At 51.1% G+C, this 57,671-nt stretch carries 48 protein-coding genes and 2 pseudogenes (2 of these 50 cut by a window edge); 24 read left to right on the top strand and 26 right to left on the bottom strand.

Features of this window, described 5'->3' with window-relative positions; genetic code table 11:
- Both OLM33_01340 and OLM33_01335 read left to right on the top strand, forming a co-directional pair.
- On the top strand, nt 1–325 hold the 3' portion of the coding sequence (locus tag OLM33_01340) for an MBL fold metallo-hydrolase (protein ID MCW1712318.1). 560 nt of this gene lie to the left of the window's left edge; only the last 325 of its 885 coding nucleotides appear in the window; the start codon falls outside the window, past its left edge; its stop codon occupies nt 323–325.
- A gap of 87 nt (nt 326–412) precedes the next feature.
- Complete coding sequence (locus tag OLM33_01335) at nt 413–1,324, top strand: DMT family transporter (protein ID MCW1712317.1); 912 nt, start codon at nt 413–415, stop codon at nt 1,322–1,324.
- Here OLM33_01335 and OLM33_01330 read toward each other — a convergent pair.
- Entirely contained in the window at nt 1,317–2,687 is a 1,371-nt protein-coding gene (locus tag OLM33_01330) for a PLP-dependent aminotransferase family protein (protein ID MCW1712316.1), read from the bottom strand. The genes OLM33_01335 and OLM33_01330 overlap by 8 nt on opposite strands.
- Nucleotides 2,688–2,806: 119 nt before the next feature.
- Between OLM33_01330 and pdxS the strand changes: the two genes are divergently transcribed.
- Together pdxS and pdxT are read left to right on the top strand one after the other, a co-directional pair.
- Nucleotides 2,807–3,685, top strand: a complete 879-nt coding sequence (pdxS, locus tag OLM33_01325) for a pyridoxal 5'-phosphate synthase lyase subunit PdxS (GenBank protein ID MCW1712315.1) — start codon at nt 2,807–2,809, stop codon at nt 3,683–3,685.
- A gap of 2 nt (nt 3,686–3,687) precedes the next feature.
- Nucleotides 3,688–4,263 (top strand): pyridoxal 5'-phosphate synthase glutaminase subunit PdxT, encoded by a 576-nt coding sequence (gene pdxT / locus OLM33_01320; protein ID MCW1712314.1) that lies wholly within the window; start codon nt 3,688–3,690, stop codon nt 4,261–4,263.
- Between the two features lie 67 nt (nt 4,264–4,330).
- Here pdxT and OLM33_01315 read toward each other — a convergent pair whose 3' ends face one another.
- Both OLM33_01315 and OLM33_01310 read right to left on the bottom strand, forming a co-directional pair.
- Complete coding sequence (locus OLM33_01315) at nt 4,331–5,182, bottom strand: thiamine pyrophosphate-dependent enzyme (protein ID MCW1712313.1); 852 nt, start codon at nt 5,180–5,182, stop codon at nt 4,331–4,333.
- 18 nt (nt 5,183–5,200) lie between these two features.
- The gene (locus tag OLM33_01310) at nt 5,201–6,928 is read right to left on the bottom strand and encodes a 2-oxoacid:acceptor oxidoreductase subunit alpha (protein ID MCW1712312.1); all 1,728 of its coding nucleotides are present in this window, start codon (nt 6,926–6,928) and stop codon (nt 5,201–5,203) included.
- A 195-nt stretch (nt 6,929–7,123) separates the two neighbouring features.
- On the opposite strand from OLM33_01310, the gene OLM33_01305 reads away from it, so the two are divergent.
- The 6 genes from OLM33_01305 to OLM33_01280 all read left to right on the top strand — a co-directional run bounded on the left by OLM33_01305 (nt 7,124) and on the right by OLM33_01280 (nt 15,225).
- The gene (locus OLM33_01305) at nt 7,124–7,657 is read left to right on the top strand and encodes a rubrerythrin family protein (protein ID MCW1712311.1); all 534 of its coding nucleotides are present in this window, start codon (nt 7,124–7,126) and stop codon (nt 7,655–7,657) included.
- 224 nt (nt 7,658–7,881) lie between these two features.
- Nucleotides 7,882–8,631 carry an FCD domain-containing protein gene (locus OLM33_01300; protein ID MCW1712310.1) on the top strand — a complete coding sequence of 250 codons (750 nt, stop codon included), beginning with the start codon at nt 7,882–7,884 and terminating at the stop codon, nt 8,629–8,631.
- A 2-nt stretch (nt 8,632–8,633) separates the two neighbouring features.
- Nucleotides 8,634–10,343 (top strand): thiamine pyrophosphate-binding protein, encoded by a 1,710-nt coding sequence (locus OLM33_01295; GenBank protein MCW1712309.1) that lies wholly within the window; start codon nt 8,634–8,636, stop codon nt 10,341–10,343.
- A gap of 110 nt (nt 10,344–10,453) precedes the next feature.
- Nucleotides 10,454–10,894 (top strand): hypothetical protein, encoded by a 441-nt coding sequence (locus OLM33_01290; GenBank protein MCW1712308.1) that lies wholly within the window; start codon nt 10,454–10,456, stop codon nt 10,892–10,894.
- A gap of 28 nt (nt 10,895–10,922) precedes the next feature.
- Nucleotides 10,923–12,170 (top strand): glycerate kinase, encoded by a 1,248-nt coding sequence (locus OLM33_01285; GenBank protein MCW1712307.1) that lies wholly within the window; start codon nt 10,923–10,925, stop codon nt 12,168–12,170.
- 154 nt (nt 12,171–12,324) lie between these two features.
- Nucleotides 12,325–15,225, top strand: coding sequence for an EAL domain-containing protein (locus OLM33_01280; protein MCW1712306.1), 2,901 nt, complete (start codon nt 12,325–12,327; stop codon nt 15,223–15,225).
- A gap of 72 nt (nt 15,226–15,297) precedes the next feature.
- On the opposite strand, the gene OLM33_01275 is transcribed toward OLM33_01280, so the two are convergent.
- The 5 genes and pseudogenes from OLM33_01275 to OLM33_01255 form a co-directional block, all read right to left on the bottom strand.
- Nucleotides 15,298–15,567: a hypothetical protein gene (locus tag OLM33_01275; protein MCW1712305.1), complete on the bottom strand. Its 270-nt coding sequence runs from the start codon at nt 15,565–15,567 to the stop codon at nt 15,298–15,300.
- Between the two features lie 136 nt (nt 15,568–15,703).
- Nucleotides 15,704–16,639, bottom strand: a complete 936-nt coding sequence (locus tag OLM33_01270) for an NrtA/SsuA/CpmA family ABC transporter substrate-binding protein (GenBank protein MCW1712304.1) — start codon at nt 16,637–16,639, stop codon at nt 15,704–15,706.
- A gap of 82 nt (nt 16,640–16,721) precedes the next feature.
- Nucleotides 16,722–17,723 (bottom strand): GGGtGRT protein, encoded by a 1,002-nt coding sequence (locus tag OLM33_01265; GenBank protein ID MCW1712303.1) that lies wholly within the window; start codon nt 17,721–17,723, stop codon nt 16,722–16,724.
- A 16-nt stretch (nt 17,724–17,739) separates the two neighbouring features.
- The gene (locus tag OLM33_01260) at nt 17,740–18,432 is read right to left on the bottom strand and encodes a hypothetical protein (protein ID MCW1712302.1); all 693 of its coding nucleotides are present in this window, start codon (nt 18,430–18,432) and stop codon (nt 17,740–17,742) included.
- Nucleotides 18,433–18,493: 61 nt separating this feature from the next.
- Nucleotides 18,494–19,883, bottom strand: a pseudogene (locus OLM33_01255) (phosphomannomutase/phosphoglucomutase).
- Between the two features lie 176 nt (nt 19,884–20,059).
- Between OLM33_01255 and OLM33_01250 the strand changes: the two are divergent.
- Nucleotides 20,060–21,127: a branched-chain amino acid aminotransferase gene (locus tag OLM33_01250; GenBank protein ID MCW1712301.1), complete on the top strand. Its 1,068-nt coding sequence runs from the start codon at nt 20,060–20,062 to the stop codon at nt 21,125–21,127.
- A 60-nt stretch (nt 21,128–21,187) separates the two neighbouring features.
- Here OLM33_01250 and argH read toward each other — a convergent pair whose 3' ends face one another.
- The 4 genes from argH to cls form a co-directional block, all read right to left on the bottom strand.
- Complete coding sequence (argH, locus tag OLM33_01245; GenBank protein MCW1712300.1) at nt 21,188–22,603, bottom strand: argininosuccinate lyase; 1,416 nt, start codon at nt 22,601–22,603, stop codon at nt 21,188–21,190.
- Between the two features lie 113 nt (nt 22,604–22,716).
- Nucleotides 22,717–23,685, bottom strand: a complete 969-nt coding sequence (locus OLM33_01240; GenBank protein ID MCW1712299.1) for a ribonuclease H-like domain-containing protein — start codon at nt 23,683–23,685, stop codon at nt 22,717–22,719.
- Nucleotides 23,675–24,823, bottom strand: a complete 1,149-nt coding sequence (locus OLM33_01235) for a metallophosphoesterase (GenBank protein ID MCW1712298.1) — start codon at nt 24,821–24,823, stop codon at nt 23,675–23,677. Before OLM33_01235 ends, OLM33_01240 begins: the two co-directional genes overlap by 11 nt.
- Entirely contained in the window at nt 24,823–26,379 is a 1,557-nt protein-coding gene (gene cls, locus OLM33_01230) for a cardiolipin synthase (GenBank protein MCW1712297.1), read from the bottom strand. Before cls ends, OLM33_01235 begins: the two co-directional genes overlap by 1 nt.
- Nucleotides 26,380–26,495: 116 nt before the next feature.
- Between cls and OLM33_01225 the strand changes: the two genes are divergently transcribed.
- From OLM33_01225 to OLM33_01210, 4 genes and pseudogenes are all read left to right on the top strand, one after another.
- On the top strand, nt 26,496–27,584 hold the full coding sequence (locus tag OLM33_01225; GenBank protein ID MCW1712296.1) for an ABC transporter permease: 1,089 nt from the start codon (nt 26,496–26,498) through the stop codon (nt 27,582–27,584).
- Complete coding sequence (locus OLM33_01220) at nt 27,585–28,514, top strand: ABC transporter permease (protein MCW1712295.1); 930 nt, start codon at nt 27,585–27,587, stop codon at nt 28,512–28,514.
- A 101-nt stretch (nt 28,515–28,615) separates the two neighbouring features.
- A pseudogene (locus tag OLM33_01215) lies at nt 28,616–29,485 on the top strand (hypothetical protein).
- Between the two features lie 60 nt (nt 29,486–29,545).
- Nucleotides 29,546–29,866 carry a helix-turn-helix domain-containing protein gene (locus OLM33_01210; GenBank protein ID MCW1712294.1) on the top strand — a complete coding sequence of 107 codons (321 nt, stop codon included), beginning with the start codon at nt 29,546–29,548 and terminating at the stop codon, nt 29,864–29,866.
- Nucleotides 29,867–29,966: 100 nt separating this feature from the next.
- Here the strand turns inward: OLM33_01210 and dctP are convergent, their stop codons facing one another.
- From dctP to OLM33_01195, 3 genes are all read right to left on the bottom strand, one after another.
- Nucleotides 29,967–31,004 carry a TRAP transporter substrate-binding protein DctP gene (gene dctP, locus OLM33_01205; protein MCW1712293.1) on the bottom strand — a complete coding sequence of 346 codons (1,038 nt, stop codon included), beginning with the start codon at nt 31,002–31,004 and terminating at the stop codon, nt 29,967–29,969.
- 46 nt (nt 31,005–31,050) lie between these two features.
- Entirely contained in the window at nt 31,051–32,766 is a 1,716-nt protein-coding gene (locus OLM33_01200) for a cobalamin-dependent protein (protein ID MCW1712292.1), read from the bottom strand.
- Between the two features lie 267 nt (nt 32,767–33,033).
- Nucleotides 33,034–34,848: a hydantoinase/oxoprolinase family protein gene (locus OLM33_01195; protein ID MCW1712291.1), complete on the bottom strand. Its 1,815-nt coding sequence runs from the start codon at nt 34,846–34,848 to the stop codon at nt 33,034–33,036.
- A 248-nt stretch (nt 34,849–35,096) separates the two neighbouring features.
- Here OLM33_01195 and OLM33_01190 point away from each other — a divergent pair, with 248 nt between their 5' ends.
- Nucleotides 35,097–37,286, top strand: a complete 2,190-nt coding sequence (locus OLM33_01190) for a patatin-like phospholipase family protein (protein ID MCW1712290.1) — start codon at nt 35,097–35,099, stop codon at nt 37,284–37,286.
- Between the two features lie 46 nt (nt 37,287–37,332).
- On the opposite strand, the gene OLM33_01185 is transcribed toward OLM33_01190, so the two are convergent.
- Nucleotides 37,333–38,232: a YitT family protein gene (locus OLM33_01185; protein MCW1712289.1), complete on the bottom strand. Its 900-nt coding sequence runs from the start codon at nt 38,230–38,232 to the stop codon at nt 37,333–37,335.
- Between the two features lie 158 nt (nt 38,233–38,390).
- Here OLM33_01185 and OLM33_01180 point away from each other — a divergent pair, with 158 nt between their 5' ends.
- Nucleotides 38,391–38,825, top strand: a complete 435-nt coding sequence (locus tag OLM33_01180) for a hypothetical protein (GenBank protein ID MCW1712288.1) — start codon at nt 38,391–38,393, stop codon at nt 38,823–38,825.
- Nucleotides 38,826–38,918: 93 nt separating this feature from the next.
- Here OLM33_01180 and OLM33_01175 read toward each other — a convergent pair whose 3' ends face one another.
- Both OLM33_01175 and OLM33_01170 read right to left on the bottom strand, forming a co-directional pair.
- The gene (locus OLM33_01175) at nt 38,919–39,398 is read right to left on the bottom strand and encodes a universal stress protein (protein MCW1712287.1); all 480 of its coding nucleotides are present in this window, start codon (nt 39,396–39,398) and stop codon (nt 38,919–38,921) included.
- Nucleotides 39,399–39,605: 207 nt separating this feature from the next.
- Nucleotides 39,606–40,070, bottom strand: a complete 465-nt coding sequence (locus tag OLM33_01170) for a universal stress protein (GenBank protein MCW1712286.1) — start codon at nt 40,068–40,070, stop codon at nt 39,606–39,608.
- A gap of 97 nt (nt 40,071–40,167) precedes the next feature.
- Here OLM33_01170 and OLM33_01165 point away from each other — a divergent pair, with 97 nt between their 5' ends.
- Complete coding sequence (locus OLM33_01165; GenBank protein ID MCW1712285.1) at nt 40,168–40,908, top strand: 2-phosphosulfolactate phosphatase; 741 nt, start codon at nt 40,168–40,170, stop codon at nt 40,906–40,908.
- Between the two features lie 55 nt (nt 40,909–40,963).
- Here the strand turns inward: OLM33_01165 and OLM33_01160 are convergent, their stop codons facing one another.
- Nucleotides 40,964–42,091, bottom strand: coding sequence for an aminotransferase class I/II-fold pyridoxal phosphate-dependent enzyme (locus OLM33_01160; protein MCW1712284.1), 1,128 nt, complete (start codon nt 42,089–42,091; stop codon nt 40,964–40,966).
- Between the two features lie 383 nt (nt 42,092–42,474).
- On the opposite strand from OLM33_01160, the gene OLM33_01155 reads away from it, so the two are divergent.
- From OLM33_01155 to OLM33_01145, 3 genes are all read left to right on the top strand, one after another.
- A complete protein-coding gene (locus tag OLM33_01155; protein MCW1712283.1) occupies nt 42,475–43,182 on the top strand; it encodes a GntR family transcriptional regulator in 708 nt (235 codons plus the stop codon).
- A 5-nt stretch (nt 43,183–43,187) separates the two neighbouring features.
- On the top strand, nt 43,188–44,093 hold the full coding sequence (locus tag OLM33_01150; protein ID MCW1712282.1) for a glycyl-radical enzyme activating protein: 906 nt from the start codon (nt 43,188–43,190) through the stop codon (nt 44,091–44,093).
- 136 nt (nt 44,094–44,229) lie between these two features.
- Nucleotides 44,230–46,590, top strand: coding sequence for a glycyl radical protein (locus tag OLM33_01145; GenBank protein ID MCW1712281.1), 2,361 nt, complete (start codon nt 44,230–44,232; stop codon nt 46,588–46,590).
- Nucleotides 46,591–46,679: 89 nt separating this feature from the next.
- Here the strand turns inward: OLM33_01145 and OLM33_01140 are convergent, their stop codons facing one another.
- Nucleotides 46,680–47,687, bottom strand: coding sequence for a hypothetical protein (locus OLM33_01140; GenBank protein MCW1712280.1), 1,008 nt, complete (start codon nt 47,685–47,687; stop codon nt 46,680–46,682).
- Between the two features lie 129 nt (nt 47,688–47,816).
- Complete coding sequence (locus OLM33_01135; protein ID MCW1712279.1) at nt 47,817–49,505, bottom strand: lectin like domain-containing protein; 1,689 nt, start codon at nt 49,503–49,505, stop codon at nt 47,817–47,819.
- 189 nt (nt 49,506–49,694) lie between these two features.
- Between OLM33_01135 and OLM33_01130 the strand changes: the two genes are divergently transcribed.
- From OLM33_01130 to OLM33_01120, 3 genes are read left to right on the top strand one after another with little or no spacing between them, the layout of a single operon-like run.
- The gene (locus OLM33_01130) at nt 49,695–50,981 is read left to right on the top strand and encodes a threonine synthase (GenBank protein ID MCW1712278.1); all 1,287 of its coding nucleotides are present in this window, start codon (nt 49,695–49,697) and stop codon (nt 50,979–50,981) included.
- Nucleotides 50,982–51,010: 29 nt separating this feature from the next.
- Nucleotides 51,011–52,477, top strand: coding sequence for a pyridoxal-phosphate dependent enzyme (locus tag OLM33_01125; protein ID MCW1712277.1), 1,467 nt, complete (start codon nt 51,011–51,013; stop codon nt 52,475–52,477).
- Nucleotides 52,478–52,480: 3 nt separating this feature from the next.
- Nucleotides 52,481–53,122, top strand: coding sequence for a cyclase family protein (locus OLM33_01120; protein MCW1712276.1), 642 nt, complete (start codon nt 52,481–52,483; stop codon nt 53,120–53,122).
- 80 nt (nt 53,123–53,202) lie between these two features.
- Here OLM33_01120 and OLM33_01115 read toward each other — a convergent pair whose 3' ends face one another.
- The 5 genes from OLM33_01115 to speE form a co-directional block, all read right to left on the bottom strand.
- On the bottom strand, nt 53,203–55,740 hold the full coding sequence (locus OLM33_01115) for a type II secretion system GspH family protein (protein MCW1712275.1): 2,538 nt from the start codon (nt 55,738–55,740) through the stop codon (nt 53,203–53,205).
- Nucleotides 55,737–56,072, bottom strand: a complete 336-nt coding sequence (locus OLM33_01110; GenBank protein MCW1712274.1) for a hypothetical protein — start codon at nt 56,070–56,072, stop codon at nt 55,737–55,739. The genes OLM33_01115 and OLM33_01110 overlap by 4 nt, the downstream gene beginning before the upstream one ends.
- Nucleotides 56,069–56,518, bottom strand: a complete 450-nt coding sequence (locus OLM33_01105) for a hypothetical protein (GenBank protein ID MCW1712273.1) — start codon at nt 56,516–56,518, stop codon at nt 56,069–56,071. The genes OLM33_01110 and OLM33_01105 overlap by 4 nt, the downstream gene beginning before the upstream one ends.
- Before the next feature lie 116 nt (nt 56,519–56,634).
- Entirely contained in the window at nt 56,635–57,489 is an 855-nt protein-coding gene (gene speB, locus OLM33_01100) for an agmatinase (GenBank protein MCW1712272.1), read from the bottom strand.
- Nucleotides 57,470–57,671, bottom strand: partial view of a polyamine aminopropyltransferase gene (speE, locus tag OLM33_01095; GenBank protein MCW1712271.1) — the final stretch only. The gene runs 656 nt beyond the window's last position; only the last 202 of its 858 coding nucleotides appear in the window; its start codon lies off the right edge, out of view; the stop codon is at nt 57,470–57,472. Before speE ends, speB begins: the two co-directional genes overlap by 20 nt.

Here is a 57,671-nt window from a genome sequence, read left to right as displayed (position 1 = left end):
GACCTTTGACATGCTTGAGAGCTTCAGTGCAGACTATTTTATCCCTTCGCACGGAGACATATGCGAAGACATCGTTCCTGTCACAGAAGCCAACAGAAAATGCCTGAACGCACTGAGGGAAGAGATACTTGAAATATGTTCAGAGCCTTCCACAAGAGATGGGATAGTCGGAAAGCTCGCTCAAAGGCATGGACTTGACATGAATCTGTCGCAGTATGTCCTCATACAGAGCACCGTGGCAGCGATCCTTTCGCCTCTTATCGATTCGGGCGAACTCCTCTGTTCATTCGAAAACGGGACTCTCTCACTGGAAAGCAGGCATTGATCTCTCCGGATCGGACTTTTATCCTTTAGTTTTTTAAAGTAAAGGGTTAAAATAGGGACCGTGCTTACTTGTTAGGAGGCTTTTCTAGTGGACAGGAACAGGCTTTATATGCTTCTGGGCGATCTTGGGATACTGCTTGTCGCCCTGATATGGGGAACAACAAACGTTGTCATAAGGGACGCACTCGAAGGGATCACCCCGCTCTGGTTCTGCGGATTGCGTTTTGCGATAGCCTGGGCGACAGTGATGATATTTTTCGGAAAAAAAGCATTTCTCCTGCCTCGGGAGATGCGGCTGAAGAGCACTCTTGTCGGGATGGTCTTCATCTGCGCTTACCTCTGCGGGGCCGTAGGCCTGCTTTACACTACCGCAGGCAACCAGTCCTTTATAATTTCCATGTCAGTGGTCCTGGTGCCGCTCTCCGTCTGGATCATCACAAAAAAATTCCCAGGCTGGCATGTGGTACTCTCTGTATTGCTCTGCACTGCCGGCATGGTAGGCCTTATGCTTGACGTGGACCTCTCGGTCAATCTCGGAGACCTGTTAAGTTTTGCTTCATGCGTTTTTGTTACGATATACATACTGCTTGTTCAGAAGTACGTGAGGGGCGTTGATCCATACGCGCTGACGTGCTGGCAGGCTTTCGGAGGAATGCTCCTGGCAGTGGCTGCCGCAGCAATATTCGAGCCCTTTCCCGCACATATCCCTCTCAAGGCATGGCTGGCCCTTATCCACACCGGTACCATAGGCTTCGCACTGACGCTTGTAATACAGACTGTTGCCCAAAAATATACGAATGCCACACATGTGGCCATTCTGCTCTCCACTTCCGGGGTATTCGGCTCTGTGGCCGGAGTGATGTTCATAGGCGAACCGATGACGTTCAGAATATTCATAGCTTCGGCTATGATATTGGCAGGGGTCATGATCGTGGAAGCACTCCCGGCCCTCAGAAAAAAGTACAGGGAGAACGGCGCAAAGGGCGGACAGCTTACCTGATGTGTTCCTTCCAGGCCGAGCAGAGCGCCTGAACGGCCGGCCTGATAGATCCGCACGGTATTGCTGAAAAAGAGAGGTTGGCCGTAAGAAGCCCCTCTTCGGCAGAACAGGATATCTGATCTACGGCTATCCCTTCTGAATGTGCCGCCGCTGAAAGCTCTTCCGGAGCAGACTTCGATCCGAAAGTTACAGCTACGCAGAGGGAAGTCTCAAGAAGCTCGTACCGGACCTTCTCTTCAAAGGCTTCGCCGATAATTCTCAGCATCTCCCTGCTCTTGATCTGATACGCCTTTCTGCTTCTCCTTATATGCTTTTCAAGGTGTCCGTCATTAATGTAATTCGCAAGGGCAAGTTGTTCTATCTTGCTGGAGGTCTGGTCGTAAAGTGAACTTTTTATGCCCGCCCTCTCCGCAAGGCCGCCGGGTATGACCATGTAGGCAATACGGACTGAGGGAAGGAGAAGCCTTGAAAAGCTTCCAATATATATGACTCTTTCGGGAGAAGCTCCCTGGAGTGAAGGGACCGATCGGGAAAAATAGCGCAGCTCGCCGTTGTAGTCATCCTCGAGTATGTATGAATCGTCATATTCAGCCCAGTCGAGGAGCTCTTTCCGTCTTCTGGAAATTTGTGAAAGGGGCATCCGGGGCCGATTGGATGTGATATCCGCAAAAAGGTCGTAATTCCCCTCTCTGAGGCGCACGCCGGGCATTTCCCCCACGTTTCCTATGTACTCAACTTTCCAGCCGAAGTCACGGAATATCCGTTCCCCACGGGCATATCCCGGCCGTTCCGCAGCGACGACTCCCGCATTTCCGGCCATCCGGCAAAGTTCTGTCAACAGCTGCTGAGTCCCTGAGGCTATAACGATACGGTCTGACGACGCCTTGACTTTTCGCGCCTCAAAACAGTATCTGACCAGAGCATCCCTGAGTTCGCGCTCACCTTGAGGATCTCCCGCCGAAATTATCTTTTCCTGCATATTCAGGGCTGCGCGGAGGTGCTTTCTCCAAACCGGAATATCTGCAGTATCTGAATCTATCCCCGTACTGCAGAGGTCATATTTCACACTTTGCTTCGGTGCCGGCTCCCGGACCTCCTCCCGCACGGCCTCTCCGGACCTTTTGAGCGCGAAGTATCCGCTTTTGGGCCTGCTTTCGATGCGGCCGTCGAGCTGAAGGTGTATGTAAGCGTTTTCGACCGGAGAACGGCTTACGCCAAGCGAATCAGAGAGTTCGCGAACAGAGGGCAGCCGTTCGGAAGCGCCTATCATTCCTCTCCCGATCGCTTCAGCTACCCCCTCGTATATCTGCTTCCACATCGGGATACCAGAATCGCTCTCAATGGAAATGAAATCGCATATCAATGCAAAAGCCTCCAATCTGTCATGTTAAAAATAATATGATCTGTACATTGTTTAAATGACAATTGAGACATATAAATAATAGAACATCATCAGAATATCCACAAGGAGGAATTGTCACCATGATCACAAGCGAACAGGTAAAGCTGAACAGAGACCTTGCAAAAATGCTCAAGGGCGGAGTCATAATGGATGTTACGACCCCCGAACAGGCGCGCATAGCAGAAGAAGCCGGAGCGTGCGCGGTGATGGCCCTTGAAAGGATACCCGCCGATATAAGGCAGGCAGGCGGTATCTCAAGGATGAGCGACCCCAAAATGATAAAGAACATCCAGGCCGCAGTTTCCATACCCGTAATGGCGAAGTGCCGGATAGGCCACTTTGTTGAGGCACAGATACTGGAAGCCATCGAGATCGACTACATAGACGAGAGCGAAGTGCTGAGCCCAGCCGACGACGTCTACCACATCGACAAGACGATGTTCAGGGTGCCTTTTGTCTGCGGAGCAAGAAATCTCGGGGAAGCCCTCCGCCGCATAGCTGAAGGCGCCACCATGATAAGGACAAAGGGCGAACCCGGCACAGGCGACGTTATCCAGGCAGTCCGCCACCTGAGGGCCATGAACGCAGAGATCTCCAGGATCAGCTCAATGCGCAGGGATGAGATATTTGAGGCCGCCAAAGAGCTTCAGGTCCCCTACGAACTTCTACTCTCTGTACATGAAGAGGGAAGACTTCCGGTAGTCAACTTTGCCGCAGGAGGTGTAGCCACTCCGGCAGATGCGTCTCTCATGATGCAGCTGGGCGCTGAAGGAGTATTCGTAGGAAGCGGGATCTTCAAGTCCGGCGACCCGAAGAAGCGCGCCTCCGCAATAGTCAGGGCTGTGACAAACTACTTGGACCCGAAGGTCCTTGCAGAGGTGTCGGAGGACCTTGGTGAGGCGATGGTCGGCATCAACGAGAAAGAAATAGCGGTACTGATGGCGGAGCGCGGAAAATAAGGATGGGAAAAATTTTCACCGTAGGGGTAGTTGCTGTCCAGGGAGCTTTTGAGGAACACTGTTCAGCTCTTGGCAGACTTGGGGTGTCGGTCAGGGAGATACGCTCCTCCTTGGATCTTTCCCAAAATATTGACGGGCTGATCTTCCCCGGAGGAGAGAGCACCGCTCAGGGCAAACTGCTCCGGGAATCGGGGCTTTTCGATTTGATCCTGCCGCTGATAAGGGGAGGGCTTCCTGTATATGGCACATGCGCGGGGATGGTACTCCTGGCTAAAAGGATAGAGAACGACGACAGGAAGCACTTTGCAGTAATGGATATAGCCGTAAGGCGCAATGCGTACGGAAGACAGCTGGGAAGCTTCATGACAACCGGGGATTTTGCAGGAATGGGAGATATTCCGATGTCTTTCATAAGGGCTCCCTACATATCCTCGGCAGGAAAAGATGTTGTCGTGCTTTCCTCCGAAGATGGGGCGATAACGGCGGCAAGAGAGGCCAACATGCTCGTTACATCTTTCCATCCCGAGGTCACCGATGATCTTACAGTCCATTCCTACTTTCTTTCGATGATACCGTAGGATCATTCAAGTGAGAGGACCGTGCGTTTTCGCCCGGCCCTCTCACTTGTTGCATTAATGCCTGAGGTCAGTCAAGGAGCTTCCTAATGTTCTCAAGAGCGGGCGTCCTCGCGTACAGGGGGGTATCGTCGCCGGTTTCATAGGGGGCCTGGTTCTCTTCGAAAGTCTTTTCGTGTTCGCTTCTGTATATTATCCCGAGCGGGTAGGGGTCCGTCTCCATTGAGAGCCTCATCGCCTCCAGTTTGTCTGACGCATCCCTGTCCTCATCGAGCCATTTGGTGCTCTTTGAGAGCCACTGCCAGGTGTTCACCTTGTTGAATGAGACACATGGCTGGAATATGTCCACCAGTGCGTAACCCTTGTGCTTTATCGCCTTCACAATGATATTCTTAGTTCTATCCGCATCGGCGGCCGATGCGCGGGCCACAAATGTCGCCCCGCAGGAAAGCGCCAGCAGCAGCGGATTCAGCGGCTTGCTCGTAACGCCGAAGGGCTGGGTAGAGGTCTTCATGCCTATAGCTGTCGTGGGGGATCCCTGCCCCTTTGTGAGGCCGTATATCATGTTGTTGCATACGATATTGGTGATGTCGGGATTTCTCCTTATGGCATGCATAAAGTGGTTCCCGCCCTCTCCGTACATGTCGCCGTCGCCGCCCACGGCAATGACCGTGAGGGCTCTGTTGGAGGCCTTTATGCCTGCGGCGAGGGGAAGGGAACGGCCGTGAAGGCCGTTTACGCAGTGGCACTTGATATAATGCGGCATCTTGGCTGCCTGCCCTATTCCCGAAGCGACCACCACCTCATGCGGATCCAGTCCGAGTTCATCCAGGGCCGTCTTGAGAGACTCCAGGATCTTATAGTCACCGCAGCCCGGGCACCATGATATCTCGCCTGTGTAATCAAATGCTGTCCTGATCATTCCCGTCACTCCCCTTTCCTATGACTTTGCGCCGAGGAGGCTGCCAAGCTCTGCAGCAAGCTCTTCGACTGTGAACTGGAATCCGTTATATTTAAGAATAAGTTCGTCGGCTCCTGTGCCCGTCTGTGAACGTACGACACGGGAGAATTGTCCTGTGGCATTGCCTTCGACGAATATCTTCCTGCAGGGAGATTTGATTATCCGCCACAGTTCCTCAGAGAGCGGATAAACCTGCTCACAGGCAACGAGAACGGTGTTCCTGCTGCCAAGTATCTCCATCGCCTCCTTTAAAGGCTCGAATACCGACCCCCAGCATACGACGGCTGTATCATATTTTTCGGGGCCTATGACTATGGGAGGCAGCGCTTCCATCTTCATGGCCTCCATTTTTTTCAGCCTTTTTTCGACCATACGCTTCCTCAGGATCCTGTCCTCGGTTATATGGGCATCCTCGGTATGTTCATGGCTGTCGAAAGACACGAACCCTCCTCCGTATCCCGGCACTCCGAAGGGCGACACATACTCGCCTTCGGCAGGGAAGGCATATCTTTTGTAGTTGATGCCAGTCTTGACAGGTGATATGGGTGCAGGCACATAAGAGGGATCGGGCCTCTTTACATCATAGCCTGTATCAAGAAGGTACTGGTCAGTCAGTATGACGGTTTGTACCTGGTACTTGTGAGCAGTATGGAATGCATGTCCTGCGATCCTGAAAGCGCTCTCAACGTTTACCGGGGCGTAGAGCGCGCGCGGGAATTCTCCGTGTCCCGCGTAGAGAGCAAGTTCAAGGTCAGCCTGTTCCGTCCTTGTGGCAAGTCCGGTCGCAGGTCCGGGCCGCTGCGCCAGGTGGACCACTACCGGAGTCTCGGTTATTCCTGCAAGGCTCAGGCCTTCGCACATCAGTACAAATCCGCCTCCCGAAGTGGTAGTCATGGCCCTTGCTCCTGCATAAGCGGCCCCTACGACCATGTTTATCGCAGAGATCTCATCCTCCACCTGCTCGACTACAGCAGAAAAAAGTTTGGCATTCTTTGCAAAATATGAGAAGACCCCGGTGCCGGGCGACATCGGGTAGGCAGTTATGTAATTACATCCCGCGGAGGCGGCCCCAAGTGCCACTGCGCTGTTGCCATCGAGAAAGACTTCGTCATTTTCAGGCTTGGCCGGCACTTGAAGGATCGGCCTTCCTCCGACGTGATCCTTTCCAAGCTCGTGTCCGACCCTGAAAGCCTTCTTGTTTTTGCCCGAAAGATCGGGATCCTTAAAGCGCTTTTCTATGAAAATATCTGCAGAATCTTCTCCCAGCATGAAGATACCCGCTATGAAACCAGCGACTATCATTGAGGAGAATTTCGGACTCCCAAGGTCTGACGCCCTTTTGGCAAGATCCAGGTCTATCATTTTCCTGCCTAATGAAGCGATCTCTTTCTCCATTGCCGAAGCATCTCCCAATATCTTCGTATCATCGGTGATATTTTCGGTTATGTTCGGGCGAAGCTGCGGAGAGAGGGCAAAGAGCCAGTCTATTCGGTCAAGGTACGCTCTTACAGGTTTGCCGGATACTCTTATCTGGGTGGAATTGTTTCCTCCTCTAACCCTCGACATGTATTCCCGGGTGGAGAATACATAATACCCGGCTTTTGTGAGCATCTGCCTGGCAAGGTCTTCGGCAGTCTGAAGTCCCAGCCCCGCCGCTGCGCAAAAAGAAATGGTCACCTCAGATCCGGGTGCATGGATCTTTTCCATATTGTTCCCTCCTTGGCTTCCTTAATGTTAAAAATTAAAATTGGACAATTTCTTGAACGGTTTCAAGAGTATACATTGAGAGCCTGAGCCCTTCAAGTAACCGCAGAGGATAATTACTGACATATTTTGACATAAAATAAAATAGTTATAAAATAATGGTTGCAGCAAATATCATAGGGATACGGAGGCATAACGATGGAAATCAAAGGAAGCAGGACAGAGAAGAACCTGTGGGAAGCTTTTGCAGGGGAGTCAATGGCGCGCAACAAATACACCTATTTTGCATCTGTTGCAAAAAAAGAAGGATACGAACAGATAGCCGCCATTTTCCTTGAGACGGCCGACAACGAGAAGGAGCATGCGAAACTCCACTTCAAGGCACTTTCAGGCATCGGTTCGACAGCAGAGAACCTAGTGGAGGCTGCTGAAGGCGAAAATTACGAGTGGAACGACATGTACCCGAGGATGGCAAAAGAGGCCGAGGAAGAGGGCTTCAGGGAACTTGCGGAAATGTTCAGAAACATCGCCAAGGTGGAGGCAGAACACGAAAAGCGATACAAAGAATTCGCGAAAAACCTCGAAGAGGGGCATGTCTTTCTGAAGGACGGAAAGGTATTCTGGAAATGCCGCAACTGCGGGGCGATCTTCGAATGCGCGGAAGCTCCCCAAAAATGCCCGGTCTGCAATCATCCGCAGGCGCACTTCGAGATCCGGGCCAAAAACTGGTAAATTCTTAAATGACACCACTTCAAAAAAATCTGAAACATTGAAGGAGGCGGCAAAGCCGCCCCCTTTTTTATGCAAAATTACCCTGCAAAATTACCCTACGGATCTTTTTGATTTTTTGATTGCGCTTGTCAAATTTCTTTAATATAATAACAAATCATGGCTGCTCAGAATTGATGAGTGGTCGGACGCAAAAGACTATGGCAATTTGCGGGGGTGTCATTAAATTGCGTTCATACCAGGAGGACCGGATCAACCTGATGGTCCTTGAAGCGGCAGAGACCTCGAATGTCCCCCTCGGAGCAGGTTCTGTCTCCATAATGCTCCGGGAGAGGGGAATAAAGATCAGCGAGGCGGGAGCAGGAAGGATCCTGAGATCGCTCAGAGAAAGAGGCTTCCTGAAAAGGGTCGGCTTCAGAGGCCATGTCGCCACCCACGAGGGCATCAAAAAACTTTCCTCATTGCGGAATGCCAGGGAGGCAGCCGGGACATTGGATATTCTGATGAATAATTCAGGAAATCTTAAGGGCCATTCAATGACAGACATCCTTACGGCAAGAAAGGCGATCGAACGGGAGGCGGCCATCCAGGCCGCTCTCAAAGCCACGCCCGAAGACATTGCAAAACTTGAGGAGGTCATCGAACAGCAGTACAGAGAGATGGAGAGGAAGAGCTATTATGCCGACATCTCCGCTGATTTTCACCGGGAGATCATGAGGATAGCGCGCATACCTCTTCTCAAAATTATGTATGAATTCATAGGGCTTTCGGTCGAATGGCAGATCTTCTTCATCGAGACCTTCAGGATCTATGATACCCCGCTCAATGTATCCCACGAAAATATACTGAAGGCAATAAAGGAGAGGGCCCCCCGAAAGGCTGCGGACCTGATGGAAGAACATCTGACGGATGTGATAGAAAATGTGGGCAATTTTACGGCTTTGCAGATGAAATTGGAAAGAGGGGGCATGAATTGAGAATGAAAGGCGCGCAGATCCTCCTCCATATGCTGAAGCTTCACGAGATAAAACATGTCTTTGGCCTGCCCGGAGAGACGACGCTCGGATTATACAGGGAATGGCTCAAATGCCCCGGTATTACTCACATACTGACACATGATGAGCGCTCGGCAGCCTTTATGGCAGAAGCTTACGCCAAAGTGACCGGCAAGGTCGGGGTGAGCGAAGCACCCAGTCCCGGTGCCGGCCATCCCGTTCCGGGAGTGATCGAGTCCTTCACAGGCTCAGTGCCGACGCTGTGCCTGACATCAGACGTTCCTTTCAACAGCGACAAGAAAAACATGCTCTCGGGATTTGACCAGAACAGCCTCTACAGCGCGATAACAAAGGAGAGCATCCTCGTCACGAGGGCTAAGGACCTGCCCTTTCTGATAAGAAGAGCCTTCAGAGTGGCAGTGAGCGGAAGGCCGGGTGCTGTCCACATGAGGATACCGATGGACGTCTATGAAGAAGAGGCCGAGGTCAGCGACCTCTATCCCGACCCATGCATGGCGAGGTGGCCTTACCAGCGTCCTATAGCGGATCTTAAGCAGGTAGTAAAGGCGATCGAGCTGCTTGCAGCGGCAAAAAGGCCCGTCATCGTATGCGGACAGGGCGCGCTTGTATCAGACGCAGGAGATGAAGTGGCAGCTCTTGCAGAGATGCTGAACATCCCTGTCGGCTGCACCATGACAGGGAAGGGAACTATCTCGGAAAGACATCCCCTCTCGATCCGCCTCGTGGGAGCCAGGGGGGGGACCAGTTATTCCAACAGGTTCCTTCAGACCGCGGATCTCGTATTTTTTATAGGCTCCAATACCGATTCAGCGGGGACCGACGGCTGGAAGCTGCCCCTTTCTGCAGCGGGACCAAAGATCATAAGCCTCAACATCGACGGCGTGGACGCATCGAACAGCTACAGAACAGAAGCAGTCATGGTCGGCGACGCAAAGGCCACACTGAGTTACATGCTCCAAAGGATAAGTGAGTCCGGGATCAGGGGCAGGGCCGGAAATGCCGCAGAGACAGCCCCCGCGATGGCGGAGCTCGACAGATCGACGGAGGTGCCGTGCAAATGCACCGGCATTCCGATAAACCCCATCCGTTTTGTGAAAGAACTGGAGGCGCTGCTTCCGGAAAAAAGCTTTGTAGTCGTTGAACCTTCGATGGCAAGCATATTCTCCGCGGCCTTCCTCGTCCAGAAAAGGCAGGGACGTATGTTTGTCTCAAACTACACAAACGGCGCATTGGGCTACTCTTTGCCGGCAGCAGTGGGAGTGGCTGTTGCATATCCCGACAGTACCGTCTTCGCGATGGGCGGTGACGGCAGTTTCCATTTCAACTGCGGCGAACTGGAGACATATTCAAGACTCGGGCTGAACATAAAAATGATCGTCTTCCAAAACGACGTTTTCGGTTGGATCAAGGGGGAGACGCAGCATATATACCGCTCGGACTTCTTCGCCACAAACTTCGGAAAGGTCGATTACGCGGGGGTGGCCAAAGCCTTCGGCGTGAGGTCATATAAGATCGATGATCCAAAGAACATAATGCCGGTATTAAAAGAGGCTATGGAGTACAGCGGCCCGGTACTTATAGAGGTCCCCGTCCCTGATGAGACTGAACTTGTCCCGCCGGTGCCGAGATGGATCGAGAGTGCGGAGAAAAACGGCATACCCTGCTGTTACTGAGAATGAGCAGAAGCAGATGTCCCCATGACGCATTATTACTTCAAAATGCCGATGCAAAGAGGCTTTCAAAGCTTTACCATCTTTCCATAAAAGAAAGGACGGTGCTTTGAATGAAAACCAGAAAAACCATAGCAGCAGCGCTTATCGTATGTTCCATGTTCCTGGCTGCGCCCTTCGCCTATGCAAGTATCGGCGACATACTGAAGGATGGGGCCCTGATATTCGGCGGAGGAGCGCTTGTGAAAGCAATAGGTCCTCAGCTGAACGATTTTATCAACACCCTGACATTCAACAAGGGAGTAAAGTTTGACGGCTACACCAAAGTCGTCCCTATAGTATCGATAGGCAACGGGACAAGGATAGGAGCCGCACAGGTCGGTGGAGTCACAAAGGCCGCAGTTGACCGAGTGAAGGCAGTCGGCCAGCTTGAGGGCGAGTTCAACAGGATCCGGGCGCAGGCATTGATCCCGATCGACTCCGAAAATCCGCTCCAGCAGTTCAAACGCGTACAGGGAGTCGGAGTGACGGCGATAATCGACATAAAGCTCTAGACGGCAAAAAGCAGAGCGGGGCCCGGACATGACGGAAACCGGGAAGCGAAAAGACGCAGCTGACATATTCCTGCGGGCAGTCAATGACATGCTGCCGGACTCAGCGGTAAAAAAAGCCCTCTCCACAGGTCTGCCCGGCAGCGATATGATCCTCATCGGCATCGGGAAAGCCTCGTGGACCATGGCAAAGGCCGCGGCGGAAGAACTCGGGGCACGGATCAGAGGCGGCGCAATAATCACAAAATACGGACACTCCCGCGGACCCATCCCGGGAATAGAGATTTATGAGGCCGGGCACCCGCTTCCGGACATAGAAACGCTCAGGGCGACAGAGAGGATACTGGAGATCACCGGAAACCTTGAAGCTGGACAAACAGTTCTTTTCCTGGTCTCGGGAGGAGGATCCTCACTCTTCGAAAAACCTCTTCCCGGGCTCTCGCTTCAGTCGTTGACAGATATAACTTCGGCACTGCTCCTTGGAGGAGCGAGTATCGACGAACTCAATACCGTAAGGAAACACCTGTCGTCAGTAAAGGGTGGAAGGTTCGCCCTTCACTGCGCGCCGGCAAAAATATACCAGATAACTCTTTCGGACGTATTGGGCGACAGGCTTGACATGATAGCTGCCGGGCCTGCGTCATCTGATCCCTCGACATCGGAAGATGCGCTGTATGTACTTGAAAAGTACGGGATAAAGGTCCATGAGGAGATCCTTTCCGCACCGGGATCCGAGACCCCAAAATCTCTGGACAATGTCACATTTCGGATGGCAGGCAACATAGCCGGTCTCTGCCGGGCTGGAAAGAGGTCTGCAGAAAACTGCGGCTACCTGACTGACATAGTTACGGAGAGGCTTGAGGGAGAAGCTGAACAGGCAGGACGGAATGTTGCCAGATATGCGCTTGATGAGTTCGTTAAGTACGGCCCCGGCTTTAAAAGGTGTCTGATATGGGGGGGAGAGACCACCGTAAGGGTGACCGGCGGCGGAAAAGGCGGAAGAAGCCAGGAGCTCGCGCTTGCAGCGGCAGAGCAGATCTCCGGGAAGAAAGGCATAGTGATCCTCTCCGCAGGTTCAGACGGTACGGACGGTCCCACAGACGCCGCCGGGGGCATAGTTGACGGCTCAACATGGGAAAAGATCCGTGCTGCGGGCTGCGACCCCATGAAGATGCTTAAGGACAACGACTCTTACACCGCCCTGGAAGCGGCGGGAGCATTGTTCAAACCCGGTCCAACCGGCACGAATGTAAACGATTTAGTGATCGCCCTTGCTTAGACCATAAGTTTAAAACTTCACTTGTAATATGGCTTTATTCCATAATTTGAAAGCTTTTATCATGCCAACAAAACCATTATAATAAAATAGCGCTTTTAAGCTGACATAGAATCAAAACAAAGACTTTCCCATATGGATCAAAGGTGTGGTGGCAATGTCAGGAAGGACCGGAGCAGCAGTCAAAAGCTTTTTCCTGATAGTGCTTGGAGTATTTATTTTCCAGGCCCTCTTCGCCAACGCGTCCGGAGCTGCAGAAGATCAGCTGCTGAAGATACGGGTGGGATACTCCACGCACGAGAGATCCGCCCACATATCGCCAGAAAACAACGAATACGGCTACAGCTATGACTATCTTCAGGAGATCTCACAATACTACAACTGGGAGCTGGAATTCGCCCCCGGAACTGAAAAGGAGTCCCTCGAGAGGCTCTCGGACGGCCGGGTCGACATTATCAGCCATGTCCATTACAACGACGAGATCAAGGATCTTGTCGATTATTCTACAAGGGAATCGGGTTCATGCAGAGTGGGGCTATATGTACTCAAGAGCAGGGAAAGCATCTCACCGGATGACTTAAGTTCGTTCAACGGGAAACGTATCGGGGTGTTTGCCCCGATAAGACAAGTCCAGATCCTGAAAAGAAGCATATCTGATTCCGGAGCAACGACGGATCTGGTGAAATTCGATACGGCGGGAAAGCTCATAGAGGCATTGAAAGAGGGTTCGGTCGACGGGGCCCTGATCTCAGGGAACAACATCCCGGGGGATCTTAAATTAATCAAGGCCTTTCCCGAACAGCCCTTCTATTTTGCCGTAGCTGAGGGCAACAGGGAGCTGCTTCTGAAGATCGACAGCGCTATGCAGAACATTATGCTCATGGACCCCTCCTTCAGAAACGACCTTTTTAAAAAACATTACGGGAAGAACCTGGCATGGGAATCCATCCTCACTTTGAAGGAAAAGGAGTTCATCGAACAGTCTCCCGTGCTTGTCGTCTCCTACGACCCCGGGTGGCAGCCTTTCGAGTATTACGACAAGCGGAACAAGCAAATGGCGGGGATAAACTCGGAAATATTGAAACTTGTTGAGGAGTACACGGGACTGAAAATGAAAATTAGCCATTCCCCCTCCTGGAACGAAGCGCTCCGGAGGATGCGCGACGGAGAGATCGACATTCTCACAGGCGTGAACAGGAGCTTCATCTGGGGGGCGAAAAACAACTTCAGGCTGACAAAGGCGTTTCTGAATGCCCCGATAGTGATGGTGATGAACAGAAAGAGCGGCAACATAGAAGAGAAGATCGCCCTTCCGAGGGACTATTTCCTCTCTGAAGTCGTAGAGTCCTTCCACAAATTTGACGATACCGTATATCTCGCATCTCAGGAAGAGTGCTTTGACGCCCTTGTACATAACAAAGTATCGGCTACCTTCGCAAATTCATACGTTGCAAATTATCTCATCAGCCTTCCCCACTACAGCAGCCTCTACACGATCAACTACGGAGAACTTAACGAAGAGGTCTCTTTCGGCATCTCCAAAAGATGCGACCCGATACTCGTATCAATAATAAACAAGGCTATCAACTCTATCCCGGAAGAGGCTATAAACGGGATCATTATCAGACACAGCTACAGCAGGGGCAAGGTATCCTTCATTGACATGATATATGAACACCATGTGGAGCTGGCAAAGGGGATCACCCTCCTGCTCATCCTGCTGGTCATCGGGACAACGATGGTCGCAATTTCGAAATCCATTGACAAGAAGCACCTTAAAAAGCTGCTCTACTATGACTCCCTGACCGGATTCAAAAACTACAACAGTTTTAAAGAGGAAGTCCCTGGTATCATAAAGGAAAACCCGGGTGTCAATTTTGCAATGCTTTTTATCGACATAGTAGAGTTCAAGTTCATAAACAGCTCGTTCGGCTACGAAGAGGGCGACAGAGTCCTTAAAAAGGTCGCTTCTGCACTGGAAAAGGTGCTCGAGGGCTCAAGGGAGACTTTCGCAAGGGTGACGGCAGACCATTTCGTCATACTCCTCAGCTATGAAAAGTTCAAATCGATAGACATAAGGATAAAGATCCTGTTCGGCGAACTGGAGAATCTCACTTCAAAGGGAGAAAAGGGCTATAGCCTGATATTCAACGGAGGGGTCTACCTTATTGAGGACCGCGAAATTTCTGTAGACGCTGCAGTGGATAACGCAACGTTCGCCAAGAACACTATCAAACAGAAGCACAAGACAGCTTATGCTTACTACGACAGGAAAATACTGAGCAGGATCAACAAGGAAAAAGAGATAGAGTCGTCAATGAGGGAGGCGCTGAGAAATGGCGAATTCATGCCCTATTTCCAGCCAAAGGTCGACTGTTACACCGGCAGACCTGTAGGAGCGGAGGCCCTCGTGAGGTGGATAAAGCCAGATGGAGAGATCGTACTTCCCGACCTTTTCATACCCTATTTTGAAAAGAGCGGCTTCATTACTAAGATAGACATGTACATGTTCGGCGAGGTCTGCAGGACCCTCAGGAAATGGAAGGATGAGGGCAGGAAGCCGTTGCCCCTTTCATGCAACTTTTCATATCTGGACATAGCTGGAAGCAACTTCACAAAATACCTGAAGATCATGTCTCAGCGGCACGACGTTCCGCCGGACATGCTCGAGCTCGAATTGACCGAGTCGGTCGCGGCGCAGCATATCGACCTGGTGAAGTCGCGCGGCAGGGAATTGTCAGACTATGGATTCAGGCTTTCGATCGACGATTTCGGGTCAGGGTATTCATCCCTTTCGCTTCTCCAGATGCTTGAGATCGACGTCCTGAAGCTCGACAGAGATTTCGTACAGAGGGGGCTTTTGGGCAAACTCTCGCATGACCTGGTCGAAGGGCTGGTAAACGCATTCAAACAGAACTCGATGCAGGTCGTCTTTGAGGGGATAGAGACCGAAGAACAGCTCGATTTCGTAAAGAGTTTCGGATGCAGCATCGTTCAGGGCTATTACTATTCAAAGCCCTTGTCGCTCAGTGAATTCGAAGAAAAATATCTGAACTGATGAAGAGATAAAAAACAACAAAGAGCGGATGATCATATGTCCGCTCTCCCTATGTTTTAACGACAGTATATTTTATTCCGAAGCCTTACGGATGATATCAGCAATCATTTCTGTTCCTTTTGGGGTCATGTTCACAATATCTTCAAGATCAGAATCAGAAAAATTGGAAAAATCAAATTTAGCCTTTTTGAGTATCGCTGTTCCTATATGATGTACCGCTTCTTTGTTCTTTTTGTATATCCTGCCCTCAAGTTTCTTCATTTTCTCATCAAGTTCTTTCATAAGAACTTCGGGGCTTCTTCTTACTCTCTTTGGAGAACCCTCTTTTTTCGGTTTTGCCATAATATGATCATTCCTTTCTTATTTTATTCAAATTACTTATATCTTCTACGCATCAAGATATAACGTTTTGAGTATAACTAAAATGCTCTCTCTTGTAAAGAGAAGCTAAATTTCAAAAATATAAAATGATTTTAAATTATAAAGACGAACTTTTCCAGAGAATATCATTTATATTGGGAATATGTTTAATAATATTCTCTTTTTTTAAGTACTCTGCAGTTTTTTTAAGCTCATCTACGTCTTTTTTAGTAATTCCCGTAAAGTAATCATATTTTGACAACATTTTTATTATCTCTTTTTCAGAGAGGCCTGTCTCTTTTTTCAGCATCGGCATATTATCCGGCAAAGACTCAACTGCCTTTATGCGGATCTTTTCCCGTTCCGTGAGGTATTTTTCTACCGCAGTCCTGTTTTCGTCCGCGAACTTCCGGCCTGCAACGATGAGGCTGAGTCCGTCAATGTGTCCCTTTCCGTCTGAAAGTATCCTGCAGCCTCCTTTTTCAGCCCTCAGTATCTCCGTGCCCGCAAGGAGAGCTGCATCCACCCTGCCGGCTATCAGCGAGGAAGCTGCGGTCCTGAGGGTCATGGAATAAAACTCGACATCCTTCTCTGAGATCCCCTCTTTATTCATCAGCTCCACAAAGAGCTGATGGACGACAGAACCCCTCAATCCGCCGATCTTTTTTCCCTTCAGTTCTGATACCGATCTTATTTTGGGATTTTTGACCACGATCGCAAATGCTTCCGGAGATCTGCTGTTTGCCCCGATTATCGTGATATCTGCCCCGTTGGCTATCCCTACAAGGGCGGCAGCGGCACCTAGCCCCTCCGCAATGTCAAGCTCTCCGGCAGCCATAGCCTGCACCTGTTTGGGCCCTGAGGGAAGATCGATATACCTGATCTTGTACTCCCCCTCAAAGGACCTTTCGTAGACCCTGCCATCCGCAGCTGCCATCGCAGGGAGGTTCAGCGGGAGTTTCCACATCGCTATCCTGATCTCCCTCTCTCGTGCTCCTGCCGCACCGGAGAGAGAAAGTAAAAAGATCACCATCAAAGCCGTTTTTTTCAGCAAAGTCATCAGCTCCTAAAAATCATCGGGGAACGGCATCCACCGCCGGCCCCCGATAATGTCTGCTCTCAGGCATCTGTCTGTGTTATTTCGAAAGGGACTCCTCTACTGCAACTGAGACCGCTACAGTAGCTCCGACCATCGGATTGTTGCCCATTCCGATCAGGCCCATCATCTCGACATGCGCCGGGACGGAAGAGGAGCCGGCGAACTGCGCATCGCTGTGCATGCGGCCCATCGTGTCGGTCATGCCGTAGCTGGCCGGTCCGGCTGCCATGTTGTCGGGGTGGAGCGTCCTGCCGGTGCCGCCGCCGGAAGCAACAGAGAAGTATTTCCTCCCGTTCTCCACTGTCCATTTTTTGTATGTACCCGCAACGGGGTGCTGGAATCTGGTCGGGTTGGTAGAATTTCCAGTGATGGAAACGTCAACGCCCTCGTGGATCATCACTGCCACGCCTTCGCTCACATCATCGGCCCCAAAGCAGCGGACCTTCGATTTTTCACCTGAGGAGAAGGGGCGTTCCTCAACTATCTTCAGCGCACCCGTATAATAGTCATACTTCGTCTCAACAAGGGTAAAGCCGTTTATGCGGGAGATTATGTATGCCGCGTCTTTGCCGAGCCCGTTGAGTATGACCCGGAGCGGTTCCTTCCTCACCTTGTTGGCAGTCCTTGCTATGCCTATCGCTCCCTCTGCTGCCGCGAACGATTCATGTCCGGCTAGGAAGCAGAAGCACTTCGTCTCCTCCCGAAGAAGCATCGCTGCCAGATTTCCGTGCCCGAGGCCGACTTTTCTCTGATCAGCGACAGAACCCGGGATACAGAAAGCCTGAAGGCCCTCACCGATCTTTTCAGCAGCTTCCGCTGCTGTCCGGACTCCCGCCTTCAAAGCTGCAGCCGCACCAAGCGTATATGCCCAGACAGCGTTCTCAAATGCGATCGCCTGAACTCCCTTGACTATATGTTCGACATCTATCCCGCGGGAAAGGCAGAGGGTCCTCGCCTCTTCAAGATCACCGAGCCCTATCTTCTCAAGAAAGGGGCCGATCTGCCCCATTCTCCTAGCACAGCCTTCAAATGTGACCATTATTCTCTCCCCCTTTTTACTCTTTACGCGGATCTATCACTTTCACTGCTTCAGCGAAACGACCGTAGGTGCCGGTGTTCTTTTCCAGCGCCTCTTTCGGATCCACTCCCTTGCGTATGGCTTCCATCATCTTTCCGAGCTGGACGTATTTATAGCCTATGACCTCGCTGTTCTCGTCCAGGGCAAGTTCCGTGATGTAGCCCTCAGCCATTTCCAGATACCTGACTCCCTTCGGAAGGGTCCCGTACATAGTCGCGACCTGGGAGCGAAGTCCCTTTCCAAGGTCTTCAAGGCCGGCTCCCAGGGGCAGGCCGCCCTCTGAAAAAGCGCTCTGGCTTCTGCCGTACGCAATCTGAAGGAAAAGTTCGCGCAATGCAACGTTGATCGCATCGCAGACAAGATCCGTGTTGAGGGCCTCAAGAAGTGTCTTCCCGGGAAGTATCTCCGCGGCCATGGCGGCCGAGTGGGTCATTCCTGAACAGCCGATAGTTTCAACGAGTGCTTCCTGGATGATCCCTTCCTTGACATTCAGCGTCAGCTTGCATGCTCCCTGCTGCGGCGCACACCAGCCCACACCGTGGGTGAAGCCGCAGATGTCTGAGATCTGCTTCGACTCTACCCACTTTCCTTCCTGGGGAATAGGGGCAGGGCCGTGTTTTGCCCCCTTTGCAACGCATACCATCTCTTCGATCTCTCTTGAACATTGCATGTGACTCATCCTCCATAGTGATTTTGTGGATATATTTCCATTGCACTCTATAGTCAGTATCTCAGTACTCCCATTCAAACGGGGGGCTGCCTGCCTCGGTCAGCCTTTTCTTCATGTCTGCACATATCTTCGCCAGCACATCTTCAGTGCGCCCCTCGCACCTCGCGACAAGCACAGGCTGAGTATTGGAGACTCTCACCAGTCCCCAGCCGTCGTTATATACTATCCTGACCCCATCCACGGTTATGGTCTCCAGGCCTTCGGAAAGCGCCCTTTGCTTCACCCTTTCCACGACCCCGAATTTTTTGTCGTCGGAGCAGTCATACCTTGTCTCTGTAGTTGAAGGATATACCGGGATCACAGACATGAGCTCCGACAATTTCTTATCGCTGTGGGAGAGGATCCTGCAGAGCCGGCCTGTGGCATAGAAGGCGTCGTCGTACCCGTAGTACTCGTCCGCAAAGAACATATGGCCGGAGACTTCTCCTGAAAAGAGGGCCTTTTCCTCCCTCATCTTCGCCTTTACAAGAGAGTGGCCGGAATTCCACCAGATCGGCCTCCCGCCGAGCCTGATCACTTCTTCTGGAAGCGCCATTGAGCTTTTGACCTCGCAAATTGCTACAGCACCCGGGTTTTTCGGCAGGATCTCCTGCCAGAAGAGGGCCATCAGCCTGTCGCCCCAAATGATCTCACCCCTGTCGTCTACCACGCCTATACGGTCCGAGTCACCGTCAAAACCTACACCGAGATCGGCTCCTTCCGCAAGGACAGTCTCAATGAGTTTGGGAAGGTTTTCTCTCTTAGTGGGATCAGGATGGTGATTGGGGAACGTTCCGTCCGGTTCGCTGTAGAGTTCGGCAACATCACAGCCTATCCTCCGCAGGAATTCGGGGGGCATATATCCCTGCCGTGCCGTTGCCAGAGTCACAGACTATCTTGGGTTTGCGCGGCCCCAGTTTTATCTTCGAGACAAGCATGTCCAGATACTCTTCGTTGATCCCGGCAAAGCGAAGTGATCCGGGGTCATCGGCAGTTACCATGCGGTCCTCTTTTATTATCCTCATGATCTCCCGGATGTCGTCGCCCCAGAGGGTAGCCTTGTCGTATGCGACCTTCAGGCCATTGAATTCTTTCGGGTTGTGGCTTCCCGTCACCATGAGGCCGCCGTCAGCACCGAGGTGATACATGCTCCAGTAGAACGTCGGAGTCGAAACGAAGCCGATGTCCGTAACGCTTATCCCGGCCTTCATCATCCCAGCGGCAGCGGCAGCCTTGATCCTTGTCGTCGAAAGACGGACATCGCCGCCCAGGGTCGCTTTTCTGACGCCCCTGGCCAAGAGCCATGTCCCGAACGCATAACCAACGGACATAACGAATTCATCCGTAAGCTCGGTATCCGCGATACCCCTTATGTCATATTCCCTGAATATGTGTTCCGGCACGAAAGCCATATGGACACCCCCATTAATGTGGCCTGATGTACAATTATAGACTAATGGCATATATTACTCCAGTGACCGGCCTCAATAGACTTGGTGACAAAGTTCTTATATAATATTTACATGAGATAATTTTCATTCTTCCTTATTGAACAGTTATAAAATTTTTCCGACAAAGAGATGATGACATGGAGAAGATAAGGATCGAAAAAACTTCCGCACCAAAACCGAAATGTGACGTCAGCAAGATAGGATTTGGGACTGTATTCTCGGATCACATGTTTGTCATGGACTACGAAAAGAAGAAGGGGTGGTACGATCCCAGGATCGTTCCTTTCGGCCCTTTTATGATATCTCCGGCTGCGACAGTGCTCCACTATGCGCCTGAGATATTTGAAGGGATGAAGGCCTACCGTACCCCCGAAGGAAAGGTGCAGCTCTTCAGGCCCATCGAAAACGTCAAAAGGATGAATATATCGGCTGAGCGCATGTGTCTGCCACAGATCGACGAAGAGATGATGATGGAGGCACTGAAGGAGATCGTGAGAGTGGATCAGGACTGGGTCCCGAGCGAACCGGAAACGTCGCTCTACATAAGGCCCTTCATGTTCGGCACGGACGAACAGCTGGGCATCCACACACCGCACCACTGTATCTTCTCGATAATTACGTGCCCGGTCGGCTCGTACTTCAAGGAAGGGATCAACCCCGTCCGCATTGCGATAGAGAAGGACGACGTAAGGGCCGTAAAGGGAGGAACGGGCTTTGCAAAGTGCGGCGGCAACTACGCGGCATCGCTGCGCGCCGGAGAGAGGGCTGAGGCTCAGGGATACTCACAGGTCCTCTGGCTTGACGGAGTGGAGAGGAAATATATCGAGGAAGCCGGCGGGATGAACGTAATGTTCAAGATCGACGGCAAGGTCGTTACTCCGGCTCTTCTTGGCTCCGTCCTTGCAGGTATAACAAGAAAATCCCTGATAGAGATACTCAAGTCATGGAATATCCCCGTAGAAGAACGCCTGATAAGCCTGGATGAGCTTTTTGACGCGATAAACACCGGCCGTCTTGAGGAGTGCTGGTGCTGCGGAACGGCTGCGGTAATTTCTCCGATAGGCGAGCTTGCCTATGACAACAAAAAGTTCATTATCAATGATTTCAAGACAGGAGATCTTACAAAGAGGCTCTTCGATGAACTTACGGGTATCCAGTGGGGCAAGAGGCCGGATCCGTTCGGCTGGACAGTCCCGGTAGTCTAGCCTTCAGCTGCAATAAAAAAATCAGGGGCCGCCAGCTTTTTCGGCGGCCCTTATGTGTTATCAGTATCCCTCGGGGATCCTGTCCCTGAAATCATTTGCCTCCCTGTCGAACATCATAAGCTTGAGCGAGAGATTCTCTATCTGCCTTCTGACCTGGTCCGGGGAGGTCCCTCCCAAAGTATTTCTCCTCTCCATCGATCTTCTTGGAGAGAGCAGCGGGAGAAGGTCTTCCCTGACTTCAGGGATGTGGTTCTGCCACTCTTCCAGGGTGAGAGATGTCAGAGGCCTTTTGCTGTCCAGACAGTATCTCACTATCCGGCCGACCTTTTCATGGGCGTTCCTGAATGGTACTCCCTGAAGAACAAGGTATTCGGCAACATCCGTTGCAAGGATCAGTCCGTCGCTGAACCCCCTCTTTGCCGCCTCCTCGTCCACTTCGACCTCACTGATCAGGGACGGGAGCACTGAAAATATTCCGTGCAGACATTCCAGCGTCCTGAGCAGCGAGCGCTTGTCATCCTGAAGGTCACGGTTGTATGTAAGGGGTATCCCCTTTGTCATGGTAAGGAGGTCCATCAGCGCGCCGTTGAGCTGCCCGGCCTTCCCCCTGAGTATCTCAAGGACATCCGGGTTCTTTTTCTGGGGCATTATGCTGGAGCCTGTGCAGAAGGAGTCAGGAAGCTTCACCCAGCCGAACTCGGAAGAGAAATATATGACCAGGTCTTCCGAAAGCCTGCTCACATGGCCCCCGAAGACGGCCGCGAAGTACAGTACATCCATAAAATGATCGCGGTGGGCCACGGTGTCCATGCTGTTTCCCGATACCGAGGAGAAGCCAAGGTCCCTGCAGGTGAACTCCCTGTCAAGGGGGAGGGTCGATCCCGCCAGCGCCCCGCAGCCGAGCGGGGACTCATCCACCGAATCATAGGCGTCGAAAAGTCGTTTTGCATCCCTCATGAAGGCGTGGGCATGCGCCATCCAGAACTGTCCCATTGAGATCGGCTGAGCCTGCTGGAGGTGAGTGTATCCGGGGACGACCGTTTCAGTCTGTTCCCCGGCTTTTTTCAGAAGTACCGATATGAGCTCTTTGAGACCGTCCCATATGTTGAGAAGTTCCTTGCGCAGATAGAGCCTGACAGTTGTATTGGACTGATCATTCCGGCTGCGTCCCATGTGAAGCTTGGCGCCTGTTGCACCACAAAGCTCTGTCAGCCTTGATTCTACGTTCATATGCACATCTTCAAGAGATACTTTGGGGATGAATTCCCCACTTTTGATCTCATCTGCTATCAGGGAGAGGTTTTTTTCTATGATCGATGCCTCTTCATAAGAAAGCAGTCCCACGTGGCCGAGCATACGGACATGAGCAATGCTTCCCCTTATGTCCGCAAGGGCCATGATCCAGTCCAGATCGAGTGACTGCGTAAATTTCTGGACTGCTTCGTCCGTGTCCTGAGAAAATCGGCCTTTCCACATCATCTATCCCGTCCTTTGCTTTCTTTGGCATCTTTGCCAGAATTTGATCCGATAAGGGTGGAAACTATTATAACAGCACTTATTTGGGTGGGGCAGCTCGGATCCTGTTCCGGTCACTCTTCCTCCAATTCCTGGAACCGGGCAAGCCTTGAGTTTGCCTCGCTTTCAGAGTCCCTGAAATCAAGGGCCCTGGTCCATGCTTTCTTTGAGATCTCGAGCATCCCCGCCTCTTCCCAGAGGTCGCCGCATCTTATCATATCGTTTCCGGTCGTCCCCCTCATCTCGGCAAGGAAGCCGATGTGTACCTGAAGGGCAGCCATGGATATCACATCAAGCGCGTTATGGTAAAAGACACCTCTAAGGGGCGAGGCATCCGAGCTTGCAAGGAAGTTGGTATATATCCGCGGTATCTCCCTTCCGGGCACATCTTCGCCGCTTCTGTGAACGCCGAGGATCCTCTGCTCGACCGTTGAAAGTGAGCAGGAAGGAAGCCTGCCTCTGTAAAAGTGCCTCGCAAGCATGAGCAGGTCCATGTGAGGTCTGCCTTCCCAGCAGGGAGCGGACTTTGCGAGCCTGTGTCTGATCCTGAGGATGGGTAGGTCGAAGGACCTGCCGTTGAAAGTCACCAGTCCGTAATCATTCTCGGGGAGCTCCGACTCAAGTGCTCTGAGCCAGTTCCTCTCCCATGCCGGTCCCGCCATAAAGAGCTGGACCACCCGGAAGGATCCCTCTCCGTTGAAGCCGAGCCCCACCAGAAAGGCGTAGGCACCTCTGGTCCCGGAAAGGCCCGTGGTTTCAAGGTCAAGGTAGACCGACCGCTTCTTTCCTCCCCAGAAGGACAGGAGTTCGCCTGATGGCGAGGTATCTGTAAGGGCCCTGTGCCCGTACTGCCTTCCGTAAGGGATCACGCGTTCCATCCTGTATACTCCCCTGGCCGTCCATTTTCCTTCGGGAAGTCCCAAAACATCGACCTCATTGGGAAGTCGGGATCCGGAAGGGATCACCGGACCTTCGAAATCGTCGGGAAGAAAGGCGTCCAGCCTTCCGAAGAGTTCAGTATCGCGCCCCATATTATCCTTCATCTGATCTCACCAGATCTATAACTGCTATCTCAGGCGGTGCAAACAGCCTGACGGGAGGACCGACGAATCCCGCACCGTTGCTTACGTAAAGACACCCTCCGCATTTGAGTTTTTTCAGACCTCTGGTATATCCTGCGATCCTGTGCCTGGAAGAGATCAGGGGAAAAAGCTGTCCTCCGTGGGTATGCCCTGAGAGCTGAAGGTCGAAGTGCCCCTCGGTACCCTTTTCCACAATGGGGCGGTGCCTCAGCAGAAGAAGGAATTTATCCCTCTGCTCCCTCTCGTAAGATAGAACAAGGGTCTCAGAGCGTGAGAGGTTCCACTGTCCCTTTACAAGATGATCCCTGTCATCTGCGCCTGCTATTATGATCCCGCCCGTTTCGGCAGCCTCGGTCCTCAGGACCTTCATTCCCGCGGATTCCATGAAGAAGACGGCTTCGTCGATATCGTCATAATAGTCATGGTTGCCTGGAACGGCATACATTCCGAATCTGGGCTTTATACGTTTCAGCATCGATATCTCACGCCTCCGGCCGGCAAGTTTTCCGTCGGCCAGATCTCCGGTCACTACTACGATGTCAGGGTCCGCCTCCCTTACCTTCCGCAGTATCTGGGCGAGCAGGGGCAGACCGACGAAGGGGCCAAGGTGGAGGTCAGTCAGCTGTACTATCCTGAGCCTTTTACAGCCCTCGGGAAGTTTGGAGGTCGGCACTCTGATCATAGTTTTCTGTACTGTGTTGGCCTGCTTTATGCCCATTCCCGTCACAGCCAGTCCCATGACGAAAGCTGCGGAGAGTTCAGACGCCCCCGATAATTTGAATGAGGTGAAGTATTGTATCAGGTCGATAAGCAAAAACGAGAGAAATGTTATGAGAACGAAGAACATCCAGACTCCGCCGACCCTGTCGGTCCATTTTCTTCCTTCGTCTGAACTGATCCTCTCAGTCCTTCTCGAAACGTAGAGGACGAGCATCATCAGGATGCTCCATATCAGCCACGCCAGACTGATCATTTTTCCGCCCGCAGCCGCAGCGATCCTCGCGTAAATGAAGATGTGCATGAAGATCACTGCCGCGCCGGATATCACCCAAAGTATCGGATGTTCCGAAAATCTTTTCTCGTATGCCCTGTCGTTCATTATATCTGCGCCGAATACAATCTTCCGAAGGACTCAAGTATCTTCTGCCATATCGGTCTTTTTTCCCACTCGCTCAGATGCAGTTCCTCAGAATCCTCGATATCGGCAAGGAAGTGTTGTGCAAATTCCCCGTTGAGCCCCTTGTCATATATGAAGAGCTGGTTTTCGAAGTTGATCTCGAGGCTTCTTACATCCATGTTGCATGTGCCCACCGAGGATATGTCGTCATCAGCAAGGAGGGTCTTTGTGTGGATGAATCCTTTTCTGTAGCGGAATACCCTTACTCCGGCCCTCAGCAGCGGCTCAATGTTGCCGCGGCTTCCCCAAAAGACAAGGAAGTGGTCTTTTATTGCCGGCATCATCACCCTTACGTCCACTCCTGCAAGGGATGCCGTCATCATCGCGTTCATCAGGATCGGACCGGGGACAAGATATGGGGTCGTTATCCAGGCCCTTTCCCTAGCCCTTGATATCATGCTGAAATAACCCATCGATATGGAATGCCAGGCGCTGTCTATGCCGCTTGCGACTACCTGCAGGGGTAAGACGGGAAGGCGGGAGAGATCCTGTTCGTGCATGTTCCCGCACTCATCGCACGATACGTCCTCGCAAATCTTGTCGGGATCCTCTCCCGATCTCATGCACCAGTCGTAAAGGAATATTTTGTGAAGCTCGGCCACAGACTCCCCTTCAAGACGCACATGGGTATCCCGCCAGTGCCCCAGACGGCCCTTCCCGAGATATTCGTCGCCTATGTTCAGTCCTCCTGTGAAGGCTACAGCTCCGTCGATGACTATTATTTTCCTGTGATTGCGGAAATTCATCTTTCTCCTGAACATAGGGAAAGAGACCGGCATGAATGAATGACACTCAACACCGGCACTTTTAAGAGCCTCAGTATATTCGCGCTTAAGCTTCCAACTCCCGACTGCATCATAGAGGACCCGTACCATCACTCCCCTTGAAGCAGCTTCCGTAAGGATGTCCCTTATCTCACTGCCGATGCCGTCATCCTTAATGATGTAATACTGCATGTGAATGAATTTTTTTGCCTTCCTGAGCTCGCTTTTGATCGAACCAAAGGTTTCCTCGCCATTGATAAGGATGTCCACTTTGTTTTTTAGGGTCAGGTCTGCTCCGCTGGCAGTATGTATTGCTTTTCCGATCAGGAACCTTTTGTCCTGAGTAAAGGGAGTCATGTCAACGGGCATATCCTTCGACGGTTTGAAGAGTTTTCTGTTCCTTATGTTTTTCAGGTCAGGACCCAGGATCATATATACGATAACCCCAATGACCGGTATCAGCACCAGGGTCAGGAGCCAAAGTATAGTCCTGTCCGGGTTCTGCCCCTCCATGAAAATGACAATGCCGATTATGAACGCATAGACTATGAGGATATGCCAGGTATAATTTTTAGCTGCATGGAAGAAGGATGCGATTTCAGCTGTAAACCTGGGGTGAAGGGAGAGTCCTTCCTTCACCGAATAGATCACTGTACTGTCGATAAAATCAATTATTGTCGGCATGAGTCCTGCGACAAAGGCTGCCAATATCATTAAAAGAACAAATTTGGTCGTCTTCCACATTAGTCTCTCACGCCCTTCAGCATTCTATTATATCTGATATAATTTATAGTCGTAACTGCAACTTTGCATAGACGGGAGAGCTATTTATGATCCGTTTAAAATTTGAACCGCGCCTTGACAACCCTGCATGGGTAAACATACTGATACCGGTAGCAGCGGTCGTCTTCGGCCTATTGGCCGGCGGGCTGCTTTTTTCGGTACTTGGAGTAAATCCTTTCGAGGCATATTTGGCAGTGCTCAACGGGGCTTTCGGCAGCATATACGGACTTAGCGAAATAGTGACAAAAGCCATCCCCATCACACTTACCGCCCTTGCCGGACTCATCTGTTACAAGATGCTGATCTGGAACATTGGGGCAGAGGGACAGCTCTGTATGGGAGCTATCGCCACAGTGGCCGTGGTGAGGTTTTTCTTTGTTGACAACTGGGCATTGATGTTCATTATCATGTTCATCACAGCGGGCATAGCCGGAGGGCTCTGGGGAGGGCTTGCCGGCTTCCTTAAGGCAAGATGGAACGTCAATGAGACTATAACTACGCTCATGCTTAACTATGTCGCGATAAACATCTCTGAATACTTCATCTACGGGCCATGGAAAGATCCTATGAGCATGGGATTTCCATTTACTGCAAATTTCCCGGATGCTGCGAGGCTTTGGGTCTGGGGAAACACAAGGATCCACGCCGGCATTTTCATAGCGCTGACAGCAGCCGTGATCCTTCAGGTGATACTCAAAAGGAGCAAATGGGGATATGAAATAAGGGTAATAGGCGAAAATCCCCGGGCCGCACGTTACGGAGGCATGGATATAGCCGGGAACATCCTGCTTGTTACCTTCATCGGAGGCGCGATAGCCGGTCTGGCCGGCATGGGGGAGATAGCCGGACTGCACGGGAGGATGAGCAGGGGCTTTACGATGGGGTACGGCTACACAGGCATTATTGTTGCATGGCTTGCAAGGCTTTCCCCGATCTATGTGCCATTGGTATCCTTCCTCATGGGCGTCCTGCTGGTCGGAGGGGATACTCTCCAGGTCGTTATGGGTCTGCCGATGGCAAGCCTCCAGATACTGCAGGGGCTGATCCTCTTTTCAGTGCTTGCCGCAGAGACGCTTTCAAGATTCAGGATAAAGATCGTAAGAGTTTCAGCAGGTACTGCGGAGGAGGCAAAATAGATGGATTTCCTTATAGCTATACTGGCTTCCGCGGTAAGAAGCGGTACACCGGTCCTTTACGCAACCCTGGGGGAAGTGATATCCGAAAGAGCCGGGGTCATGAACCTGGGCCTTGAGGGAGTCATGCTCGTGGGTGCATACACCGGGTTCGCGGTAACAAGGTCCACAGGCGACCCCTGGCTGGGCATCCTGGCATCATTTGCAGCAGGTGCGGCGATAACACTGATACATGCATTTCTTTGCATAACCCTGATGTGCAACCAGGTAGTGAGCGGGCTTGCAATGGTCCTGACAGGCTATGGACTAAGTGCCCTTCTCGGAAGGGGAGTCATTGGCGAAACGATATCCGGCATGGCCCCCCTCAGGATGCCCATACTCGGTGACATACCCTTCATTGGCCCTATTTTTTTCCAGCACAACACAATGGTTTACCTCTCATACGTCCTTATTGCGCTGCTCTGCTGGTTCCTTTTCAGGACACGGCCGGGACTCAACCTGAGAGCCGTCGGAGAGAATCCCCGTGCAGCCGATGCAATGGGTCTTCCCGTGACTGCGATCCGATACTTCTACTGTATGTTCGGGGGCGGGCTTGCTGGGATAGGAGGCGGCTACCTCTCAGTTGTCTACGCACAGATGTGGATCGAAGGCATGACAGCCGGAAGGGGATGGATAGCTGTAGCCCTGGTGATATTCGGACTTTGGAATCCGGCCCGCGCTGCTTTGGGAGCATATCTTTTCGGAGGTGTAGAGGCGCTTCAGCTGAGGATGCAGGCGATGGGCTCCAGCATTTCAGCCTCGCTACTCCTGACTTTGCCATATCTGATGACTATCATCGTCCTGACACTGGTCGCAATAAGGGCCGGCAAGGGCATACTCCTTGAAGCCCCCGCGGCGCTGAGCATACCTTTCAGACGGGAAGACAGGGACTAAAGCAGCAACTGCTCTTTTATAAAGGGCTGACGACTTGATATGGTTTTCAGCCCTTTTGTTTTTTTGTTGTTGATTTGGAAACTTCGAAGGAGGCTGCGATCTTGCTGGAAAAATATGCCCAGGAAATTTCTGAATACCTCAGCGGATTGATGGGCAGGAGCATAATAATTACTGATATCAACGGAATAATTATCGGCGCCCCTGCAAAAGAAAGGCTGGGCTAATTTCATCCGCCCTCTTTGCCATGCATAAAATACAAAAAAATGAGTTTTGATGATAAAGACGCGGCCCGAAAACTCGGTGTCTGGTATCCGGGCTCCACGTTTCCCATTTTTTTTAACGGCCAGGTGATCGGAACAGCAGCCATCGCAGGCGAACCGGAACTGGTGCTGCAGTTTTCCACGCTTGTTAAAAACCAGATCGAAAGCATGCTCAGAGAAAAAATATACGCTCCTTCGCTCAGGACATCACAGGGAAAGGTCGACGAGCTGGTCAACGATATCAGCTCATTCGATCCGAGAAGGGACGACCTTTCCAAACTCCCTGAAAGAGCAGAGAGGCTGGGTATACGGCTTGATGTCCCAAGAGGTGCGATAGCGATCTTTTTCTCTAACTTCAGGGGACTTGGCCTGGAGAAGAATCCGGTCCGCCTCTCATACAAAAGCAATACGGATCCTATTTCCGATGAAATTGACTACGGAGCCACCCACTCCAGGGTGATTGAGATCCTAAGGGAGGTCTTCCCCGATCCCCAGAACATAATCGCATCTGTATCGAGGGACAGGTTCGTTATCTTCTGGAAACTGGAAAAAAACGAAGAAGAGCCTCTGTCCGCAGAGCTGGAACGGGCGAAAGGCCTTTCGAAAGAGATTTGGGATAAACTGAAAGACGCCTCGATAGAGACAATAATCGGCCTGGGTCATCCGGCCCAGAACCTCTACGAGATGCCCTTTGCCTACAGCAACGCCTGGGAAGTCGTATCGGTAGCAGAAAAATTGTCGCTGCAGCCCGGTGTCTATTGCTTCAATGAAATGCTCCTTGAGCACATACTGCTCTCGGTGAATCCAAATTACTCCCTGAAGTATCTTGAAAAAAAACTTGCGGGATATGGTGAGGATAACGACGCAGCTGATCTTCTGGAAACATTTTCGACATACTGCGAATGCTTCTTCAGCAAACAGAAGGCCGCTGAAAAGCTGCACCTGCACAGGAACACGCTTGCATACAGGATCGCAAAAATAGAAGAAAGGCTCAACATTTCTACAGAGAACTTTGAAGATGTCATCTCCTTCTATCTTGTCCTGCTGATGAAAAGGCTCGGGGTCTCCGGGGGGAAAAAATCCGAAGACTGACCCGACCTCCGCGTCCGGAAAAAGACAAGTCAGCGGCCTCCGCTTCTATCTCTGCGGGGCCGCTGACTTCCCGGATCCCTAAAAGCCGTTGGGAGGCTCTTTACTTAGCAATTGCGTCCGAGATCTTTTTCATTTCTTTCTTGAACTCATCCATCAGAGCCTTGCCTTTGCTCTGATCAAGCTGTCCCCATGTGGCGGCGAATGCGTCCATCATCGGCTTGAGTTCCTTGGGGGTGTACATGTGCACCTGTATCCCCTTCTTCTTCATCAGATCAAGATACTTCTGGTCGTTCGCCCGTGCGTTCGTGATGCTCAACGCTGCCTGTCTGCTCACAGCTTCCTGTAGTACCTTCCGGTCTTCAGCTGAAAGTTTTTTCCAGACCTTGTCGCTGATCATTATCCCGAGGCATTCCGTATTTTTGTTGAAGTTGTACCAATGTTTGATGACATCTCCGAATGTGGTGTAGGCAGCCACGATGGAGTAGCCTGTATCGCCGTCGCATACACCTGTCTGCATCGACTGGTAAACATCGGCGAACGGGATGGAGATCGTGCGAAAGCCGGCGCCTTCCAGGGCTGTCTTGAAGACATCCATGTTGGGGATGCGGAGGAGGAGTCCCTTGTCCACTTTTGGATCGAGAGGGGCTCTCATCGGCTTTACTGTTCCAATGCCGACCATTCCCTCAAGGTACATGCCAAGCAGTTTTACTCCCAGGCGTGAATTGAATTCATCCATTTTTTTGAAGAACCAGCCGTTGGGGTCGTAAACCTTGGACACCTGTTCATAGCTGCTTGTATAACCCTGAACGTATATCAGGTCCATCCTGTTGTCGAACTGGCTCGGAAAGGAGATGCAGGCCATTTCGACAGTTCCCCTGATCAGTTCCTCATAAACGAGCGAATAATCCCCAAGCTGGTTGGCCGGGAAGACCTTGATCTGTACTCTGTTGTTGGTCTTCTGGGCTACTTCTTTTGCTATTTCATTCATTGAAACCGTTGCAAAGTGTTCGGGTGGATTCTGTCCCGCAAACTTGAGCACCACCGGAGCTGCTTCCGAGCTCTTTACCGTGGCGATCACCGAAAACGCGCAAAAAAGAGAAACTAAAGAAAAGAAGATAAAACGCTTTGAAACTGTCATCCCTATCACTCCCAATTCCTTTGATATCATCCTGTGGGTCAGATCATTACTGCAGGGTGGCCAGAAGCGAAGCTGCACACTCGGGCAAACGCCTGAGATCAGTAACTATCCCTATGCCCAGTCTCTCAAGATCCGAGGAGACCTCTACGGGGACAGTACCTTCTTCCGTGTTCTGGTTCAGGACCCCTCCCATGCATACCGGGATGGAAACGTTCTGCTCTTCCATCTCGTCCAGTACGTTCCTTGCATACTCAAGCGCCATGCCGTTGTGGGTGCTGATAAAGATGATCTCTGCACCGTACCGGACGCCGGCAAGTACGACCTCGTCCGGATTTTTCTCCGCACCTATGTTCACGGCATGACATCCTGCCTGCTGCAGCAGATTGTCGATCAACAAAAGGCCATGTTCGTGTACATCGGTCGATGCCAGAAGCACCCTGCGTCCAGAGAGCTTCTGCCTTACTTCGCTGCTGTTAAAATATGGAGTCCATATGTCGACCTGCTCAAGAGTCTTGGTGAAAATATCATTTGGTATGGCCAATGATTCTCCGGCAGGAGCAGTACCATTTTTTGCGGAAGGATTTAGCGTATCTTCAAAAACTCTGGGTCCCATGCATTTCAGTACATAAAGCATCTGGACCGCGTCCTTCGTATCGACCCCGCACTCTTCCAGATATGAAAGCGCGTCGTTGAATATCCTTCTGCCTTTCCTGCATATAGATCCCGCAAACTTTTTAGGTTCGGTGAAATCAAAGTGCGGGTGCATTTTTACGGCTGTCTTTTCTATCTCTCTCCCCCACAGCTGCACCTCGCATATCTCTTCGAGCGACGGGGCCCTATGGGCTTCCGTGAATGGAACAGGAAGGACCGCATGTCCTGTCGGACATTCTATCTGGGTCATAATGTCCCAAAGAAGGTACTCTGCTGTCAGTGCCCGGTTTTTTTCAGGATCGCTGTGCGAGGATATAGTGTCTCCGTAGAACATCGAACCCACGCAGTCGTGACCGTGGATCTCATCCAACGCAAATATCCATCCGGAACGCTTGACCGGATCGGAAACAAGCCCTCCTACACAGTGGGCAAGCTTAGCCCCAAGAAGATCTTCAACTATGTACTTCTCCAGGTAGGCCCAGGCCGCGCTTGTGCTGCAGTCAAGGAAAAGCGCTCCGAAACCGTCGTCAAGGTACGAATGCATCAGTGTTCCCCTGTCGCGAAGGAAACCCATTATCCCTATGGCTTTTACCGTTTCGACTGTCGTTATGTCCTTGCGTTTCCACATGGGAGCCTCGTGCGCAAAAAACTGTGATAAATTGCCTATTGTAGTTACACCTGCCCGCAATGCTGATACCGTGTTTTCCGTTGAAGCAGGAAAGCCGATTATGAAGTCTCCCATATGGGGCTGGATGGGAGCAGCCTGTCCCACCTGCATCCATTCTTCTTCAGTTTCAAGATATGGACCGCTCTCCTGGGGAGCGGACTTTCTCATGTCTTTGGGAAGGGCCATCCTCCTGTCAAGGCAGATCCCGGCCCTGTCGATGACGAAGCCGTTACTTTCGGCAAAATCATAGGCGGCCCTGAGGCTCCGGGCCGTTTCATCCCAGGTATTCATGCCTATATGCGCATGAAACATCACATGTCCGTTTTTAATACTCATGCGTTTATATTCAAGTTCCGATGAGACTCCGTATTTTTCCATGAACCTGGAGCGGCCGATCACTATAGAAGAAGCGATCTCCTTCGACTCAGAAAGAATTGCTTCCATTTTTGGAAGTTTAGCTGAATTTATCAGCTCTTTTATATTCTTTATATGCTCATCCATCATAATGTCTCCATCCATCAAACTTAAATTAACATCGTTCTTGGCCATGTTATACTTCTAAAAATTTCATATCTTTAAGAGATTCTAGCTCAATGATTTAACATAGTCATTGTTATCTCTACATGAAAGATAGGTCGAACTCAACCTATTTTTTATGCAATAAGCACAAAAAATATGCAATTATCACAAAGTGTCGAAGTTAAAGAAAGATTATTGTGCATTTTTTACAACAGCCCGGCATTCGATCGATGCCGAAAGGAGGGTCGAGACAGTTTCAGCCTCTCCTGCGTAACTTATGGCCTTCTCGGCTGTTATTATGATTTCGTGATATCCCATGCTCCCGGCCAGCCAGGCAAGATATTTCCCTGCCGCTTTTTCTGCCATTTCAAGAAGTTCCTGAAAATTTTCAGAGGAGATCGTCGTCTCAGGAAGAAAGGCAGTAAAACTCTCATCGCTAAAACTGTGCATAATGGATACCCTGCAGTTCAGTTCGATCGAACTTACTGCGGCTCCCACGGCTCCCGCCACATCGAAGTTGCGTGGGACCGTGATCTCCGCCTCTCCATTATCTCCGAGTTTCGCGAAAACCTTCGCCGGCGTGCCCACATAGACCCTGGGCAGCTGGCCACACGCTGAAGTGTATTCGCTGATCGACGACTCAAGCATCGAATGAGCCTTCACTGCTACTGCCTCGGCGAGATCGTAGCCGGCGGTTCCCGCCTTTTTACCTTTCAGGTATGACGCTGCCTTGGATATCTTAGGATCACCAACCTCTGAGAGTTCCATTGTGTTGAATGCGTCAGTAGGGGTGTAAGAGTATCCCATTGCCATCCATTTCCCAAGATCTGCCGTCCGCGGTACGTCATCCGTCATCAAGGGCTTTGGACTGCCATCTGCTTCAGATCTGCCAATCCCTTCAGCCTCATCCGGGCATCCCAGAAGATCTTTTATGACTGTCTCAGCCTGAAGGCCGGAGTCCTGCGCCGTCATGCAGAGCGGAACCGACCTTTCCGGCCCTATCCTGATATCCTCTGTCCCGCAGACCTCAGTCCTGCTGTCACCTCCCAATGCGATACTCATTATGTTGAGAGAGGGTATCATGGTCTGGTAAGACCCTATCTTTGCTCCCGCGTCGCTGAATACGGCCCTGCCTAGATATATCCTGCCAATGTCTGTGGATGTGCCCCCGATATCCACGGCAACAAAGCTGTCTAAACTCTCACCGCCGGCGATATGACAAGCCCCCCTCAGACTTGCGGCCGGCCCCGAATAGATCATTTCAATGGGAAATCTTCTGCACCACTCTGATGGCACAAGGGTGCTGTCACTCCTCAAAAACATAACAGGACATGAGAGCCCGTATTTTTTTGCAACTGATCCTATGTCGTCAATGAGCCTCTCTGCCAGGGGCACAAGAGAGGTGTTGAGATAGGCCGTAACAGTCCTTTTGACAGAATTGAGGCGGGAATATGAGAGTTCATGGCTGCAGGTCACATGACCCGAACCATTTGCGAGCAATATCTCCTTTGCAGCTGTTTCATGCCGGGGATTCCTAGGGGAATACATGGAGGATACAGTAAAGAGCTCCCCCCGGTGATCCTTTGCAAAATTTTCCACAGCCCGGGGGTCGAAAGTTTCTCTCTCCTTTCCCCATCCTGTGTGTCCGCCCCTCACTTTCAGCACCGATGACGGGCCGATCGCCCCTTCGATGTCGGAAACGATGTGCGGGTACCTGTCAAAACCTATCAGGATCAGGTTTGAAGGTTCTCCTTTGCCTTCCAGCAGCGCATTTGTTGAAACCGTAGTAGATATGTTCACCGAGGCCACTTCGCTGCCATTATCATCAATGCTTGCGGTTAGGGCTTTGAGCGAGTTATCTATGGCTTTGGCATAAGAGGCGTGTTCCGTGGGTATCTTCACAGAAGCAACGATCCTTTTATCAACGCAGTCATAGAGGACCCCGTCTGTATTGGTCCCCCCGACATCTATTCCAATGTTGTACCTCGGGCCGAACGGAAGATCCATGGCTGCCTCCCGGATGCAAAAAGATGCCCATCATAAACATGTTGTTTGATATGGCAGATCAACATTATAATATCCCTGATATGTCCGTCTCTTAGGCGGTCTTTTCTTATCCTATATAATGTAAAGCAAGATGTCATTATTGCCTGAGCACAAACAATGGCTGGTGTTGAGTATTGATCTTGTGCGGAATGCATATCCTGTTTTGGAAGGCGCAGCACTTATCCGGGACACGGACGGGAGAGGATACCATGAGGAAACATCTCAGATCGCTTTCTTTTATACTTTTATCATTATTCTTTGTCGCTTTCCCGATGTCCGCCTTTTCCGAGGCATCACCTGCTGATGCCCTGGCAGCGGCTCAGAAGCACCATGATGAGTGGGGATTCCCACACAGGGACGGGATCGTGCTGGTCCTGTCCGGGGGCGGGACCAAAGGGCTTGCGCACATCGGCGTGATTGAGGTCCTTGAACGGGAAAATATCCCGATCGCCGCGATAGTCGGCACAAGCATGGGAGCGATAATAGGAGGCCTTTACGCATCAGGTTACAGCGCCGCTGAGATGAAAGAGATAATATCCGGCCTGGACATGATGGAAATAATTTCCAACAGGTCATCGGCGGAAGCTGTCGATGTCAACTACAACAAACCTCCTTCAAGCGGTTCCGCCATCTTTAACGTTTTCATGGATGAAGAAAAAAAACCCAGGAGCAACAGAGGCATGCTACGCGCCAAGGGCCTTTATACCTTCCTCAACGAGATGACCACAAGGGTAACGGTCACTGACTTCAATCTGCTGCCGATCCCCTTCGCGGCAATGGCCACCGATCTAGAAACAGGAGAGTCTGTTGTACTGAGGGACGGCAACCTTGCATCGGCGTTAAGGGCTTCGCTCTCGATACCGGGTATCTTCGAACCCTGGGAGATGAACGGCAGACTCCTGGTAGACGGGGGCCTCAGAGCGAACCTCCCCGTTCTTGAGGCAAAGAAATTATTTCCCGGACACCCGGTGGTCGCTGTCAACCTTTCCCCCGGAAATATCACGAAAAAACGGGAAAACCTGCGTTCACTGCTTGAAGTGATGGCCCAGACAGTTGAAATACTGATGGTCCACCAGGTAAGGGTGAACGCCGCGGCTGCAGATCTGGTGATATCTCCCAAAGTCAAAGATTTCGGCGTGCTGCAGTCTGACGGCTATGATCAGATCATAGCAAGGGGGAGCGCGGCTGCCGAGCCCATGATCGAACAGCTAAGAAATATTACATGCCTGCCTGACCAGACATTCTGCGAGTTCAGGCATGTCGACCCGCCCTCCTCTGTGAAGCCTGTCGTGACCGAGATAAGGTTTGAAGGGATCCCCGAAAGCATTGCAAAAGTACTTCACAGCAAGTATGAAGATTGGATCGGAGCGCCTTTAGACATGGAAAAAGTCGCCGATGCAGTTAAGATCCTTTCGATCGGAGACGACTTCGTGTCTGTCGAGGGCCGTGCCCAGACTCTGACAGAAGGGACGGCTGCAGTTGTATTTTTTATAGAGAGACCTTCAAAGTATGAGTTCGGACTCGGCGGATATGCCAGCAACCTGTACCCTGACAGCTGGATATCGCTCACCGCACAGATGCGCGATATTTTCTTAGAGGGGGATGTCGGCTCTGCCGAATATAGGTTCGGATCAAAGTGGGGGGCGATGCTGAGGTACTTCACACCCAAGACCAGCCATGACACCCAGTTCGGGATCGTTCTCTCTGCAAGGGAAGAGGGCTTCGACCCGGGAAATGCAGCCTCTTTCGAGCTGGAACGGTACACGGGCAGGGTAGCCTGGTACAAGGATTTTGGCAGGAAGGCCAGGATAGGCCTGGGGTACGCGGCAGAGAGGATCGAATATGGTGATGACGGTACTATGGACGGACCTTACATAAACTTCACCTTCAACAATCTGGATGACCCGATACTCCCCACCAAAGGACTCTCGATCAACTCGGACATCTGGTTCCCGAATGGGGAGACAACGATAACCCATACGCGTTTCCATACGTACCTTCCGATCTGGCGGACATGGAATGTCGTCCTTTCCGGGGGCCTCAAGACAGGAGACGTAGATGATCCGGCCTATGCGGCCACACTTGGGACCAATGAGGAGCTCTTCAGCCTGGCTTCGCATCCCCTGGTGGGGGATCAGGCATACTGGATCCACCTGGGGGCCGCCAAGATAATCACAAGGTCATGGTGGGGGGGGATAAACCTTGAGATCTTCGGAAACTTCGGCCAGACGATGAGAGAGTGGGAGAACGACCAGAGCTGGTGGGAAGCCGGTATTGCGCTATCCGCTCCTATGACGAACTTCAGTTCGAGGGTCATGCTGATATATGACCAGAGCGGGGAGTTCACTTTAGGCTACTCGATAGGCATACCGATGTGGTGGAACGGCCCGCTTCCGTAAAGACGACCTGAGCGCCCTGTATCAGGATGGCGGGACCGGGCAGAGGTCAGATCTGTTTCCAGTGCTTGAAGCCTTTGCCCAGGACTTCCGATGCCTCCGAGACTACCATGAAGGATTTTGGATGGTTCTTGGCCAGATACCGTTTCAGGACCATGGTCTGCCTGGGGGTGAGCAGACACATTATCGTTGGACGCTCCTCGCCGGAGAAGCCTCCCTCGCCGTACAGTACGGTCGATCCCCTGCGCAGTTCGTCAGAGATGTACCTTACCACCGGCTTTGTATCCTTGGCCATTATCAGCACCAGACGGCGCTTGTCGAACGATGAGAGAACGCTGTCTATGCTCTGCCCGGATACATAGCTTGCGACAAAACCATAAAGCATTTTTTCCATTCCCACGATCCCCATTGATCCGCCGAGGATGAGCATATTTATGTAGAAGCTGAAACGTCCGACTTCGATGCCGTATCTCTTTCTAAGTACAGCTATGACTATATCCATCCCGCCTCCGCTCACCCCTGTTCTGAAGACGAGCCCTCCGCCGACCCCCTTGATCAGGCCGCCCGCAATGGCCACAAGGAACATATCGTTGATGACAGGAAACTTTATGAATTGAAGGACTTCGAGCAGAAATGAGATCAAAATGACATTATATATAGTCCACAGGACAAAACGCTTTGAAAGTTCCTTCCAGCCCCATGCCAGGAGGATGACGTTCGCCACAAGTGATGAGATGGATGGAGCGAGGCCGATAGTGTACTTCAGTATGACAGAAATACCCATCACGCCTGCATCGGGAAAACGATAGGGCAGTGTAAAAGCTATAACGCCTATTGTATACAGCAGAGACCCCAGGGTGGATATGACGAATGTCGACCATTCGCTCATTACGAATAATTCCATTTTTACAGCAAGATGTGCCAGCCTGTGTTTCGCTCTCACGCTCATTATCTCTCCTTTTCAAAGTCCGGATAACCATAACCCTAAAAGTTGATTAAATCAATCGGCATTTTACTCATAGGTTCATATGTGTTATTCTCTCTCTTTGTAATCTTGATGCTGTGATAAAATAAGCACCAGAAATTTATAATGGGAGGAATATATAAATGGCCGCACCGATGCAGATAAGTCTTGAAGAAATAATTACGATGCTTCTGTCGAGGGTGGAATCCCTTTCGGCAAATGATGAAAACAGCAAGACAAAATCAAATATAATTTACCGCGCCCTCTATAAAAAGGGACTCATCACAGAAGAAGATATCATGGATTCCGTAAAAGAAGAATACAGGATGCTTAAGGAACTCGGGGTCATTCAGGCCGAACCTAAGGATGAAATGTACAGCACGATAACCGACGGGATCCTTCAGTGGATCAAGGGCGACGTCGAGGGTATCAAAAGATCGATGGCGGAATATGAGAAGAAGCTTCAGGAATATGCCCGTGAAGAAGCTGCCAAAAAGCCCAAGATAGAGGTGGCCGGCGCCAACGTCCTGAACCAGCTCGACAGCATGGCAGGCGCAAAAGGCAAGCTGATAGTCTAAGCATGCCGGACTAAATGAACAGGGATCACTCCAAAGACAGAAAAATGCCCGCAGGACTGCGGGCATTTTTTATTCTCAAACGAGGTTTAAGGATCAGATGTCAATATGCTCAGCCCTGTCCGGCCTGTAGATCAGCACGGAGCAGGTCGCATAGCGTATGACCTTGTCGGCTGTGCTGCCCACCAGTATCTGCTCGATCAGATTGAAGCTCTTGTAACCCAGGAAGATGAGGTCAAACTTATTCTCCTCCGCATAGCGCAGGATCTCGTCCGCTGGCTCTCCCGAGACAATTTTTTCCTCGATCCTGAGCCCTTCTTTTATCCCGTTCTCCGCTATTACGTCCTCCATGACTTTATGCAGTTTCAACGTTGCCGCGTCTTCGATGTTTTTCTGTTCTTCCTTGCCGGTCGAGGATACGAATGCCTTGATGTCATATCCCTGCAGAAAACGCGACGTCTGCGGCGCACAGTGAAAGAAAGTAACGTCTGACGCTATCTTCTGAGCCAACCTGTAGCCTGCACCCGTAGTGCGGCGACCCAATGGACTGAAATCCACAGCCAAAAGAATTTTCATGTTGATACTGACCTCCTGTGATCATTAAATTACCGATTTTTTATCGTTGTTGATATTGTAGCATTCATTTTCTGAATAATCACAGAGGGCCGGTCGGGATAAATGCCTATTTATTGCCTGCGAAACACTAAAAACCTGCACCTGCCGGGAAAGCTGTACCGGCAGGTCATCGGGAGACCGTGGCAGATCCGGGAAGAAGGCCGGGCACTAGCCTTTCTTTGGCCTGTATATCAGGACAGAGCAGGGAGCATATCTGGCGACCTTTGATGCGGTGCTCCCGACAAGCAGCTGTTCTATGGCGCTGTAGCTCTTGTATCCGACTACTATCAGATCAACGCTCTTATCTTTCGCATAATTCAGCAGCTCGTCGCCGGGGTCGCCGAAGGCCACCTCTTCTTCTATGTTCAAAAACTCTGATACCCCGCTCTCCGCAAAGACGTCCTCCATCACCTTATGGAGTTTCTGCCTTGCCATCTCTCCTATTTTTTTCTGATCATCCCTGCTTGTCGAAGAAACAAAGGCCTTTATGTCATAACCCTGGAGAAAACGCGCTGTCTGCGGAGCACAGTGAAAAAAGGTGATCTCGCTTCCCAATTTCTTTGCCAGACGATACCCTGCGTGCGCTACTTCCCTTCCTACCGGGCTGAAATCAACGGCTACGAGAATTTTCATTTTTTCATTACCTCCTGTCGGTCATTGTGATATTAAGGGACTATAATTATACCTGTTACAACATCCATGGGTAAACCGATCCGGGAGGATATTGCCATTGAAGTATTTATTCGATGCCGTACTGGTCCCGTCAGAGATGATGGACATGCATGACTGCAGGCTTGTGGTCGATCTGCTCCGGGCATCCACACAGATAACGACGTTTTTCGAGTACGGCGGAAGCACTCTGATGCCATGCACTGACAGTGAAGAGGCCTTCAGGATGAAAGCAGAAGCAGGCCCCGGGTGGATGCTTATGGGAGAAAGAGGGGGAGTGATGATCCCGGGCTTCGACTACGGAAATTCACCTCTTGAACTGACAAGGCGCGGGGCTCCTGAAAACGCCATCATGACAACCTCTAACGGAACGAAGGCGCTTCTGGCGGCCGCTTCGGACTGCCCCGAAGTAAGGGTCGCATGCGCAAGAAACGCAGAGGCGGCAGCATGGGATGCCCTTTGCAGCGGCAGACGCATCTGCACCGTCGCTTCGGGAAGGAACGGCAAATTTTCGATAGAAGATGCTGTCTGTGCCGGTATGATCATAGAAAAAATGCTGGCACTTGCGCCTTCCAACGGTGGAACGGAGATGGAACTGACTGACGGAGCAATAACAGCAATGGCCCTCTGGCACCATTTCGGGCCTGACCTGGTTTATCTATGTATGGAGTCGGAGCATGGGAAGATACTTCAGAAGCTTGGCTTCAGCGAGGACATCTTTTATTGCGGAGAGATCGACTCTTCGGCAGTTGTGCCTTATTACAGGAAAGGCGAAAAATACGGATCGGTCTCGTCCGGATAAAAAAACGGCCCGGGACAGACCCCGGGGCCGTCGGTATTATGACACGCAGACCGTACTAAGAAACCTTCTTTTCCATATCCTCGATAACATCCGAAAAAACATCCAGGGCATCTTTGAAATCGAGGCGTCCGAGCCCGACCCGGAAATTGTTTGTGGTGACGCCGAACGCACGTTCCCCAATGATAAGGAGTTCCTTTTCGTTCATCGCCTTTTCGCACATCTCAGTCACATCGAACGGCTTCATCAGCTGGGGGAAGGCTGTGCTTCCTCCGTTTGGCTGGATCCAGTGGAGCAGCTTCTTGTGTTTTTTGAAGAACTTCTCTGCAAGGTTCAGATTGTCCAATACGATCTTGTGGTTGCGCCGGAGAAGGTCTGAGGCATTTCGCATAGCTATCGTGGCAAGGATCTCTCCCGGGGCATTGTTGCACAGAGTCGTGTAATCTTTATATGCAGCGCAGTTTTCAAGTATATTTTTATTTTTTGTAACAAGCCACCCTATCCTGGTCCCTGGAAGTCCGAACTTGTTCAGGCCGCCGATAGTCGTAGCCCTCGGATACATGTCGGAGAGAGAGGGGAGCGCCGCTGCCGGGTCATGCTCCATTCCGCGGTATGTCTCTTCGCAAAATACCCATGTACCCATCCTGTCAGCCAGGCTGAGTATCCTGTCCATCTCCGTCTTTACAGGTATGAATCCTGTCGGATTGTTTGGTATGTTAAGGACCAGGAGCTTCGTATTGGGGGAAATGTTTTCGGCGAGGAAGTTGAAATCGAGGTTCCATCCCCAGCTTGTCTCTTCGAGCGGCCATTTGATTATCTTGCATCCGAGCGCCCTCGGGATCTCGTAAAGGGACGGGAGGCAGGGCTGCATTACGATGACTTCGTCCCCCGGGTCCAGAAGCGTATTCATGAATATGAATATTCCCTCTTCCGGAGCAAGTTCGAGTATATCGGAGGGGCGGATGGTAACGAACCTTTTCGCCACAGCTTCGCGCAGCGGAGCGAATCCGGTCTGGTCTGTATAGCCAAGGACAAGGCTGTCCCACATTTTTTTGCATTCTTCATCCGCCATGTCAAGTATCTCCTGCATGGTGCAGTACTCGCACGCAGATTGGCTCAGCCTGTATCTGGCCTTGGAAGAGTAACGGGCGAAAAGCCTCTCCAGCTTGAATTCTTTAATTTTCATGAAGATCCCCCTCTTAGAGTTTTTACATATCTTACAGACATCATTCTATCTCCGTCAAAGTATAACCTTTTTCATAAAAGTTGTAATCACTCCTGCAAAAGAGTTATTATAAGTCCTTAAACATGAAATAAAAAAGCTCACCCTTACTTTCAGTCCATCAATTAAAGGTATATAATAAAATACCTGTGACCATTTAATGTCCGAAGATATCGTCACATAAAAACGGCAAACAAATATATCACGTTAGCCATGAGGAACGACATTAATATATCGGCTGTCAGACAAGGATTTTTAAAATTTTACGCTAACATGAGCATAAATTTATTAATCCATATATTGCAATCTGATATATCTGTGATACAATTGTAGAGAGGGGTAATGTCATGAGCAGCAGCAGCGATTCTTTTTTCACGATCAAATCTCTCAGGGAGCAGGTTTACGACTACCTTCGCCTTCAGATGAACGACGGAAAGATCCGCCCTGGGTCCTTCCTGAACCTCAACGAGATAAGCATGGAACTGGGGATGAGCAGAACACCGCTCAGGGATGCCCTCTTCCAGCTGGAGACAGAAGGGTTCGTGACCATCTATCCAAGGCGCGGGGTTATCGTGAATACGCTGACTCTCGAAAAGATAAGGAACATTTATGAGATCCTGGGAGGGCTTGAATCATCGGTCATGGTACACATAGCGCTCCGTTTCCGTGAAAGTGACGCTGAGATCATGGATAAGTGCAACACCCAGATGAGAAAGGCTCTCGACCAGAACAATTATTCCATGTTTTACGAAGAAAACCTGAAGTTCCACAACGTCTATCTGAACATGTCAGACAACGCGGAGATACTGCAGTACATAAAAATACACCGGGAGAGGCTCTACGATTTTCCAAGAAACAAGACTTACGTCAAGGAGTGGGAGCTCCACTCCCTTGAAGAGCATAAAATGCTAATAGAGCTGCTCAGAAAAGGTGACTTCAACGGGGCGGCGGAGTACATAAGGGATGTACACTGGTCGTTCCAGGTCCAGGAAAGATTCATCAGGAAGTATTATTTCGCCAAGCATTCCGAACTGGACGTTTCTGAGGAGGCATAAGAGGATTGAGCGCAACAGGGATAATATTTGACATAAAGAAATACTCCATACATGACGGACCGGGAACAAGGACAACGGTGCACATGAAGGGATGCCCTCTCTCCTGTTGGTGGTGCCATAACCCTGAAAGCCAGTCGATGACGCCGATGATCCTTTTCAGGAGCGAGAAGTGCATAGGGTGCGGAGCATGTGTCAGATCATGTCCCAACAAGGCGATATCAGTCATTGAAGGATCCCTTGAGACCGACTTTGGCCTTTGCGACGGATGTGGGATATGCGAGGACGTATGCCCTTCAGGAGCACGCGAGCTCTGCGGCAGGAAATACTCTGTAGAACAGCTTATGGAGGAGCTCAGGAAAGATGAGATCTTCTTCAGGGATGGCGGTGGGGTGACCTTTTCGGGAGGCGAGCCCCTGATGCAGCCGAAATTTGTCATCGAGGCACTGAAAGCCTGCGGACGGGAAGGATTTCACAGGGCGATAGACACCTGCGGGTTCGTAGACAAAAAGATCATCATTGAAGCGGCAAAAGATACAGACCTCTTCCTCTACGACCTGAAACATATGGATCCGGAAAAGCACAGGCAATACACGGGCGTGGACAACAGGATCATACTTGAGAACCTTGTCGCGATCTCGGAATCGGGATCAAAGATAAACATCAGGTTTCCCTTTATGCCTGGACTCAACACAGATGACGAAAACGTAAAGGCGCTGGGAGAGTTCGTCTCAAAGCTGAAAGGGATAACGGGAGTAAACATACTTCCCTACCACACAGTCGCCAGGGGAAAACACGAGAGGTGGGGCATGGAGTATAAACTGCCGGGCCTGCTTCCTCCTACAGAGAACCAGACACGGAAAGCTGCCGGCATACTTGAAAGCTTCGGACTCAAAACACACATAGGCGGCTAGTGCGGCAATAGGACTGAATACAATGCGCATGAGGCGCATCATAATAAAAGCGGCAGACCTGAGCACGAACCGGCGAAGGTCGGGGTAGTCCTAAAAAATTTATCAGAATAAGAAAACACCTGGGGAGGTAACAAACATGAACGAACGCATCAAACGTCTTCGCGACGAAAGCTTCGAATCACATCCGTCCATCTGTATAGAGAGAGCCGTTCTTGAGACAGAATTCTACAAAGAGAACGACAACAAATACCCGATGCCCGTAATGCGTGCGCTGAACTTTAAGCACATCTGTGAAAAGAAGGCCATATATATCGGAAAAGACGAATTGATCATCGGTGAGAGAGGTTCAAAACCTAAGGCAGTCTCAACTTTCCCCGAACTTACATGCCATTCAAGGGAAGACCTTGAGATCCTTAACATCAGGAAACAGCAGAACTACACCGTAGACCCTAAAGATATCGACACCTATGAAGAGAAGGTCATTCCCTTCTGGCGCGGCCGCTGCATGAGGGACAAGCTTTTCGAGCGCATGCCCGAGGACTGGACCAAGCTTTATGAGGCCGGAACATTTACAGAGTTCGGCGAGCAGAGGGCTCTCGGACACACAGCGCTTGACGGCCTTGTATACAAAAACGGCATGCTAGATCTCAAAAGGCAGATCGCCGAATCACGTGCGAAACTTGACTACCTTAAAGATCCCGAGGCGACTGCGAAAGACGAGCAGTTGCAGGGTATGGATATCTCCTGCGACGCAGTCATCATATTCGCTGAAAGGCATGCAGAACTCGCCGAAAAGATGGCGGCGGACGAGAGCGACCCAAAACGCAAGGCCGAGCTGCTCAAGATAGCCGATGTCTGCAGATGGGTACCCGCACACGCACCGAGAGACTTCTGGGAAGCAGTCCAGATGTACTGGTTCGTACACCTTGGCACCATAACGGAACTCAACGGATGGGACGCAATGAGCCCCGGCCACCTCGACCAGCACCTTGCCCCCTTCTATGAGAAGGGCGTAAAGGAAGGCACACTTGACAGGGAAGCGGCGAAGGAACTCCTCTCCTGCCTCTGGATCAAGGTCAACAACACCCCCGCACCTCCCAAAGTCGGTGTAACTGCGGCAGAGAGCGGGACCTACAACGACTTTACGAACATCAACCTTGCAGGACTTAAGGCCGACGGCAGTGACGGATCGAGCGAAGTCACCTATATTTGTCTGGAGATCTTCGACGAACTTCGCCTTCTGCAGCCCCAGGGCAACATCCAGGTCAGCGAGCGTACGCCGGACAGTGTCATCCGTGCTGCGGCAAAGGTCTTCCGCAACGGCATGGGATATCCCTCTGTCTTCAACGCCGACATGGTCATCCAGGAACAGATGCGCGTAGGCAAGACACTTGAAGACGCACGTGAAGGCGGCACAAGCGGATGCATAGAGACAGGCGCAGCAGGCAAGGAAGCATATCTGCTCCACGGATACCTCAATGTTCCCAAGCTCCTTGAGTACACCCTTACAAACGGCGTAGACATGCTCACAGGCAAGCAGGTCAGCATTCAGACAGGTGACATCAGCGAATTCAGGACATTTGACGATCTATATGCCGCTTTCGAGAAACAGCTCAACTATGTGGTAGAGACTAAAATCAAAGTCGACAACTACCTCCGTTACCAGTACTCCACGAAGATGGCAGCCACGTTCCTGTCTGTCGTTATCAGGGACTGCATAAAGAAAGGCAAAGACTACTATAACGGCGGACCGCGCTACAACTCCGACTACATCCAGTGCTGCGGTATCGGTACGATCACAGACAGCCTCTCAGCTATAAAGAAGCATGTCTTCGAAGATAAGAAATACACACTGAAGCAGGTCGTGGCGGCTCTTGAAAAGAACTGGGAGGGCGAAGAGGAGATGCGTCTTACCCTCTGGAACAAGACCCCCTTCTTTGGCAACGATGACGACTATGCTGATGACATTATGAAGAGGGTCTATGACAGCCTCTTCAGGGCGATCGACGGCAGGCACAGTATCCTTGGCCCGACATATCACCTTAACATGCTGAGCACGACATGCCACAACTACTTCGGCCAGAAACTTGCCGCAACGCCGAACGGACGCTTCTCCGGAATGCCGGAATCCGACGGGACATCTCCAAGCCACGGCGCTGACCGCAAGGGACCAACAGCAGTTGTCAAGTCCCTCGCTAAGATGGACCAGGTAAAATCGGGCGGAACGCTCCTCAATCAGCGCTTCCTCCCCTCTGTCCTCGCCGGTGAGGAGGGCATCGAAGGAGTTAAGAATCTGATCCGCTCCTACTTCAAGCTCGGCGGACACCATATCCAATTCAATGTTGTAGATGAAGACACTCTCCGTGACGCTCAGGAACATCCCGACAGCTACCGCGGGCTCCTTGTCAGAGTGGCAGGCTACAGCGATTACTTCGTAGACCTCGACGCTTATCAGCAGGAAGAGATAATCGCAAGGAACGCCCAGGAAGGTTTCTAAGAAAGGGCGTTCAGAGCAGCAGAAACGTATAAGCAAGGGGGCCTTTCTATTCGAAGGGCCCCCTTTGATCGTTCTTATGTGCGTGTTTCTTACCGCTTTGTGAGTATCAGCTCTTCGTCAAGCCTGTGCATTTTGGAGAGGGAATACTTATCAAGCCTTTCGAGCATGCTTTTCCTGGCAGCCATCCCAAGCTCAGCCTTCGAAAGGCCGCCTTCTCTGCCTCTCTCTTTCCAGCTGACCTTTCTCTCCTTGAAGTAGAGATCGAGGTCGGCAATACGCTCACCTGAATCATCATACTCAAGTCCGGAGAGGAACCCCTTTACCGACTCTTCGTCAAGCGGGGTAAAGAGTTTAAGGAGGTAGACGTCCGCGATCCTCCCCATAAGGGTGTACTCCCTTTTCCAGCCCTCTTCAAGTATCGTTCCGATCTGGAGGCCCTGCACCGCGGTCCATATCCTCTTCCTGTGCGTGCTGAAGCGTCCCTCCTTGTCCCCGATGCGGATCTCCATGCTGTTCCAGTCAGGAGTGCCCATGGAGTCACCAAGATATTCGTTCTGCCTCATCCTGAGGGTGGCTATCAGCTTTTCCTTTGAGTGTTCGTTGACGTAAAGGGCCCTCTCGTGCATTTTCGAGTGAGGTATGCGGTGGTTGAGGGGTTCAGAGGTAAAGTAGATCACTGAGGAATCTTCGGGAAGGGGTTCGCTGAAATATGGGTCGTTCGACACGTACTCCCCTCCAAAGTCCTCCTTTATCCTTTCTATACCCTTCTCAATGTCGCCGAGAAGCCTCATAAGGATATAGCCGGGCTGCATCCTGCTCTCCGTTATGCCTTCGCCGAGCCCGGCGTTCAGCATTGTGCAGAGCAAACGCTGTATACAAGTCTCTGAGATATATACCCTGACCTCCTCCTTCTCCCCTGGCCCCACTACGATCCTGGCGATCACTATCCTGCTGAACTCGCCGGAAAGGGAGAAAGCCTCTTCTATATTGCTGCCGGCGTATTCACCCCAAGCGAGCAATATCTTTTCAGCCTTGTCGAAATTCCTGTTGAAGGTGAAGACTATCGTCTCCGGACCGCTTCTGACAAAAAATATCATCCTGGTGTTCCTTTCCTCGGTCCAATTTCAGAAAAGAGGGCCGGTGATTTAAACACAGCCCTCTTCGAATATTATATATTAAAAAATACAGCTGATATCGATCTGTTCAAAAGGTCTGCCTGTACGGTCTCACTGCTTCTTTCCCTTATAAATTAGGGGCAGGGCTCCTAAGCCGAGCAGTATGAACATCACCGGTCCCGTAGAACAGCCGCCTCCGCCGCCGCCCGCATCAGTATCATCAGAGATACCGAAAGCCTTTATGCATACGTTGCCCCTTTCATACCCCGACTCTTCCGTCAGGTCTTTCCATTCGATCCCGTCCGAAGAGATAAAGCTCTGGCCTGCCGATGCGTCTGCCTTTTCGGAGTAGTTGGTTATCGGATATTCGACCGGGATCGCGGGTAAGCTCAATATCGCCGTCCTTGACGCGGACCCTCCCGCGTTGTTGCGTGAAGAACTTGTCGGTTCGGGAAGCGCTACGCTTACAACGACCGAAAACTTCCTGTTCTTCGCCACGACGATCTCTTCATCAAGCTCGACCGTATTGTATCCGGGAGCAGCGACCGTTAAGCTTTTTTGGACCGCAAGAGTCCCGTCCGTAGGGTCACTTCCGCAGTCTTTGTATATCTTAACGGTGCATGTGCTGTTCGCGTGGCTTGTGTAGAAGGATACGGAGTTTATCTTCTCATTGCGCGATGCCGTGAATATGTTGGCGAACCAGACAGGGTCCGCAGACTCATATGTCACGAACCGGCACAGTCCGAGCGGGTCGTACTGGTAGATCTTCTCCTTATCCGGGGCTGCCGCCGTGTCGTAGACAACACCGTCATTGAGAGAGCCTTCTTCGTAAGAAACATAGTAATATCCCTCGTCTCCCCATGTATTTCCCCAGCTGTTCCTGACGATCCAGGCTCCGTCTTCAGAGGGGATTCCTGCAGGGTCGGCGAAGTTCGAAACCGCATAATCGTCATCCCAGCCGACTATCGTTACGGCATGGTTCGTACCTATTTCATCCGTATCCCTAAAGTAGGCACCGGATGCTGCTGTGAACTCACCCTGGTATATCCCTATGCTTACCGCACCGTACTCCATTATGGCCTCTTTGACGGTGTTGATGCGGGCATCCTTCAGACGTACCTCCCTTTCTCCGAGGTTCCCCAGATAAAGGACGTTATTGAGTTTATACTTTCTTGCTTTCAGATCGGGCGAGTAAGCTCCCGCTGCACTCTGGGGGTATGGGGCGGAGGCCTCCTCGAGAAAGCCGGTCCCCCTGGTCAGTATGGCCGCAGACCTCCAGTCGTCCCCTCCGGCATCGTAGTATTCCACTTCACTGCTGTCATAAGTAAAGGATGGCAGATCCTCCGATTCATCGTTATAGCCGTAATATGCAAGGTACCACTCCGAAAGGTCTGCGCTATCCTTAGTCAGTATGGCTTTTTCATGTATAAGGTTGGATTCTGCGGCTGCCATCGCGGAAAAAGTCCAGCAGGTCCCGAACGGATCCTGGTCCCTGACAGCCGGCATCTCTGGCCTAAGGTCATAGCTGGCTGGTATGTCTGAGCCCTTTTTCAGGATATTCTCCGCCCCGCCGTAAACGCTTATGACCTCGCTGTCAAGGTGCGACCAGTTTACCGGGGAGGGAGCATAGCCGTGGAAAACTCCTGCCGCATTTCCGGTGCCTCCCCCTTCCTGTGCCGATGTCCGTGCCGCATCAATTTTTTTCTGCCACTCGACAAACAGAGGATCAAGCGGCGCCGCACTGATCCCCCCGGTTGACGCTTCTGAGGCAGAGTCTCCCGATATAAAAATAGCTGCCACTAAAAGGAGAATGTAAACTTTTTTAATTAAAGCAGGAGCAGATAACAATGAAAACACCTCTTTCTTTTTAAAGTGTAACTGATTTATTATATAACAAATTTAAAATGAGAAGCAATAAAAAACTATTGCAGTATTTTGGATCCGGCCTATGATCTCAGGGAATAGCCTGAAAAGTCCTTACAACGTATAATGATAGGGATAAACTCTCTCTCAAGGGGTGAGGATATGGCAAGACCGGAGATACTTAAATGCGTACTGTGCGGAAAGGAGTACAGCCCTGAGCCGGAAAGGTATGTCTGCGGCACCTGCGGACTCGACGGAACTCTTGACGTGCTCTACGACGTCAATGAAGCAAAGAAGCGGCTCATGAAGGATTCCCTCTCTCTCAGCAGGGAGATGTCAATGTGGAGATACAGGGATATAATGCCGGTCCTGAATGACGCGAACATCCCCGAACTCTCTGTCGGATGGACCCCTCTTTATGAGAATAAACGGCTGGCATCGGAATACGGGGTCAGAAAACTTTACGTAAAGGACGACGGAAGGAACCCGACCGCCTCGCTCAAGGACAGGGCAAGCGCGGTAGGTGTCGCAAAAGCCCTGGATTTTGGGCAGAAGACGGTCGCATGCGCATCGACAGGAAACGCCGCAAGCTCACTCTCGGGCTTCGCCGCCGTGACAGGACTTGAAAGCTACATATTCGTCCCCGAGAAAGCCCCGGCGGCAAAGGTGACACAACTACTCGTCTACGGTGCCAATGTGGTCCTGGTAAAAGGAGATTATGCGAAAGCATTTGACCTTGCAACGGCAGCGATAGAAAAATTTGGCTGGTACAACAGGAACTGCGCGATAAATCCCTATCTAGTCGAGGGCAAAAAGACCTGCGCGATGGAGATGGCCGAACAGCTGAACTGGGAGGTACCGGACAGGGTCTTCATCCCGGTTGGAGACGGATGCTGCATAGGGGGGCTCTATAAGGGATTCCGGGATCTGCTCGAACTGGGACTCATCGACAGGATGCCCAAGATCACCGGGGTTCAGGCAGAGGGTTCCAGCCCTATATACAAAGCGATAACGGAGAATTCCGAAAGGGTGAACTTCGGTCCTGCAAATACGATAGCTGACAGCATCTCGGTCGGTGCTCCGAGAAACTGGGCAAAGGCACTCAGGGCAATAAGGAAGTCCGGAGGTGCGGCAGTGACGGTCACAGATAATGAGATACTCTCCGCCATCCCGGAACTCGCCCGCTCCTCCGGTGTCTTTGGGGAACCTGCGGGAGTTACCGGTTTTGCGGGATTCCGCAAGATGGCCCTCGCAGGGGAGACAGCTCCGGACGAGACTGTCGCCGTAGTCGTGACGGGAAACGGGCTGAAGGATATCGAGAGCGCAAAGAGATCGGTAGGAAAACCTCTCTCATGTTCTCCGGACATAGAGGAATTTTCAAGACTCATCGATCTACGGCGAACACACAAATAAGAAAAATATTCTGAAGGGGGAAATACTCAGTGATCGATCTTACCGTCAACGAAGAAAAACTAAAAAACGCGGTCGAGATGGCGAAAAAGAGGAATGTTCTGATACCGACATTCAGGCAGATGAGGGATCCTGAAAAATACACGCCCGCTGGGATCAGGGAGAAGCTGAAAAAAACGGGCCTCTGGGATGTAGACCCTGCAAACCTCTTCCGGATCACGTGGAAGAATGAACCTAAAAAAGCGGGAGGACTCTTCGGTGAGGTCAACACCCTGGAATTCCCAAGCGAGTTCACCGGGGTAAAGGCACGCATCATCGCGCTCTGCGGCAAGTGGTTCCCTACAGGAGCGCACAAGGTCGGGGCAAGCTTCGGCTGCCTTGTCCCCCGTCTCGTGACCGGACAGTTCGACCCAACATGCCAGAAGGCAGTATGGCCGTCTACCGGCAACTACTGCCGTGGCGGAGCATACAACGCCCAGCTGCTCGGCTGTGAATCCATCGCGATACTCCCTGAGGGAATGAGCAAGGAGCGCTTCGAATGGCTGAGAACAGTGGCAGGTGAGATAATCGCCACTCCCGGCACAGAGAGCAACGTCAAGGAAATTTACGACGAAGTCGCGAGGATACGTGCCTCACGGCCCGAAGCGGTCATTTTCAACCAGTTCGACGAGATGGGCAACCACCTCTGGCACTACTATGTGACGGGAAGCGCCATGGAAGAAGCCCTTAAAAAGTCAATGGGACCGAAGGACAGGTACGCCGGAGTCGTCGTCACATCGGGATCCGCAGGAACTACTGCATGCGGAGATTACCTCAAAGAGATATACCCCCAGAGCAAAGTCGGCGTCGGAGAGGCGCTCCAGTGTCCTACCCTTTACCTCAACGGATTCGGTGAGCACCGGATCGAAGGAATAGGAGACAAACACATACCATGGGTCCATAACGTAAAGAACACGGACCTCGTATTTGCGATAGACGACAACAACTGCATGGCGATGGTCCGCCTATGCAACGAGCCGGAGGGACAGGAATACCTCAGGAGTCTCGGACTCTCAGACGAGTTCATCTCACAGCTGACCCTCATGGGCATATCCGGCGCCGCAAACGTCGCGATGGCGATAAAGATGGCAAAGTACTACGAGCTTACGGAGAACGATGTGATACTCACAGTCCTTACCGACTCCATGGAGATGTACACATCCAGGCTTGAAGAGATGCGCACTGAGCTTGGAGCATACTCGCCGCTAAGAGCTGCTGTCGACCACCAGAGATTCGTCCTGGGGATGGGCATCGACGGTATGATGGAACTGAGCTACTACGATCGAAAGAGGATACACAACCTTAAGTACTACACATGGGTGGAGCAGCAGGGCAAGACGAGCGAAGAGCTCAACGCCCAGTGGTATGACCCGGACTACTGGAAGAGCGTCCACCGTATGGCTGACCTTATCGATGAAAAGATCGGCGAGTTCAACAAAATGACAGGACTGGGAGAATAGCGGATGAGAGTGATCGACCTCAGCTGGCCCATTACAGACGGCATGATGGTCTTTCCGGGCGACATCCCTCCCACTGTCAAAAAGGGGGCTACGATGGAGGAGAACGGCTGGAGAACGACACTTCTCTCCTTCAGCTCGCACACAGGGACTCACATGGATGCCCCTTCGCACATGGTGCCCGATGGGAAAAACCTGGACCATCTGCCCAACGAGACCTTCTTCGGCTTCGGCCTGGTGGTCGACGTGAGGGGATGCGCCGCGAGAAGGATCGAGCTTGCCGACATCAAGGTGACCTCTTCTGAGATCTCTGGCGCTGACTATCTTCTCTTCCGCACCGGATGGTCCGAAAAATGGGGGACTGAGGATTATCTTAAGGGATATCCTGTCCTATCACCGCTTTCGGCCGAGTGGCTTTCAGAGAAAAAGCTGAAAGGGGTAGGATTTGACGCCATATCAGTGGATCCCATAGATTCAGTCTCAAATGAAGTCCATAGGATCCTTCTTTCGAGCGGGCTCGTGCTGCTCGAAAATCTGAGAAACCTGGACAAGGTCGGGTACAGGCCATTCTGCATGGCCGCCCTTCCCATTTCTCTGGAAGATCAGGACGGAGGCCCCGCAAGGGTGATGGCAGTACTGGAAAAATAGTCTGTGAAAAAGAGAGAGGCGAGTGTCCGGGCACCCGCCTCTTATTATTTCGTAGTTTGTTTTCTGATCTTTCGCTGATCTTACTCCCCGCCAAGCCATTTGAAGAGTTCATTGTGGAGAGGGCATTTGCAGTTGTTTTTAATATGCTGCAGGTCATAGATCCCGCCGTCGCTTCCTGCGTTTTGATAATACCAACTGCCGTTGTCTCCGTTGCCGGCAGACTTTCCGGTGGTCCCAAAAATCTTTTTGTTTATATCGTTACCCGATGAAGTGATCATAAGTTTATAAGACTTATACCAGTCTTTATCCTGTATCTTTAAAAGCTCTGCGGCAGGTATAGTCTCCTCAAGGCTGTACAGCTTTCCGTTCACAGGCATTATTGAGCGAAGCTCGTTGATGCTGAACCCGGGGACGAAATCCAGACCATAGACAATTACCGAATCCTCTGGATCACGTTTATTTGCTATAATCCCCTTTACACCTACATATCTTGATCTACCAGGGTCTGATAAAACGGCCCCTCCCAAAGCATCAGATATCCCTGTCCCCGAAATAGTGCTTCCGTCAAGATTTAATTCAGACACCCTCGTATTCATAGTCCTTTTCCTCAAAACAGTGGAATTTGAAGCGTTTTTGAGTGCATAGAAAATCTTCGCAGCGATGTTGATCTGCCTGCCCAATGTTGCCGTCTGAGATGTGGTGTAATAATAATTCTTCACCTTCACAGTTGTTGTGGATGTAGTGCGGGTAGTGTTTGGATTACCGACAGAATCCCCGAACCACATCGGTTCAGATGCGTAAAATTTGGGGCCTATACACCAGGGATCCCTTTTTTTTATCTCTGACAGCGGATCTCCCGGGTTGAGTGCATTCCAGTTGTCTGTCCTTTTGAGAAACCTTACCCTTAAAATATGGCGGGGATATTCCTTTCCCTGGGTTTCATCATAATATTCGAGAACTGTATACATAACTCTGTAACGGTCAGCCCATTGGCCAAATGTAAAATTACTGTTGATCAAGTATTGGGGGTGATAATAATCGAAACCTCTGTTATTCATTGACTCATTATAAATTCCAAGGGGGCTAGGGTCGTTTTTATTGTTTCTGAAGATCTCTTCACCATCTTTGAATTTGGAAACAAAGAAACCATAGGGGTAATGGTATGGAGAATACTGGACAGCGTATCCCACATCCCTAAAATTATTGTCAAGTGTACCATTGATAATTTGCCCAAAATTATAGTTGTTTGATCTTGTACTAAGAAAAAGTGCTGTCCCGGTTATTTTATTTTTTATTTTTGAATCAAATACAACGGAATAGTTCGTAACAGTGATATATGAAGGTATGTCAGAGGCTGATTCCCTCCCCGCCGCCCAGGCACCGTATATTCTGTCGTTGTCAAACCTATCGTGCTTCAGCTGCATCACAAATGAGGCTCCGTGTCCAGGTTTATTGGGTGAGTCAATAGTCATTAGAATTTGTCCTGTGTTGACATCGAAAACGTTTTGGCTTTGTTGTGTGGAAACGTCTGTAAGATAAACATCTCCGGTGCCGTTGGGAGTTTGGCTGTCAGGATCCAGGACATCAAGGATATCTTCGAACTCCTCGCTGGGCGCCTCAACTGCTTTTATGACGACGTAATCGCTCCACCTTGGAATACCCGAAGCAACCAAGCTGCCGCCGGAGGACTTGACTGCCGGGGTCACGCGGCATCTTATCACGCCTACCTCCCAGTCTGTCTCTGTTGCTCCTGTGTCAAGATGGAAAGTTCCGGTTGTGTCAAGCACCTTTCCCGTAACCGGATCACCTCCGGAGACAAGCTGCCAGTAATAACTGTTTCTGTTCAAATCTGTAGGACTGGCCTCTGAAACCGTAATATCAGCTGAAACGCTGCCGCTTATGAACCATTCTATGATCGATGCATCCGTCATCGGCTGTGATGTTCCCGTCTGGTTGATCAGATCATATACAGCCTCTATCTTTGTACCCTTGTGCATTGTGAGTCCGTTGATCTTGATCTTCGTATCGTTGTCGTAGAGGTCCAGCCTGTCCAGATAGAGGCTGGCCCTGACTTTGAGTATTGCCCCCCTCAGATCGCCGGAGACGGGGGTACCGATCTTCTCAGGTCTGTTGTAGAGTGCGTTCACAACCTGAAGATCAAGTTTGGCATTGGGATGATCGCTGTTTTTTCCATGTAAGTCCATTTTAAAGATATAGTTTTCCTGGGTGTCCTCTGAAGCGACGGGGATCGAGAACTCAACGTTATCGATGTACTCGGAGCCCTCCAGTACATGGTCCCCTTTTGAATCCCTATGGACTACCGAACCGTTTGAAAGAAAGACATAATGGACATCCTCTGATATAGATCCGGGAATGGCATGGCCGGCCGGCAGTATCTCGATCTCGTTTGTGACATTGAGCATGGGGGCGACGGTCCTCTTGAAGGAATCAGCGGTAAAACGCACACCACTTATCACGACGGCATTTGAATCCGCTTTTGTGAAGAGATCAAATCCCGAGCTGACTGTAAATGCTATGCCTGCGATAACGATAGTCATCATGACCACGCCTATCAGCAGCTCAACAAGAGTAAATCCGGTTTTGGCAGAGCTTTTCATGGAGTACTCCCCCTCTTGATCAGGTAGATCTCAGTACCCTCTTTCCCCTCCTGCTTATATCGATAAAGTGTGAAGGGCACCGCTTTGCTGTTTATAATTATCTGGTCGGCAGCGAGAGGGGTCCCGGAGAGTGCAGGGGAGGGCTCCCTGATGATGCCCAGTATCTGATTTTCCACGAGGTTCTTGTACTCCTGCTCCTTTACCGTCTCTTCCCTGGACTGGGCAACCATTTTCACACCATAGAAGAGGGTGCCTGTCAGTGCAAGGATACCCACGGTGAAAAGGAGTATGGATACAATTACCTCAACGAAGATCCCTCCGTGCCTCTTCAATTTCCCGCGCTCCATGTGACCGTCTTGGGTGTCGTCGTCAGGTCGATCGTAGTCCTTACCAGAGCCGATCCGCCTTTTGCGGAGGATGCCTTTGCCACAACATTTGCCCTCTGGTCATCACCCTTTATCGTTACCTCCACAGTTGCGGAGAAGGTACCGTCGGTTATGACTTTGGGCTGAGAAACGATCCCGTTCCTGTTCAATATGCCGAAATTATCCGGGTCCGCCGTCAGTTCATCGGTCACCGCTTTTGCTGCGGTCCTTGCCAGATAGTCCAGCCTTATCTTCTCTATCTGCTCAGTCTGCCAGGCCTCAACACGGAGGGTGTTCCAGGCTATAGAGATAACGACGGCACTTACAAGGGAAAGCACAAGAAACCCTACAAGCACAATGGCTATAAGGGCTGCACCGGGGCGTTTTTCTCTCTTTGTACGATCAACTTTCATATAGACTCCTCCACTTAGAAAGTATAATCGCTTCAATGAATTACATCAATAAGAGAGATTTGCAAATAATAATGATTTTTGAGGTTTGATCCCAATAGGATCCTTACGGCAAAAGCCTATAAAACCGAAAGGATAAGCTCCCTGATCACCTTGCATGCGACCGCAGTCGAGACTCCGCTTTGGTCGTAGTGAGGAGCAAGCTCATTTACATCACATCCGACTATATCAAGTCCCCTAATGCGGTGGATCGCTGATATCAGGTCTGTGAAAGAGACTCCTCCGGGCTCAGGTGTGCCTGTCCCCGGAAATATCGAGGGATCTAGCACATCTAGGTCTATTGTCAGGTAAAGGGGTTTTCCCATAAGCTCATCCAGGACTTCATCCAGGGTCCCAAGATCGTACTTTCTCTGGACGACGTTCTCCCTGGCCCAAAGGTCTTCCTCCCTTGTCATCGAACGGATGCCGAACTGATATACCTTGCCCCCGACAAGTTCATGGCAGCGCCTTATGACGGTCGCGTGTGAGAGCTTTTCCCCCATATAGTCGTCCCGGAGGTCCGCATGCGCATCAAAATGGAGGATATTTAGGCCGGGATGCTTTTTTGCAATGGCCCTTACAGCTCCCAGGGTGACAAGATGCTCTCCGCCTATCATCAGCAGTATTTTGCCATCTGATGCTATCTCTGAAGCTGCTTCCTCTATCCTATCAAGCACTTCGCAGGCGTTGCCGAAGGGAAGGTCAAGCTCTCCGGCATCAAAGACAGAGAGATCCGCAAGATCCCTTTCAAGATAGGGAGAGTAAGTCTCTATGCCGTATGATTCAGCGCGGATGGAAGACCCTGCAAATCTGGAGCCGGGCCTGTAACTGCACGTGCCGTCAAAGGGTGCGCCGAATATGACAAGATCCGCCTCGTCATAACCGCTTTCGCACCCTATAAAGACCATCGGGCCGTTATTCCTTATCCGCGTCATCAAGGAGTTCCTTAACATAGGTCGGTATCGCGAAGCAGCCCTTGTGGAGCTCCGTATTGTAATACTTTGTCTTTATGCCAAGGCTGTTCCATCTGTTCTCATCGAGGTCCTTTATCGGGTCCTTCTTCTTTGAGGCGAAACCGAATAGCCAGTGGCCTGACGGGTATGTAGGGATGTGGGCC

Source organism: Synergistaceae bacterium DZ-S4, assembly GCA_025943965.1.
Classification (GTDB): Bacteria; Synergistota; Synergistia; order Synergistales; family Synergistaceae; genus Caenicola; species Caenicola nitritireducens.
The sequence above is the reverse complement of the archived record's forward strand: the minus strand, read 5'-3'. Positions and strand labels throughout refer to the sequence as shown.

What these genes read in the sequence shown, in the direction of transcription:
- cls (MCW1712297.1), bottom strand. Translation starts at nt 26,379, where the DNA reads ATGATATTGGCAGCCTTTGTCGCAGGACTCATGCCGACAATAATTGAT.
- OLM33_01185 (MCW1712289.1), bottom strand. Translation starts at nt 38,232, where the DNA reads ATGAGCGTGAGAGCGAAACACAGGCTGGCACATCTTGCTGTAAAAATG.
- OLM33_01235 (MCW1712298.1), bottom strand. Translation starts at nt 24,823, where the DNA reads ATGAACGACAGGGCATACGAGAAAAGATTTTCGGAACATCCGATACTT.
- OLM33_01210 (MCW1712294.1), top strand. Translation starts at nt 29,546, where the DNA reads ATGCTCCTTGAGCACATACTGCTCTCGGTGAATCCAAATTACTCCCTG.
- OLM33_01195 (MCW1712291.1), bottom strand. Translation starts at nt 34,848, where the DNA reads ATGGATCTTCCGTTCGGCCCGAGGTACAACATTGGAATAGATGTCGGG.
- OLM33_01145 (MCW1712281.1), top strand. Translation starts at nt 44,230, where the DNA reads ATGAACGAACGCATCAAACGTCTTCGCGACGAAAGCTTCGAATCACAT.
- OLM33_01315 (MCW1712313.1), bottom strand. Translation starts at nt 5,182, where the DNA reads ATGATCAGGACAGCATTTGATTACACAGGCGAGATATCATGGTGCCCG.
- OLM33_01310 (MCW1712312.1), bottom strand. Translation starts at nt 6,928, where the DNA reads ATGGAAAAGATCCATGCACCCGGATCTGAGGTGACCATTTCTTTTTGC.
- OLM33_01130 (MCW1712278.1), top strand. Translation starts at nt 49,695, where the DNA reads ATGATAGGGATAAACTCTCTCTCAAGGGGTGAGGATATGGCAAGACCG.
- OLM33_01105 (MCW1712273.1), bottom strand. Translation starts at nt 56,518, where the DNA reads ATGAAAGTTGATCGTACAAAGAGAGAAAAACGCCCCGGTGCAGCCCTT.
- OLM33_01250 (MCW1712301.1), top strand. Translation starts at nt 20,060, where the DNA reads ATGGAGAAGATAAGGATCGAAAAAACTTCCGCACCAAAACCGAAATGT.
- OLM33_01140 (MCW1712280.1), bottom strand. Translation starts at nt 47,687, where the DNA reads ATGATATTTTTTGTCAGAAGCGGTCCGGAGACGATAGTCTTCACCTTC.
- OLM33_01305 (MCW1712311.1), top strand. Translation starts at nt 7,124, where the DNA reads ATGGAAATCAAAGGAAGCAGGACAGAGAAGAACCTGTGGGAAGCTTTT.
- OLM33_01290 (MCW1712308.1), top strand. Translation starts at nt 10,454, where the DNA reads ATGAAAACCAGAAAAACCATAGCAGCAGCGCTTATCGTATGTTCCATG.
- OLM33_01175 (MCW1712287.1), bottom strand. Translation starts at nt 39,398, where the DNA reads ATGAAAATTCTTTTGGCTGTGGATTTCAGTCCATTGGGTCGCCGCACT.
- speB (MCW1712272.1), bottom strand. Translation starts at nt 57,489, where the DNA reads ATGACGCGGATAAGGAATAACGGCCCGATGGTCTTTATAGGGTGCGAA.
- OLM33_01155 (MCW1712283.1), top strand. Translation starts at nt 42,475, where the DNA reads ATGAGCAGCAGCAGCGATTCTTTTTTCACGATCAAATCTCTCAGGGAG.
- OLM33_01120 (MCW1712276.1), top strand. Translation starts at nt 52,481, where the DNA reads ATGAGAGTGATCGACCTCAGCTGGCCCATTACAGACGGCATGATGGTC.
- OLM33_01190 (MCW1712290.1), top strand. Translation starts at nt 35,097, where the DNA reads ATGAGGAAACATCTCAGATCGCTTTCTTTTATACTTTTATCATTATTC.
- OLM33_01170 (MCW1712286.1), bottom strand. Translation starts at nt 40,070, where the DNA reads ATGAAAATTCTCGTAGCCGTTGATTTCAGCCCGGTAGGAAGGGAAGTA.
- OLM33_01295 (MCW1712309.1), top strand. Translation starts at nt 8,634, where the DNA reads ATGAAAGGCGCGCAGATCCTCCTCCATATGCTGAAGCTTCACGAGATA.
- OLM33_01200 (MCW1712292.1), bottom strand. Translation starts at nt 32,766, where the DNA reads ATGGAAGCAATTCTTTCTGAGTCGAAGGAGATCGCTTCTTCTATAGTG.
- OLM33_01275 (MCW1712305.1), bottom strand. Translation starts at nt 15,567, where the DNA reads ATGGCAAAACCGAAAAAAGAGGGTTCTCCAAAGAGAGTAAGAAGAAGC.
- OLM33_01280 (MCW1712306.1), top strand. Translation starts at nt 12,325, where the DNA reads ATGTCAGGAAGGACCGGAGCAGCAGTCAAAAGCTTTTTCCTGATAGTG.
- OLM33_01180 (MCW1712288.1), top strand. Translation starts at nt 38,391, where the DNA reads ATGGCCGCACCGATGCAGATAAGTCTTGAAGAAATAATTACGATGCTT.
- OLM33_01225 (MCW1712296.1), top strand. Translation starts at nt 26,496, where the DNA reads ATGATCCGTTTAAAATTTGAACCGCGCCTTGACAACCCTGCATGGGTA.
- OLM33_01160 (MCW1712284.1), bottom strand. Translation starts at nt 42,091, where the DNA reads ATGAAAATTAAAGAATTCAAGCTGGAGAGGCTTTTCGCCCGTTACTCT.
- OLM33_01285 (MCW1712307.1), top strand. Translation starts at nt 10,923, where the DNA reads ATGACGGAAACCGGGAAGCGAAAAGACGCAGCTGACATATTCCTGCGG.
- OLM33_01260 (MCW1712302.1), bottom strand. Translation starts at nt 18,432, where the DNA reads ATGCAATGTTCAAGAGAGATCGAAGAGATGGTATGCGTTGCAAAGGGG.
- argH (MCW1712300.1), bottom strand. Translation starts at nt 22,603, where the DNA reads ATGTGGAAAGGCCGATTTTCTCAGGACACGGACGAAGCAGTCCAGAAA.
- OLM33_01115 (MCW1712275.1), bottom strand. Translation starts at nt 55,740, where the DNA reads ATGAAAAGCTCTGCCAAAACCGGATTTACTCTTGTTGAGCTGCTGATA.
- pdxS (MCW1712315.1), top strand. Translation starts at nt 2,807, where the DNA reads ATGATCACAAGCGAACAGGTAAAGCTGAACAGAGACCTTGCAAAAATG.
- OLM33_01220 (MCW1712295.1), top strand. Translation starts at nt 27,585, where the DNA reads ATGGATTTCCTTATAGCTATACTGGCTTCCGCGGTAAGAAGCGGTACA.
- OLM33_01240 (MCW1712299.1), bottom strand. Translation starts at nt 23,685, where the DNA reads ATGAAGGATAATATGGGGCGCGATACTGAACTCTTCGGAAGGCTGGAC.
- dctP (MCW1712293.1), bottom strand. Translation starts at nt 31,004, where the DNA reads ATGACAGTTTCAAAGCGTTTTATCTTCTTTTCTTTAGTTTCTCTTTTT.
- OLM33_01265 (MCW1712303.1), bottom strand. Translation starts at nt 17,723, where the DNA reads ATGGTCACATTTGAAGGCTGTGCTAGGAGAATGGGGCAGATCGGCCCC.
- pdxT (MCW1712314.1), top strand. Translation starts at nt 3,688, where the DNA reads ATGGGAAAAATTTTCACCGTAGGGGTAGTTGCTGTCCAGGGAGCTTTT.